This is a genomic window from Collimonas sp. OK607 (assembly GCF_900111995.1).
Lineage (GTDB): Bacteria > Pseudomonadota > Gammaproteobacteria > Burkholderiales > Burkholderiaceae_D > Collimonas.
The window spans coordinates 1-45,444 of record NZ_FOKF01000037.1 but is presented as its reverse complement, the minus strand read 5'-3'; the positions used below and the strand labels follow the sequence as shown (position 1 = coordinate 45,444).

Below are 45,444 nucleotides of genomic sequence, written 5' to 3'. Positions count from 1 at the left end.
CCACCGCAGGCTTCCATGCCAATCAGGCAAGGTGCCAGATTGGCAAAATGGGACAGAAAACCAGCCCGTTTGAGCTGCTTGCTCCTGATCTCGCCGGTCTCTGTTTCCACCCAATGCAACTGAAAAACAGTCTTTGCAATGTCAACACCAATTACGGTATTCTTCATTTCGGGTTCTCCTGTCTTAAGTGGTTTTTGCGAACCTCTACTTTGGCACAATGATGCCGTTGACAGCGAGAACCCGCCTTCCGAATTCCATCCCGTCTTGTCAGCTTCGCCCCTGAGGGGGAGGCGTCCATTCCATTTCTTTTGCTTCGCCTGCGCGGCCCGGCCAAAAGAAAGTAAGCAAAGAAAAGGCGACCGCAAAGCCACTGCCTTCCCTTCGGTCAGGTTCCCAAATGTGTCACGTGCCAATCGGGTGGAAAGACCAACTCGCTGCGCTCAAACATGTTCCCCCACAATTCCCGAGGCCACATTTGGCAGCGTCCCCATGCGGAAGGCACGTCAAAAGCCACTGCAACGGCAACTTCAAAAGCCAATTCAACGGCAACTTCAAAAGCCAATTCAACGGCAACATCAACGTCAACAGCAAAAAAAAAAGCCGCCGCCGTGTTCGCACATTTAATTGCGAACACGACAGCGGCTTTTTTGAGTTGCCTGACTCTTAAGGTTTCACCGCCACGGCAGTATTTGCCTTTGCTTCATCACGCACAATCACCACGCTCAGTTTGGCGGGATCAATGTGTTTGCGGAACACTTCGTTGACTTGCTCTACCGTCAGGGCGCTGATCTTGTCTTCGATCTGTTTGCTCCAGGCGAAGGTGCGGTTGAGGTCGAGCAACCTGGCCCAGCCGGCGCTGAGGGCGCTGTCTTGGGCGCGGGCGCGTTGGTTTTCTTGCAGGATGCCGGACTTGGCGCGGGCTAGTTCGTCGGCGCTGAAACCGTCCTTGAGTGCGCGTGACAGCTCTTCCTTGACTGCAGCATCAACCCTGCCCAGGTTTTGCGGTGCGGCTATGGCTTGTACCGAGAACCTGGCGGCGCGGCTGATGGCGTTGATGTCTACCGATGAACCGATGCCGTAGGAGAGGCCTTCTTTTTGACGCACTCTGTCCATCAACCGGGATTTCAAACTGCCGCCGCCGAACAGGTAATTGGCTACCATCATTGCCGGATAATCGGCATCGTCGTCACGCATGTCGAGGTTCTCACGCGCTACGTAAAAGCCATTTTCCTTGTCTGGGGAATTGATGGTTTTCTGCAGTGGCGCCACATCGAAATTCTGCCGGATCACGCGCTGGTATGGCGCCGCGCTTTTCCATGTGCCGAACTCGTCCTGGACTACCTTGGTGACTGCCGCGACGTCGAAATCGCCGACGATGGCCAATTCGCCTTGCGAGGCGCCATAGAAATCGTGATGGAAGGCGCTGACATCAGCCAGGGTGGTGGCCTGGATTGCGGCGATTTGCTGATCTACGCTTTGCGCTGCCAGCCAGTGGCCTTGCGGATATTTGTTGAAGTGCTGGGCGATGGCTTCGGCTGCCAGCGTGTTCGGCTCGTTGCGCGATGCTTCCAGGCTGACCAGGGATTCCTTGCGCAGGCGATCGAATTCGGCTGGATCGAAGCGCGGTTGCTTGAGTACGCTGGCGACCAGTTTCAAGGCGGCGGGCAGGTTGCTGCGCGTGGTCTGGAATTGCGTCAGGCTGCCGCTGATCTTGAGTTTGGAAAACTCGTCGGCCAGCTGCTCGCGCGTTAGTGTGCTGCTGCCGCGCATCAGCATGGCATCCGCCAATTCGGATGCAGTCTTTTTGCCAAACAGGGTTTTTTCATCGCCCCATTGCAAGTTCAGCTTGACCGAGACGGTTTCGCCGCGGGTCTTTTTCGGCAACAAGGCGAGTTTCAAACCGCCTACCTGCGAGCGCTGGGTACGAGCATCGATATTGGCTTGTGATGGATCGAACGCTTCGCCGTCAGCGATCGCTTGCTGTGGCTTGTAGTCTTTGAGCAGTTCAGCCACGCTTGGCGCTGCCGGCACATCGGCGCGTTGCAGCTGATCTTCCGGCAAGAACATGCCGACGGTGCGGTTATCGCGAGTGAAGTAGTGTGCTGCGGCTGTCGCCACTTGTGCCGAGGTAACCTTGTTGGAACGGTCGCGGCCGAGGAACAGCAAACGCCAGTCGCCTAGTGCAATCGTGCTGGACATGGCGACGCCGACGCGTTGATGGTCGTTCAACAGTTTTTCAAAGCTGTTGGCATTCGCCAGGCGGACACGTTCCATTTCTTCTGGCGTTGGCGGGGTTTTTGCAAATTGCTCGACACCGTCGATCAAGGCTTGCCGTACCGGTTCGATCGGCTCGCCTTTCTTGACTACTGCGGCAATGATTTCCAGGCCGGGCGCATAACCTGTCATCTCGTAATTAAACACGGCTGTAGCTTTGCCGGTTTCCACCAGCGATTTATGCAGGCGGCCGTTGGGAGTGTCTGCCAGAATCGTTCCAGCGTAGGACAGGGCATCGCTGTCAGGATGCAGTTCGCTTGGAATCTTGTAGGCTACAGCAACGATCTGCACGTCGCCCTGGCGCCGTATGGTCACGCTGCGTTCGCCGTCCTGGGTCGGTTCCACGGTCCAGAAATCGCGCATCTTGCGGGTCGGCTTCGGCAGTTTGCCGAAGGCCTGGTTGACCCAGGCCAGGGTCTTGGCCGGGTCGAATTTGCCGGCGATCAGCAGCACCGCGTTGTCCGGCTGATAGTAGGTTTTATAAAAGGCTTGCAGATTTTCTATCTTGACGTTTTCGATATCGCTGCGGTTGCCGATGGTCGGCTTGCCGTAGTTGTGCCAATCGTATGCCACTCCCTGCAGGCGCTTGATCAGAACGCCGAACGGCGAGTTCTCGCCCTGTTCGTATTCGTTGCGCACCACGGTCATTTCGCTATCGAGGTCTTTCCTGGCGATAAACGAATGCAGCATGCGATCGGCTTCCATGTTGATCGCCCATTTCAGGTTGTCGTCGCCGGCCTGGAATATTTCATAGTAATTGGTGCGGTCGACATTGGTGGTGCCGTTGAACGACATGCCGCGCTGGCTGAAATCCTTGGGAATCGAAGGATGGGTCGGAGTGCCCTTGAACATCAAGTGTTCCAGCAAATGCGCCATGCCGGTTTCGCCGTAATTCTCGAAACGCGATCCGACCAGGTAAGTCATGTTGACGGTTACCGTAGGCTTGGAGGAGTCGGGAAACAGCAAGACTTTGAAGCCGTTGGCAAACTGGTATTCGGTGATGCCTTCAGCGGACGGACCCTGGGTCACGCCGGCCGGAAGGGCGGTTGCCGCTTCTGTGATGCCGGTGAAGCCGATGCCGCAGGCGGTAGCCAGCAAGCAAGACAAAAGGCGATTGGACCAAGGGCGTTTACGGAATAGATGCATGAAATTTCCGATCTGTGGGGAAGGTGAATCGATAAATATACGCGTATATCCGGTTAAGGATAATTACTTGAATCCAGGCTGGGTTGCGGCGCATTGGCCCGCAATGGGATGCTACCCCAGGCAAAATAAATCTTGCTTATTTTGCCACAGAGGTAGGCGGGAGGAGAGATATTCTGGAGCGGTTGCTTATTCGGTCGGAGGCACGTAGCCGGTAGCTGCATCGGCGCCGTCGCCGAAGAAGTGCTTTTCCATCTGCGTCGCCAGATATTTGCGGGCCCGCACATCGGCCAGGTTCAGGCGGTTTTCATTGACCAGCATGGTCTGGTGCTTGAGCCAGCCGGCCCAGGCTTCTTTCGACACGCTTTCATAGATGCGCTTGCCCAGCTCGCCCGGATACGGCGGGAAGTCCAGGCCTTCAGCCTCTTTGTCCAGTTTGATGCAATGAATGGTACGTGCCATGGTTTTTCCTTGTAGATGTTGCGAGCTGCTGTGTTAGCTGCTCGCTTGTAAGATCAATTGAATAGGGGATAGTTCGACCGGGGCCGGGTTTTGACTTAAGGTTTTGATTTTATAGCGTCTTGATCAATACCAGCGATTTCCGTTGCCAGTTATACATGTGCTGGCGATCCTTCGGCAGGTCGTCGACGGTGGCGTGGACGAAGCCGCGCCGCAGGAACCAGTGCGAGGTACGGGTAGTCAGCACGAACAGCTTGGTGAAGCCTGCCGCACGCGCCCGGCTTTCCATATGTTTCAGGATACGCTCGCCGTCGCCCTGCGCCTGGACTTCCGGATTGACCGTGAGGCAAGCCATTTCCGCCATTTTTTCGGTCGGGAAAGGATATAGGGCAGCGCAGCCGAAGATCACGCCGTCATGTTCGATGACCGAGAAGTAATGAATCTCGCGTTCGATCAGTTCACGGCCGCGTTTGACCAGGGTGCCATCGTTTTCCAGCGGTTCGATCAGTTTCAGGATACCGCCGACGTCTTCAATCGTGGCTTCGCGCAGGCTTTCCAGGTTTTCGTAGGAAATCATGGTGCCCACGCCATCGTGGGTAAACAATTCCAGCAAGACCGAACCGTCGGTGGCGAACGGCACCACGTGGGCGCGCGGCACGCCGGCGTTACAGGCCTTGATCGCGTGCTGCAGATAGAAGGCGGAATCGGCCGGCAGGCAACCGCTGTCCAATACAGCTTGTGCCTGGTGCGAGGACAACTCGCGGATTTCAGTCTCGCCGGCGTCTTTCATCAACGGTGTTTCGCTGATGAAAATCAGCTTTTCGGCGCGCAGCGAGATTGCCGCCGCGACCGCCACGTCTTCCATGGTCAGGTTGAAAGCTTCGCCAGTCGGCGAAAAGCCCAGCGGCGACAGCAATACCAGGCCGCCGGCGTTGAGGATTGGATGGATAGTGTCGTAGTCGATCTTACGTACCACGCCGGTCAACTGCAGGTCGGCGCCGTCGATCACGCCCAGCGGACGGGCAGTGACAAAGTTGCCAGAAATGATACGAATCGCGGCATGCGCCATCGGCGTGTTGGGCAAGCCCTGGCTGAAGGCAGCTTCGATATCCAGGCGCAGTTCGCCTGCAGCTTCCTTGGCGCATTCCAGCGCAGCCGTATCGGTAATCCGCAAACCGTTGTGAAAACGCGCTTCTACGTTACGCAGCGCCAGCTGCTCTTCGACCTGCGGTCGGGAGCCGTGCACAATAACCACCTTGATGCCAAGCGCATGCAGCAGCGACAAGTCTTGCGCCAGCACCGGCAAGGCGCCGGCGGTGACCAGTTCGCCCGGAAAGGCGACAACAAAGGTCTTGCCGCGAAAGGCATGGATATAGGGTGCGACCGAGCGCAGCCATTGTACGAATTCATTGGGATTTTCCATGCCGCACATTATAAGGGGAAATGGCTGGGGGCAGCGGGTAGGGTGGCGGTGTATCGCGAAGTGACCGCAGCGTCGTCCGCAATGCGATAATCCGGGCATGACAAATATGCTTACACCAACAATTACGGTCGAGTTCGAACCCGGCGACGTGCAAGGACTGTTGCAACACGCAGAAGCGGCGGCCGGACATCTGCCCTGCATGGGCGATCAATTTGTCGCCAGGTATTATCCCGGCGGTAAAGTGATTACCAAGAACGACTGGCCAGATATCAGCCAGATCGACATCGCCAGGATCCCGCCGGCCTTGTTTCTGGTCAACGACTCATTCCTGATGAGTAACGGTATCGACCCGGCACAAGCCATCGTCTGCGTTTATAAAAACGGCCACGTCGCCTCGGAGCAGCAAAACGAGAGCGATGCTTTTGCGCTGGGTTCGGAAGAATTGCCCAATGTGACGCGGATACTGGTCCGCGATTTTGCAGGGATAGAGAACGCGCAGAAAATCCGGATCACGTTTCAGCATGATCCGCGCAAGGGGCCGGTGGTGTCGCTCGAAGTGGTACCGCAAAACGGCGAGCCGGCGGAGATCAGGATAGTCAATCGCCGTCAGTAACGACGGCAATCTCCTCGGCAGTTTCGCCGCTTATCGATTAGCCAATTCCAGGCTGACTATAGTCAACGCACCGTCAACCTTATCGACGGCAAACTCGATCTTGTCGCCAGCCTTGAACTGTTCCAGCATGACCGGATCGCCAGCTTTGTACAGCATGGTCATGGCCGGCATGCCGAAGTTGGGGATTTCTGCATGCTTGATGGTGATCTTGCCGGTGCCGCTATCTACCTTGCGTATTTCTCCGGCCACCATCGGCAGCGCGGTCTGGTCTGCCGGCGTGGTTTGCATCTCGGTGTTGTCGCTGTTGGCTGCCATGCTGCTCAGGGGCAGGCCAATGATTAATGTGGTGAGGATGACGATTATCTGCAGGTATTGCATGGTCAGAGTCCTTTCAAACTGGGTGATTCAATATCGCATTACTTGGATGGCATAAGGCTTTCCAGGATGACTTGATGCATATGGGGGCGATGGGGGTGCATATCAAGCGTCGCAGTGCCGACGCCTCGCCGGGAGATGTTGATACTCCATTATTGCGGGCAAAAAGTACCGGTTTTTTACAGCTCGTTACGAAATGCCAAAGTGACACTTTTTTGAAATATTTCACTCGTCATCTCTCTGGCGCGCCTCATTACGAAACGCGCCATCGCCGACATGACTCCGTGACGACTCCGTGAATTTCAGGATCCCGTCATGCAGTATCGCCGATCAGGCGAGCGATAGCTTGCCCCATCTCGGTGGTAGAGGCATTTCCACCCAGGTCGGGTGTATGCGGCCCACTTGCCAGCACTGACTTGATCGCGGCGACGATGGCGTCATGTGCTTCCCGGCCCGCACCGCTGCTGTTGGTAAGGAAATCTAGCATCATGGCGCCGGACCAGATCATCGCCACCGGATTGGCGATATTCTTGCCGTAGATGTCGGGTGCGGAACCATGTACCGGCTCAAACAGCGACGGGAAATTGCGCTCCGGATTCAGGTTGGCCGATGGCGCCAGGCCGATAGTGCCGGTACATGCCGGTCCCAGGTCGGACAGGATGTCGCCGAACAGATTGGAGGCGACCACCACGTCGAAGCGTTGCGGCTGCAGTACGAAACGGGCGCACAGGATATCGATGTGCTGCTTGTCCCAGGTGATATCCGGGTAGGTGCCGGCGACTTCCGCTGCCCTGGCATCCCACCAGGGCATGGAAATCGAAATGCCGTTGCTTTTGGTGGCCACGGTGACGTGTTTGCGGGCGCGGGTCCTGGCAAGGTCGAATGCATACTTGAGTACGCGCTCGGTGCCGCGGCGCGAAAACACGGCCTGCTGCATGACGATCTCGTGCGGCGTGCCTTCGTACATGATGCCGCCGACCGATGAGTATTCTCCTTCCGTGTTTTCACGCACGATCATCATGTCGATGTCGCCCGCGCCACGTCCCGCCAGCGGACTGCGCACGCCTTCGAAAGTCTGTGCCGGGCGCAGGTTGATGTATTGGTCGAATTCGCGACGGAATTTCAGCAACGATCCCCATAAGGATATGTGATCGGGGACGATGACGGGCCAGCCGACCGCGCCGAAATAAATAGCATCCATCCCGGCCAGTTGCGCCTTCCAGTCCTCCGGCATCATGCTGCCGGTTTGTGCGTAGTAATCGCAACTGGCCCAGTCGAATTCCGTCATTTCGAGCGTGATGCCAAAGCGTTTTGCGGCGGCTTTGATCACGCGCAGGCCTTCTGGCATGACCTCCTTGCCGATGCCGTCGCCGGCAAGTATGGCGATCTTGTATGTGGCGTTCATGATGTCCTGTTCTGTGGCGTTGTCGGCGCGGGGATGTACAGCCTTACTTGCAGCGTGATGCAGAACATTATATTCACTCTGATGTCCATCGTCTCATGTGCTGATAAATCTCAATCGCCAGCCTGCATCTGAGTGACGGTCAAGGTGCCGTTAGTCTTTTCCACGACAAAATTTATCTTGTCGCCGGGCTTTACCTGATCCAGCATCGCCGGGTCTTTAACACGAAACACCATCGTCATCGGCGGCATATCCAGGTTCACCAATGGACCATGCTTGATCGTAATCTTGCCTGCCTCTTTATCGATTTTTCTCACTTCTCCGGCCGACATGGCCGCTGTGTCAGCGGGCTTGATTTCCTCGGCAGCTACCGCCGAAAGCGGCAAGTTAAACGAAGCGGTTAACGTCAAGGCGAGTGCCGCAAATAGAACGGAACTTGTTTTCATGAGAATTCCTTTGTTGTATATCCGGTTGAAAAATATTATTTAACGATGATGTTTCCGCGCATGCCAGCTTCAAAATGTCCCGGCTCCAGGCAGGCGAATTCAAATGTGCCGGCTTTGCCAAATTGCCAGATCAGCTCGCCGGTTTTACCGGGTTCAACCGATACCTGATTTGGATCGGAATGTTCCATTTCCGGGAATTTCGCCATCATGGCCGCGTGCTCCTTCAATTCATCGACAGAACCAAGAACCATTTCGTGCTTTAGCTTGCCGGAATTCTTGACGATGAATTTGACGGTTTCACCACGCTTGACCGAGATGGTCGCAGGCGTGAAACGCATCGTGTCGTTCATGTCGACGTTCATGGTTTTCGTTACGTTTCCGGCAACCCCGGGTTTACCTAATGCAGCCGCATGTCCGTCCTGTTTTTCGGTGGCGACACTGTGTTCTGGTTCGTCGTGGGCGAAGGCATTGAGGGATAACAGCGATAAAGCCAGAACTGATGCAATTAATATGGATTTCATGGAAATATCCTTTTCGTTAAAAAATAAAATATCGGTGTGCTTCGGCGCGGAAGCCGGGTTCAATTAAATTCGATCAGGCGCCCGGGTGGCGGCTGGCATCGCGGCATCACCGCCTTTCCACTCATAGGCGACAGTGCCGGCCGGATGCTTGTACCAGCCGGGATCTTTGTAATCGTTGCTGGCGAGGCCTTTGCGTACCTTCATCGTAGTAAACATGCCGCCCATTTCAATCCCCCCGAACGGGCCGGCGCCGCTCATCATCGGCAGGGTGTTGTCTGGCAGTGGCATTTCCATATCGCCCATCGAGCCGCCTTTGTCACCCATCACCATGTAGTCGGGAATCAGCCGGTTGATTTTTTTCAATACCGATTTCTGGTCGACGCCGATCATGGTCGGCACCTCGTGGCCCATGGCATTCATGGTGTGATGCGATTTATGGCAATGCAACGCCCAGTCGCCTGGCTCGCTGGCGTCGAATTCAATCGCGCGCATCTGGCCGACGGCGATATCGGTGCTGACTTCCGGCCAGCGGCTGGCCGGTGGAGTCCAGCCGCCATCGGTGCCGGTCACCACGAATTCGTGGCCGTGCAGGTGGATAGGGTGGTTGGTCATGGTCAGGTTGCCGACCCGGATCCGGACCCGGTCATGCTGTCGCACCACCAGCGGATCGATGCCGGGAAAGGCGCGGCTGTTCCAGGTCCACAGGTTGAAGTCGGTCATTTGATTGACCCTGGGTGTAGCGGCGCCAGGTTCGATGTCATAGGCGTTCAGCAAGAACACGAAATCGCGGTCGACCCGCATCAGCGACGGGTCTTTCGGATGGGTAATCCAGAAGCCCATCATGCCCATCGCCATCTGCACCATTTCATCGGCATGCGGGTGGTACATGAACGTGCCGGCACGGCGCGCCACGAATTCATAGACGAAAGTCTTGCCGGGCGAGATACCCGGCTGGGTCAGGCCGGTGACGCCATCCATGCCATTCGGCAAACGCTGGCCGTGCCAGTGCACGGAGGTATGTTCCGGCAATTTGTTGGTCACGAAAATCCGCACCCGGTCGCCTTCCACTACCTCGATCGTCGGCCCCGGGCTCTGGCCGTTGTAACCCCACAGATTGGCTTTCATGCCGGGCGCGATTTCGCGCACTACCGGCTCTGCCACCAGATGGAATTCCTTGACGCCATTATTCATGCGCCACGGCAGCGTCCAGCCGTTCAAGGTGACAACCGGTTGATAAGGGCGGCCGTTGGCGGGACTAAGCGGAGGCTGGGTGCTGGCTTGGGTTTGCAATACGGCTTCCGGCAGGCTGGCGGCGCCGATCCGGCTGACGGCGGTAGCGCTGACCGCCAGCGCCGAGCCTTGCAAAAAGGCGCGTCGTGATAAGTGCTTCATGGTTGTTTTCCTTGTGGTTTTGCGGGCGCAGGCGAAGATGACGGTGCAGGTGTAGAGATTGGCAGAGAACCGCCGAGCGCCAGTTGCATCTCGCTGTCTGCCAGCCAGAAATTGCGGTTGGCGTCGATGGCGGCATTGACCGCATTGGCTTGTTCACGGGCATCGGCCAATAGTTCGAATACGCTGGACAGCATGCCGTTGTAGCGCAGCAGATATTCATCCGACACCCGCTTGCGCAAGGGCACCACCTGATCGTTGTAGTGCCGCGCCAGATCGTAGGCACTCTGGTAGCCCTGATAGGCAACGCGTACCTGCGACTGGGCATCCACGGCGGTGGCCGCGAGACGATGCGCAGCTTGCATATAGATCGCTTCCGATTTGGCAATGCGTGCGCCACCCCAGTCGAACAAGGGGATTTCAAGACTGATTTGATAGCCGGTTTCATGTGGGATGCCTGGTTCGGAGTTATGCAGGTACGCCAGGTCCAGCACATTGATGAAGCGGGTAGCCTGATTCAATCCCAGCGTTGCCTGCAAGCCTTCGACTTCCAGTTTGGCGGCAGCGATGTCCAGCCGCTGCGCCATGGCGAGATTCTCAGCATCTTGCAAAGAGGGACGCTGGGCTGGCAGTTCCGGCAAACGCGGCGGCAGTTGCAATGTAATTTGCGCAGAACCGAGGCCCAGCAGCCGGATCAACTGTTCACGTGCGACCACTGCCTGCTGGCGCGAGCGCGTCAATTGCGTCACAGCGTCGGCATGAAACGCTTGTTCGCGCGCCAGTTCCAATTGATTGAAATTACCAGCCTTAGCCATCTTGCCGGCCAGTTCGCTGCCAGCTGCTGCGGCGCTTTCGACTTGCTCCTGATAGGTAATGCTCTGGTTAGCCGCAACACTTTGGTAATAAGCGCTGCGGGTCTCGGCGGCTACCTGCAGGATACGATTGACAGTCGTCAATTTGCTGACCTCGAACTGGCGTTGTTCGATTTTCGAACTCGTCGGCAGCACCAGCAGGCCCATGAGCGCCATCGAAAAGCTGCGGTCTATCTTGAGATTGTCGCCGCTGCGGGTGCGGCCGAAGCTGAAGCCGGGATTCGGCAAACGGCTGGCTTGCACCAAATTTGCTTCGGCAATCCCGAGTTCCTGATAATCGGCTTGCAGGTTGCGGTTGTTGAGCAAGGCGATTTGTACCGCAGCATCGGCTGTGAGCGGCTGTTGCAGCAGTTTCTGAACGGTATCCCGCGCTTCGCTGTGTTCCTGTTCGGAGCGCGGCTGAGCCGGGGCTTGTCCCAGCCGTTGTTTGGTAACCTCGCTGACTTCGCCAAAACCGTGATCGGCGCTCAAGCTGGCGCAACCGGTCAGGGCGACCAGCAACGCGGCAGGCAGCATGCGCCTGCGTAAAAAAATGAACATGATGTCCTCGTTAGCCGAACAATGGAGCAATGCCTGGCTGCCGTGAGGCCACGGTCAAAGACACGCGGCAGACGTAGCCAGAGCATGGCCCATCAATCAAACTTGCCGATCCCGGTCGGGCGGCAAGACGTTTGAGTTGGGAGTGTTACGCGAGGACTGAGGGCGGTCGTTCGGGGTTTTCCGGGGTGTAGCCGACAAAACCTGAAAGTGGAAACTGCGTGAAATGCATGGGGGGGAACGGTTGCGCTGCCGATAATGCCGACTGCATGGGAATCACACCTACGCAGCAAGCCGCGCAGGAGCTGCAGGAGCTTGAATTTTTGTCGTGCGATGAGTGTTCAAGATTGCCGTGTTGAGCCTTGGACGGCACGTCTGCATTTTGCGCATGCATATGATGCGCCATTGCGGCATCATCGCTGACGGCGGTGGCCTTTTCCGAGGCGCAAAAAACCATCGCCGCCGCTGCATATCCCTGTATCGGGAGCGTCAGCGCCAGCAATAAAATCAGCAGGTTTCTGAGTTGGTTCATGGCAAACATGAATGGGATTCTAGCATTGATTCATGTTACTTAATGCAGCTGTTTGGCTACTGCCTGGCCAGGCCTTCAAGAATCGGGCAATCGGGCCGCGCATCGCCGTGACAATGGCAGGCCAATTGTTCCAGCGTGGCTTTCATGGCTTGCAACTCCTTGATCTTTTCGTCTAATTCAGTGATATGGTCCAGCGCCAGTTGCTTCACTTTGCTGCTGGGGCGCGACTGATCCAGCCAGAGGCCGATCAGCTCGGCAATCTGTTTCATCGAAAATCCCAGCAAGCGGCCCTGGCGGATAAAACGCAGCAGATGGATATCGCGTTCGGCATAAGTACGGTAGCCGCCGTCGCTGCGGCTGGCTTTCGGGATCAGGCCGGTTTCTTCATAGTGCCGTATCATTTTGGCCGAAACGCCTGAAGCCTGTGCGGCGTCGCCGATATTCATTGCATTAGTCGACATGTGGAGTTCCCTTGAAAGATGAAGGCCGCCAGCGGCGCAGCAGCAGGGCGTTGCTGACCACGCTGACGCTGCTGAACGCCATCGCCGCACCGGCCAGCACTGGATTCAGGTAGCCCAGTGCCGCCAGCGGAATGCCGATCAGGTTGTAGATGAAAGCCCAGAACAGGTTCTGACGGATCTTGTTGTAAGTGCGGCGCGAGATATCGATAGCATCCGCGACCAGACCCGGATCGCCGCGCATCAGCGTGATGCCGGCGGCCTGCATGGCGACATCGGTGCCGGTCGACATGGCGATGCCGACATCGGCGGCAGCCAGCGCCGGCGCATCGTTGATGCCGTCGCCGACCATGGCGACCACGGCGGCGCCGGATTTGAGATCGGTGATCACCCTGGCTTTTTCACCCGGCAGGATTTCTGCATGGACCTCGGTGATTCCCAGCTGCCGGCCGACGGCGTTGGCGCTGCCGTGGTTATCGCCGCTCAGCATGGCAACCCGGATCGAACGTTGTTGCAATTGCTGGATCGCCACCCTGGCGGTCGGCTTGATTTCGTCGCCGAAAGCCAGCAAGCCATTGAGCAGTAATTTGCCATTATCTTCGGTGGCGAGCCAGGAAACGGTACGGCCTTCAGCTTCCAGCGTCCTGGCTTCGTTTACCAATGTCCCGAGGTCGACGCCCAGTTCCTGCATCCAGCGCGAGCTACCCAGATAACATTGCCGATCGCCGACAGTAGCTTGCACGCCGCGTCCGGCGACGCTTTGCACCTTGCTCGCGTTGAGTGACGCTGGTAATTCTTTTTTATCTGCGGCGGCGATGACTGCGCGCGCCAGCGGATGTTCGCTGCCGCGTTGCACAGCAGCGGCAAGTGTCAGCAAGTCGTCGCTGGCGGTTGCGTCTTGTGCGCGGGGCAGCAAGGCCAGCAAAGTCGGATGCCCGACCGTCAAGGTACCGGTTTTGTCGAAGGCCACGACATTGATGCGATGGGCGATTTCGAGCGCTTCCGCATCCTTGATCAAGATGCCGAAACGGGCGGCGATCCCGGTGCCGGCCATGATCGCTGTCGGCGTCGCCAGTCCCAGTGCGCATGGGCAAGCGATCACCAGCACTGCCACTGCGTTGAGCAAGGCTTGCTGCCAGTCGCCGCTGCTCAAGCCCCAACCCAGCAGGGTTACGGCGGCGATTAGCAGGACCACCGGCACGAAGACCGCGCTGACCTGGTCTACCAGGCGCTGGATCGGCGCTTTGGCGGCTTGCGCATGCTCCACCATGCGGATGATGCGGGCCAATGTGGTTTCGGCGCCGATTGCGGTGGTGGTCACCAGCAGCAAACCTGCGCCGTTGATGGCGCCGGCGGTTACCCGGTCGTGCAGTTGTTTTTCTACCGGCAGGCTCTCGCCGGTCAACAAGGATTCGTCGACCTGGCTATGACCCTCCACCACCAGGCCGTCAACCGCGATGCGTTCGCCGGCACGCACCACCACCAGATCGTTGATCTGCAGGTCGGCGATGGCGATCTCGCGGTCAACGCCGTCGCGCCGTACGGTGGCACGTTCCGGACGCAGCGCATTCAAGGCGCGGATGGCGTCGGCGGTCTGGCGTTTGGCGCGGGTTTCCAGCCATTTTCCGAGCAGCACCAGCGTGATCACCGCCGCCGATGCTTCGAAGTACAGATGCGCCATCGCGCCATGTGCGGCCGTCAGCAGCAAATACAGCGATAACCCATAAGCAGCGCTGGTGCCTAGCGCCACCAGCAAATCCATATTGCCGGTGCCGGCCTTCAGGGCGCGCCAGCCGGCGCGATAGAAACGCGCACCGAGCCAGAACTGTACCGGCGTCGCCAGCGCCAGTTGCCACCAGCCAGGCAGGGCCCAGCTGCCGCCGAAGGGCATCAGTAGCATCGGCAGGACGAGAGGCAGGGTAAACAGCGCAGCAACGGCGACCGGCCACCAGCTCGGCAATGGACGCATGCTTGCCGATGCTTCTAGTGCGGGCTTTGGTAACGAGGCTTCATAGCCGGCAGCCTTGATTGCGGCTATCAATTTGGCGACAGGCACCACGCCGGCAGTAGTCAGCGTGGCTTTCTCGCTGGCCAGATTGACGGCGACGGTTTGTACGCCGGCCACTTTGTGCAGTGCCTTTTCCACCCGGCTGACGCAGGAAGCGCAACTCATACCCTCGATATCCAGCGTTAATTCCTGCTGCCTGACCTGGTAGCCGGCTTTTTCCACCGCGGCGACCAGCGGCCCGATGGTGTTTGCGTCATCGGCTTGCACGGTCGCCAGTTCGGTCGCCAGGTTAACGCTGACCCCACGTACGCCGGCAACTTTGCGCAATGCTTTTTCGACATGGGAGACGCACGATGCGCAGGTCATGCCGTCGATCGCTAATTGGAATTCTGTCGTCTGGGTTGCTTGAGTTGCTTGTATGGTGCCGGCGCTGCTCATGATGGGCTCAACTTGACGAGTGGGGATAATGCATGATCAGCCTTCCCATGATGGGAAGGTCAAGCACAATTTTAACAGTTCGCCTTTTGTGCTGCCAAAACCTCTACTGCTTATATGTAATGGGCTATACGGCAAGGGGAACAAGTGCGTTATAATTAATGTACACGAATTTTGTATACTAAAATCATCAACGCTCATCAACTAGCCGGGAATCCCTCATGACCAAACCAGCCAATTTCGAAAATTATCATATCCGCAAGTGGTACACCCAGATCGACGACACCCTGGCCAATGAAAACGGCGTGCTGGCCGATGGAAGCTTGTTGCGCAAGATCGTGATCGCCGCAGCCATCCACAATCCCTATGCCGGGCGTTTCAGCGAAAACCTGGAACTGATCCTGGCTAATTCACCTGCGCTCGGCCATGAGTTCGGCCGTCGCATTGTCGCCGCGCTGGGCCAAGACCAGGTGGAAAGCTACGGCAAGGCTTGCATCGTCGGTATCGGCGGCGAATACGAGCACGGCAATGCCTTCCTGACGCCAGCCATGGTAATGCCTATCCGCGAAGCCATCGGCGGCGGCAAGGCCTGGATTCCATCGTCGGGCAAGCGCGGCGTACCGGGTACTGAACTCGATATTCCGCTGGCCCACAAGAATGCCTTGTATGTGCCATCGCACTACGACACTGTGACTACTCAATTCTTCGATGCACCTAACGCGGACGAAATCGTGGTGGCGTTTGCAGTGGCGACACGTGGCCGCCTGCATGCGCGCCTGGGTGGTTTGAAAGCCAATGAAATCGAAGGCAAGAACGGCTTGAACTAAGTCGCTCGCGATGCCCTGCAGCGGGTTTGGATCGTTTGCTTTTCGTATTGCGTCAATTAGGGCTTGACCTTGCCATGATGGGAAGGTCTATAGTTGATACCGGTACCTAACCAATCTATTCAAGACGGAGCAGGAAAATGATCGAATTCAATGTGCAGGACATGACTTGCGGCCATTGCGCCGGCCGCATTACCAAAGCCATCGCTGGTGTTGATGCAAACGCCAAGGTGGATATCAAGATAGAAGGGCGGACCGTGTCAGTTGAGAGCAGCGCAACTGCGGACGAGCTTGCTGAAGCGATCACGGATGCCGGTTATACGCCGCAGGTGAAATAAATTTTGCCGAGAAAAAAGCCCGCATGCAATGCGGGCTTTTTTATGGGTTGGTGCTGCAGCGTGTTTTATGCCGAATTATGCCAACACACGGCGCAACCAGTTACCGATATCTTCAACCTCTTCCGCGCACACCGAATGCGGCATCATGTATTCATGCCATTCAACCTGATAGCCGAGTTGCTTGAGCAAGTCGCGCGATTTTTCTGCGCGGTCGATCAGCACGACCGGATCGCCACGGCCATGCGCCTGGAAAATCGGCGTGTCCTGGTTGGCGGCATTGCGTTCTTCGGCCGTCTTGTCGCTCAGCGGCAGGTAACCGGACAGGCACATCAGGCCAGCCAATTTTTGCGGATAACGCAAACCGGTTTGCAGCGCCATCGCGCAACCTTGTGAAAAACCGGCGATGACGATTTTGTCGGCTGCAATCCCGAGTGCGATCTGTTGCGCGATCAAGGCTTCGATTTCAGTTTGCGATTTGCGCAAGCCGGCTTCGTCTTCGCGGCGGATCAGATCGGTAGTCAGGATGTCGTACCAGGCCGGCATCACATAGCCATTGTTGATGGTCACCGGTATCGCCGGCGCACTCGGGAAAACGAAGCGGATGCCGGGACAGCCGGTCAGATCCAGTTCTTTCACGATCGGTACAAAATCGGAGCCGTCGGCGCCGAGGCCGTGCATCCAGATGACGGCGGCGGTCGGTGTTTCGGAGGTGGCGATTTCCAGGGTTTCGAGAGTGCTTGACATTAGGTGTTCCGGATAGAGAGTGGATGATTAATCGGTGCTGGCTGCCGGTCTATTTAGACGCTTGCGACGCTTGTGAAGCTTGTGACGCGCCCGTGAGGCAGAGTTCGACGATATCGGTGGCATTGGCCTTTTGCTGCCAGGCCGAAACCTGGCTTCTTGCAGCGCTGCGCAGACTGTCTTGTATCTCTTGCGCAGGCGCCAGATTCAGCGTCATTTTATGCTCGCGCATGCGTGCGTAATTGCTGGCAATGCGATCCTTGACGTTGCTCCAGGAACCGGCTGCGGTACGTTTGGCGGCTTCAGTCAGTATCGCCTGCTGTTCCGGTTTCAACCGCTGCCAGACCTCCTGGTTGATGACGGTGTAACTCAGCGGAATCGAATAGCTGACGGCGCTGAAATTGCCCAGCTGTTCCCACAAGCGGTTACCGGCGCCGCCGTCGCCTGATGACAGTACGGCGTTCAACTCACCGGCAGCCAGTTTGGGTGGAACCGCCGAAAACGGTAAATTCACGCTGTGCGCACCGACCTGCTCAAATACAGCGCGGCTATTTTCGTCGTAGGTGCGAATCCGCAGCGCCTTCAAAGCCGCCAGATCAGTCAATGGCGCCGCCGACCAGATACCGGACGGCGGCCACGGCGTGACGTACAGCAGGTGCGCGTTGAGTTTGCTCAGATGCTGCTCAACAGCAGGCTGCGAGCAACCGGCGAGCGCCTTGGCATCGTCAAAATTATTTACCGTGAACGGCAGTGAAGACAGCAAGAAGAAAGGATCGCTGGCGCCCACGATGCCGGCAAATAGCGTGGCCATTTCGACCTTGCCTTCGCTCACTGCGCTGACCTGGGCGCTGCCCTTGAACGGGTTCAGTGCTTCCTGCTCAGTGCTGATGGCGAGTGCGTCGCCCGCCAGTAATTTGACGTTGGCGGTAAACTGCAAATCGGCAGCGGCAGTGATCGAGGTCGCCGGATACTCATTGGTCAGGCGCAAAGTTTGGGTTTGCGCCAGCAAGGGTAGGGGCGAGCTCAGCGCCAGCATCAATAGCGGCAGGAGCAATGCTCGGGCAATGCAGGGTTTGGAGGCGACCGCTGGCAACATGGGTGCTGTTCGCAAAAAAGTTGGGTAAGGAAAGGAGGGTTTGCCCGCGCCGGCTACGCTGGTTTGATCGCCGATTTCGGCCGGAATGCCTTGCAGACCGCTTCGTCGGTTTCGATATACGGACCACCGATCAAATCGATGCAGTAAGGCACCGCAGCAAAAATGCCGGATACTTTCTGCTTGCCGTCGGCATCTTTCAAGCCTTCCAGGGTTTCCTTGATGGCTTTCGGCTGGCCTGGCAGGTTCAGGATCAGGGCCGCATGGTCGGCACTCTCGCGTATCACCGCGACCTGCCGCGACAGGATCGCCGTAGGCACGAATTGCAGGCTGATCTGCCGCATCTGTTCGCCAAAACCTGGCATTTCCTTGGTGGCGACCGCCAGCGTTGCTTCCGGCGTCACATCGCGCCGGGCAGGGCCGGTGCCGCCGGTGGTCAGCACCAGGTCGCAATGATGTTTATCAGCTAACTCAATCAAGGTTTGCTCGATCAGCGCGCGTTCGTCGGCAATCAGGCGGGTCTCGACTTCCCACGGACTGGTGAGCGCCGTCGCCAGCCAGTCTTGCAGGGCAGGGATACCTTGATCCTGATAAACACCGGTGCTGGCGCGGTCCGAAACCGACACCAGGCCGATCTTCAAGCTTTGCTTCGGTTCAGGATTAGTTGCGCCCATCGTATTAATTGTGCTGGTCTTCGTCGCCATCGTCCTCGTGCTCGCTGTCGTCCTCGCCATCCCGGTCGGCCGAAGGTTTTTGCAATTGCTTCAGCAACTGGAAAATTTCGCGATAAGCCTTAGGCGGCTTGTTCTCGGCTTGTTCCTTGCGGCCATTGCGGATCAGAGTGCGGATGTGCTGCACGTCCAGTTCCGGATGCTGCGCCAGCAATTCGGTCAGCGCGTTATCGTCCTTCAGCAGGCGGTCGCGGTGGCGTTCCAGCGCGTGCATGGCGGCGGTATCGGCTTTCGACAAACCTCTCCAGCTATCCAGGGTTTTCTGGATTTCGGCGATTTCGTGCGGCTCCAGCGTACGCATCTTCTTGCCTACGTACTGAGTCTGGCGGCGGCGTCCTTCGTGATCCTTGATTTGCTGGCACTCGAGGATGGCGTCGCGCACATCTTCCGGCATCGGCACCCGCTTTACGCGGTCGCGCGATTCGGCAATCAGCTCTTCGCCGAGCTTCTGCAATGCAGTCATCTCGCGCTTGAGCTGGGACTTTGAGGGGCGATCGTATTCTTGTTCGAACTCACTGGACTGAAAGCCGCAGGAGCCACGATTGGGATTTGGCATGATGTTAAGGGTACTTCCATACTGTAAACGACTGCTATGATAACCGTTTTATACCTTTTTCGAAGAAAACCGACCCATGAGCGATTCCGTATTCATACATAGCCAAGAGCAATTGCAACAACTTGCGCAGGACGTTTTGCGCTATGCACGGGAAAAAGGCGCTTCCGGCGCCGCCGTTGAAATCAGCGAAGGCAGCGGTTTGTCGGTGGGCGTGCGCAAGGGCAGCGTCGAAACCATCGAGCAAAACAAGGACAAAGGGATGGGCGTCACCGTCTACCTGGGCGAGGAAGGCCATACCCGGCGCGGCAATGCCAGCACCTCCGATTTTTCGGCAAAAGCCCTGCAAGACACGGTCGAAGCGGCGTACAACATCGCCCGCTTTACCGCGGAGGATGATTGTGCCGGCTTGCCGGATGTTGATACTATGGAAATGAATCCACTGGATTTGAAACTGTGCTCACCGTGGCTGATTTCTGCCGAAGAGGCGGTTGAGCTGGCAAAACGTTGCGAAGCGGCAGCATTTGCCGTTGATAAACGTATCACTAATAGCGAGGGCGCCGGCGTCTACGCCCAGCAATCGCACTTTGTCAGCGCCAATTCGCGTGGTTTCATGGGTGGCTATCCATTTTCGCGGCACACCATTTCGGTCGCGCCTATCGCTGGCAAGGGCAGTAAGATGCAGCGCGACGACTGGTATTCGTCGATGCGCGATGCGAAGCAGCTGGCCAAGCCGGAAGCAATCGGCCGTTACGCCGCAGAGCGTGCGTTGGCGCGGCTAAACGCGCGTCAGCTGGATACCCGCAAGTGTCCGGTACTGTTCGAAGCGCCATTGGCGGCAGGCTTGCTGGGGGCTTTCGTGCAAGCGGTGTCGGGCGGTGCGTTGTATCGCAAGTCGACCTTCTTGCTGGATTCGCTGGGCAAGTCGGTATTTGCGCCGCATATCCAGATTGTGGAAGATCCGCACGTTATCGGCGCAGTGGGTTCGGCGCCGTTCGATGAAGAGGGCGTCAAGACGCAGCGCCGCGATGTGGTCAAGGATGGTGTAGTGCAGGGGTATTTCCTGTCGACCTATTCGGCACGCAAGCTGGGCATGAAAACTACCGGCAATTCCGGTGGCTCGCATAACCTGAGCATCACTTCTTCGCTCACCAAGTCTTCGGATGATTTCAAGGCGATGCTGAAGAAGCTCGATACCGGCTTGCTGGTGACGGAATTGATGGGGCAAGGCGTCAACTATGTCACCGGCGATTATTCGCGCGGTGCCTCCGGTTACTGGGTTGAAAAGGGTGTGATCCAATATCCGGTCGAGGAAATCACGATTGCCGGCAACATGAAAGACATGCTGGCGCAAATCGTTGCGATCGGCGCCGATACGCTGATTCGCGGCACCAAGCAAACCGGCTCGGTGCTGATTGAAAGCATGACCGTGGCAGGGAACTGATCGAGGGTATTCCGACACTCTGCGCCAAGCGGTTTTAGCGGTTACCCGGAGCTGTATCCGACACCTCCTTCGCGGAGGTGTTTTTTTTCCTCCATCATTTATGTTGTGTAAATATCAAAAAAAGCAAGCGCTTGCGCAAGCGCTTGCTTTCATCTAATATTGATCGCAAATCAGGTCGTTATAACTAGCTCGGCAGTTGTCCGGCAGTTGCGCTACCCAGGTAAAAACAAATACGCAAGGAGACAAATGAATATCCCGCATCCCATAGAGGCGCTACGGCCTCGTTCCACACCTCTCTCAAAAACCGAGATTGAACGATCGCTCGCAATACAGAAATTGCCGACGGAAATATTTTGTTAATTGGTTTGCAATATTTTCATCCGGCCATACGAACTGTTTTATCCATGTGATCGTTTTTATAAAAAATGATCGATCAGTCAAATTTAGGGGCTACTCATGAAACCTGAATCAGGCGCAACACCGATTCTCGAGATGCGCGGCATCTCCAAGACCTTCAGCGGCTTGAAGGTGCTGAAGGAGGTCGACCTGACCGTATTTGCCGGCGAAGTCCATGCCTTGATGGGCGAGAACGGCGCCGGCAAGTCGACGCTGATGAAAGTCCTGTCGGGCGCCCATCAGGCCGATGCCGGCGGCGAGATCCGCATCGACGGCCAGCGGGTGGCCAGTTACGGCCCGCGTGCCGCCAAGGAGCACGGTGTCGCCGTCATCTATCAGGAACTGAGCTTGTGCCCGAACCTGAGCGTGGCGGAGAACATCTATCTCGGCCGTGAACTGCGCGGGCGCAGCTGGACTGTCGACCGCAAGGCGATGGAGGCAGGTTGTGTGGATGTATTGAACCGCCTGGGCGCCGATTTCAAACCGCAGACCAAGGTCAGCACCTTGTCGATCGCGGAGCGTCAACTGGTGGAAATTGCGCGGGCGATCCATGCCCACGCCAGGATCCTGGTGATGGATGAGCCGACTACGCCGCTGTCTTCGCGTGAGACTGATCGTCTATTTGCTTTGATCAGGCAATTGCGCCAGGAGGGTTTGGCGATTGTCTATATCAGCCATCGGATGGCTGAAATATATGAGCTTTCGGACCGGGTCTCGGTACTGCGCGATGGCAAGCACGTCGGCATGCTGGCGCGCGAGGATTTGTCGGCCGAAGCGCTGGTAAAAATGATGGTTGGACGCGATCTGTCCGGTTTCTACAAGAAAGAACATGCGCCTTACGATCCCGGCAATGTCGTCATGCGGGTGCGCGATATGGCCGATGGCCGCCGGGTTCGAGGTTGCAGTTTCGATCTGCATGCGGGCGAAGTGCTGGGCGTCGCCGGCCTGGTCGGCGCCGGCCGTACCGAACTGGCACGTCTGATTTTTGGCGCCGATCCGCGGATTTCCGGCACGCTTGAAGTGGCCGGCAAGGCGGTGGCATCGCTGCGTGGCCCGGTCGATGCGATCCGCGCCGGCGTGGTGTATCTGACCGAGGATCGTAAATCACAGGGCTTGTTCCTGGATATGAGCGTGCGCGACAACATCAATGTCTGCGCTTGTGTGCCCGATGCCAGTTATGGCGGCGTGCTGAATCGCCGTCGCGGCGCGCAACGTGCCAGCGAGGCCATCAAGTCGCTGGCGATCCGGGTTGCCTCTCCGAATATCAACGTCGGTGCGCTGTCGGGCGGTAATCAACAAAAAGTATTGCTGGCGCGTCTGCTGGAAATCAAGCCGCATGTGCTGATCCTGGATGAGCCGACGCGCGGTGTCGACATCGGCGCCAAATCTGAGATCTACCGGATCATCAACGAGCTGGCGCAAGCCGGTATCGGGGTGGTGGTGATTTCCAGCGAGCTGCCGGAAATCGTCGGTACTTCGGATCGCGTACTGGTGATGCGTGAAGGTGAGCTGGTGGCGGAGCTGGGTGGTCATTCAGGGCGTGAAATCAGCCAGGAAAACATCATCGAACTGGCCACCGGCGCCCAGCAGGTCGAACCACAAGCAGCCTGAACATCTGTCCAGTATTGAAATCATGAATCAGAATAGCAAGGAGACAAAAATCATGGAACAAGCAAGCCTCAGTAGCATTAGCGGCGCCGCCGTTGCAGTCGGCAAGCGCGAACAAATGCGCAATCTGTTACGCACCGTCGGCATGCTGCCGGTGCTGTTGTTGCTGGTCCTGGGTTTTGCCCTGATGAGCGAAAATTTCTTCACGGTGCAGAACCTGTCGATCATCACCCAGCAAGCCTCGGTAAATATCGTCCTCGCTGCGGGCATGACCTTCGTGATCCTGACTGCCGGCATCGATTTGTCGGTCGGCGCAATTTTGGCGGCGTCGGCAGTGGTAGCCATGCTGGCTTCGCTTTCGCCGCAATTCGGCATGCTGGGGATTGCAGCAGGGATTGGCTTCGGCCTGTTGCTGGGATTGACCAACGGCGTGTTGATTGCCTTCATGCGGCTGCCGCCGTTCATCGTCACGCTCGGCGCCTTGACCGCGATGCGCGGCCTGGCGCGTTTGCTGGCAGATGACAAGACCGTTTTCAATCCGGAATTGCCGTTCGCATTCATCGGTAACGACTCGGTACTGGGCGTGCCGTGGCTGGTCATCATCGCCTTGCTGGTGGTGGCGGTTTCCTGGTTCATCCTGCGCCGGACCGTGATCGGTGTGCAGATCTATGCGGTTGGCGGCAATCACGAGGCAGCGCGCTTGTCAGGCATCAAGGTGTGGAAGGTGTTGCTGTTCGTGTATTCGGTGTCCGGCTTGCTGGCCGGCCTGGGCGCGGTGATGACGGCCTCGCGCCTGTCTGCCGCCAACGGCCTGCAACTGGGGCAATCCTATGAGCTGGATGCGATCGCGGCGGTGATCTTGGGTGGCACCAGCTTTACCGGCGGTGTCGGCTCCATCGGCGGCACCCTGATCGGTGCGCTAATCATCGCGGTGCTGACCAACGGCCTGGTGCTGCTTGGCGTTTCCGATATCTGGCAATACATCATCAAGGGCATCGTGATTATCGGTGCGGTGGCGCTTGACCGCTATCGGCAATCGGGTGCGCGTACTTGATGTTGATAAATCGATTTACAGACCAACCGGGCGCGACAAGCTGGTCGTTGCGCAGGGATTTTTATATGACCAGTAACAGGAGATAAGTGCATCATGAAAAAAATCGCTCACGCGGCATTGGTATCAATTCCGCTCACTTTAGCGCTGACCCTGTCGGCTCCGGCCCAGGCGCGTGAACTGAAATCGGTCGGCATCACCGTCGGTTCGCTAGGCAATCCTTATTTTGTGACGCTGGCCAACGGCGCCAAGGCAAAAGCCCTGCAAATCAATCCGAACGCCAAGGTTACCGCGGTGTCGGCCGACTATGATCTGAGCAAACAGTTTACACAGATCGATAATTTCATTTCAGCGGGGGTCGACCTGATTTTGCTGAATGCCACCGATCCGGTCGCCATCGAACCGGCCATCAAGAAAGCGCAGAAGGCGGGGATTGTGGTGGTGGCGGTGGATGTTGGCGCCAAGGGCGTTGACGCTACGGTACAGACCGATAACGAAATGGCTGGCCGGCTGGCCTGTAAATACCTGGTCGATAAACTAGGCGGCAAGGGCAACGTGATTATCCAGAACGGGCCGCAAGTCACTGCCGTGATCGACAGGGTCAAGGGCTGCAAGACGGTATTCGCCGCAGCGCCAGGCATCAAGGTATTGTCGGACGATCAGGATGGCAAGGGTTCGCGCGAAGGTGGCTTGAACGCCATGCAAGGCTATCTGACTCGCTTCCCGAAAATCGACGGTTTATTCACCATCAACGATCCGCAAGCGATCGGCAGCGATCTCGCCGCCAAGCAGCTGAAGCGCAAGGGCATCGTCATTACTTCGGTCGACGGTGCACCGGATATCGAAGCGGCGCTGAAGTCGGAAACCTCGATCCAGGCTTCCTCCAGCCAGGACCCTTGGGCCCAGGCGCAGGACGCGGTTGCCATCGGCTATGACATACTGAACGGCAAGCGGCCGGCCAAGCCTGTCGTGCTGCTGACACCGATGCTGATTACCCATGATAATGTCGCTACTTATAAAGGTTGGTCCAGTCAGCGGTAATGTTGGCAAGGCGGCTGTCGAAGCGACGTTATTCGCGGCCGCCGGTTTAAAGCATAAAAAGGGGACAAAAATTGGCTACGATGGATGATGTCGCAAGAATCGCGAAGGTATCGACTTCGACGGTCTCGCATGTCTTGAACGGTACGCGCAAGGTGCGGCCGGCTACGGTGCGTGCGGTGGAGGCGGCAATCCAGGAGCTTGGCTACATACCCAATACTTTGGCGCGCTCGCTGGCGCGCTCGACATCGAACACCATCGGCGTGGCGATTTCCGCGCTCTCCAATCATTATTTCAGCGAAACCGTGCACGCCATCGAAACCGAATGCGCCAAGCACGGCATCATGATGCTGTATGTCGATACCCGCGACGATCCAGAGCAAGAGCTGCGCGCGGTCAAGGCGCTGCATCATCGGCGGGTTGACGGCATCCTGCTGGCGCCGTCCGCCGATCCGCAGCACCTGGCGCTGGAATATCTGCGCACCAACGAGATCCCGGCGGTGCTGGTCGACCGGCTGGTGACGCAGGGATTCGACCAGGTCGGCGTGGAAAACAAGAAGTCGTCGCAGGAACTGGTCAGCCATTTGATCCAGCATGGCCACAAGCGCATCGCACTGATTTCCGGCAGCGTCGGCCTGCCTACTACCGATGAACGGATTGAAGGTTATCGCGCCGCGCTGGATGCTGTCGGCCTGCCGTTCGACCCGGCGCTGCAGGTTAGCGGTGAATCCAGCAGCGAGCCGGCACGGCAGGCAACCCGCCAGCTGCTGGCGCTGACAGAGCCGCCGACCGCCATCATGACTGCCAATAACCTGATGACCATCGGCGCCATGCATGCCCTGCGCGATGCAAAGATTGATGTGCCGGAGCAGATCGCCCTAGTTGGCTTCGACGATTTCGACTGGGCCGATTTCTTTATTCCGCGCCTGACAGTGATGGCGCAGCCGGTCAAGGAATTGGGAACGCGGGCAGTCAAGCTGTTGATGAAGCGGATTGAAACGCCTGAAGGGAAAAAACAGACGGTGCGGCTGGCGCCGACGCTGCGCGTCCGTAACTCCTGCGGCTGTCTTTGATACCTTCTTGATTTGAACCGGCGTTAGAAATTGAGAAATTTAGAAATGGATATTTATGGGTAATCCCATCTCACTCGGGATAGATCTCGGTACGTCGGAACTGAAAGCGATATTGCTGGACGAAAGCGGTGCGGTGTTGACGCATGCAGGAGTCCGATTGAACATTTCGCGGCCGCAAGCCGGCTGGTCCGAGCAAAACCCGGACGACTGGTGGCAGGCCTGCCTGGCGGCTTTGCATCAGCTAAGGCAGCAGCAACCGGATGCGTATGCCAGAGTCCGTTGCATCGGCTTGTCAGGGCAGATGCATGGCGCCGTATTGTTGGACCAAAGCGATCAGGTGTTGCGACCTGCGATCCTATGGGATGATTCGCGCGCCATGGCGCAGGCGCAATTGCTGGGCCATGAACATCCCGAGTTTGCCGATGTCACTGGCAGTCTGCCGATGGCCGGCCTGACCGCTCCCAAGCTGCTATGGCTGCGTGAGCATGAGCCGCAAGTATTCAGCCAAATTTCCTGTGTATTGTCGCCCAAGGATTATTTACGTTTGCGTTTAACAGGCGAGCGCATCAGCGATGTCTCCGACGCCGCCGGTACGCTCTGGCTGGATGTGCGCAAGCGCGACTGGTTTGAACCTATGCTGCAGGCTACCGGGCTTGAGTTGACGCAGATGCCGCGGTTGGTGGAGGGCTCGGCGTCGTCGGCTAATTTGAGTGCTTCTGCGGCATCATTATTGGCATTGCAACAGCCGGTGCCGGTGGCTGGTGGTGGCGGTGACAATCCGGTATCGGCAGTCGGCATCGGTGCGATTGACACTGGCCAGGCGTTTGTCACGCTTGGCACCAGCGCCGCGATTGTCGCCATTACCGATCGGGTGGCCGGCAATCCGGCCAGCGCAGTGCACAGCTTCTGCCATGCGCTGCCGCAGCGCTGGTACACCATGGGTGCGATGCTGGCCGGCGCCAGTTGCCTGCGGTGGGTTACCCAGCTGCTGGGGCAGGTCAATGAGCAAACTTTGCTGCAGCTGGTAGAAGAACGCTTGCCGCTCACGCAGTCGGCTCCCGTAGCGACACCCTTGTTCTTGCCCTATCTTGCCGGCGAACGCACGCCGCACAACGATCCGTTGCTGCGCGGTGGATTCATGAATCTGGCGCATGACACGACACCGGCGATGCTCGGCTACGCAGTGCTGGAGGGCGTTGGTTTCGGCCTGCTCGATGCTATGCATGCGGTGCAATCGGCAGGAGCGGTGGTAGGCCAGTGTTCATTGGTCGGCGGTGGCGCTCGCAGCAACTATTGGGCGCAATTGTTATCGAACATTCTCGACAGGGAGATTTGCACCTTGTCGGGCAGTGAACTCAGCGCCTGCATCGGCGCTGCCAAGCTGGGTTTCCTGGCATATGGCCGTGGTCGTGACTTGCCGGGCCAAGGCATGCCGGTAAAGGAACGCTTCGTTCCTGCCGCTGCACAGCAAGAGATGCTGCAAGCGCGTTACCAGAAATTCCGCGGATTGTTCGCGGCGGCGCAAGCCCTGCATAATTGAAATGACTGAATTCTTGTAAATTATTTAATCTGTTTCCTAAAAGGACATGAACCATGAATCAGCTGGACCAGCTCAAGCAATACACTACAGTAGTGGCCGACACCGGAAATTTCAAACAACTGGCGCAATTCAAGCCACGCGACGCTACCACTAATCCATCGTTGATCCTGAAAGCAGTCCAGCAAGCCGATTACGCGCCGTTGCTGGCGGAAACTGTCGCAGCCCATGCCGACAGCGCGCTGGACCAGATCGTCGACCAGGTGCTGGTGCGGTTTGGCCTGGAGATTCTGCAAGTGGTGCCGGGCCGGGTGTCTACCGAAGTCGATGCGCGACTCAGTTTCGATACGGCGGCCACGGTTGCCCGGGCGCGCCGCATCATGGCTTTATATGAAGCTGCCGGTATCGGCCGCGAGAGGGTATTGATCAAGATCGCCTCGACCTGGGAAGGGATTCAGGCCGCGGCTATCCTGGAGCGCGAAGGCATCCGTTGCAACCTGACGTTGCTGTTTGCATTCTGCCAGGCGGTTGCCTGCGGCGCCGCCAAGGTACGCCTGATCTCGCCCTTCGTCGGCCGCATCTACGACTGGTACAAAAAATCCGCCGGCAGCGCCTGGGACGAATCCGCCAACACGCTCTCGAACGATCCTGGCGTCAAGTCGGTGGCGCAGATCTACAGTTATTACAAACACTTTGGAATTGAAACGGAAGTAATGGGCGCCAGCTTCCGCAACGTCGGCCAGATCGCTGCGCTTGCAGGTTGCGATCTGCTCACTATCAGTCCGGACTTGCTGGCGCAGTTGCAAACCAGCGACACCGCCTTGCCGCTTGCATTGGATAAGAACGCTGCCGCTGACGCCGACCTGCAAGCTGTCAGTTACGACGAAGCGAGTTTCCGCTATGCGCTCAATGAAGACGCAATGGCGACCGAAAAACTGGCCGAAGGGATACGCGGTTTTGCTGCCGATGCGGTCAAGCTCGATAAGATCATCGAGGGTTTGCTGGCATCGGCGCGCGTTTCAGCTTAAACCGCCTGCGTAGGGTGGGCACGCTTTTGTGCCCACGCGGACCGCGATATCCGGAGTACAGACCCTCGTGGCATGGAAATAGGCATGCACGTGAAGTGAGTTCACGCGTGGGTACAAAGGCGTGCCCACCCTACGAGGTCCCGTTCTTAGCTTAAGAAGTTTGCGGCAGCAAGTCGTCCTTCAAGGCTTGCTGCCGCCAACGCCAGCCTAACAGCGCCAAAGCCAGCAAGGCGTGCAGCGCTGCTATGCCAAGCATCACCCAGCCATTGCCGATATGCAGGGGCATGAAGAATATGGACAGGGATTTCAATCCCATCATCTTGCTCAGGAACGGCAACAAACCATTGATGAGCGCCAGATACAAGATGGTGGTGGCGCCGACTCGATTGCTCTTGCCGGAAAAGGCGAAGAACAGGTAGACGCAGCAGTCGCGTAACAGCATCAGAGCGAGCGTCAAGGCCAGGAACGACAGGCTGGCGATGGTTGCCGGCAGCTTGAATGGCAGGTCTTCGCCATTACTGAACTGCAGCAGCAACGCAAAACAGAAACTCAAGACCAGCGTAGTTGGCCAGATTGGCAAATTGCGGAACAGACCATGCCAATTGCCAGCCTTTGCCCTGGCAATGACACGTTGCCAGAGTGCGATGTCGTTTTCTTCCGAGAATAGCGCCGCGTAGGTCATGGACATTGAGAACAGCAGGGCAATCCACAGCAGCCCCGCGCCGTCGGTAAAGCCGGCGACATAGACTGCCAGCAGGCAGCAAGCCAGTGGCCAGGCCCAGGGAACGGTCGTGATCTGCAGCGCGCTGCTCATACTGCGCCATGCCGCAAATACAGCGAAGGCGGCAAAGAATATCGTGCTGGCCAGCAGAAACGCGCTATACGCAAACGGCTGTCCCCACCAGAGAACGGAAGCGTCCACTCCAGAGCGCAAGCGTGGTGCGAACAGAAAAACCATCAGTACCACTGCCCAGGCAATGCCGCCACGCTGCACGGCGCGGATGTCGCTGCGCATCAAGTGCAGGTTCAGGGAAATCGTCGCTGCATGCATCAGTATGCCCAGGGCTATCAGCGTCAAGATGCTGGTAAATGTCATGGCATCCTCTCGCGTCAGTGCGGCGACCACGAATACCAGAAAGCAAAGAACGCCGCCATACCAGTTGAAAGCAGTAGCGCCGAACAGCTTGCCCCAGGTCATGGTCCAGGGATTGAGCGCGCTCATGCGTTGCTGGTCCCAGGTTTTGTCGCGGATTTCATCGATCACGGCGCTGCTGGCGCTGCGGGTTCCCCACAGGCAGACGATCCCGCCAAACAAGATCAGCGCTATGCTGTCCAGTGGCAGGCCGCCAGGGAAATTATTGCTGGCGATGCTGAATGCGAAAAAAATCAATCCCAGGATGGCCGGCATGGCAATCAGGCGATGAAAGGAAAACTGCAACCACAGGTTACGTTTGAATTCAGGATTGATCATGTTGCGCTCCTGGCGGTTTGTCCGTTATTTTCATAGCTGGCGACTGAGCGCAGATACGATTGCTGCAGATTTTCCTTTTGATCGGCAAAGCTGGCGACCGTCAGCCCACCGGCAATCAGGCGCGCCAGCAATGCCGCCTGGGCGTGCTCGTCACCGCTGAAGACGAAATCGGCGCTACGCTCGTCACAGGCGATTATCTGCACGGACGGCTCGGTAGCCAGTTGCGCGGGCAAGCTGGGATTGGCTTGGGCCAGGGTGATCCGCAGCGATTTGTGTCGAGCGTGTTCGGTGTTGTCGTGCTCCAGAGCGCGATATTCCAGTACTTTGCCATCGCGTAAAGCTAGCATATGGGTCGAATATTCATCCAGTTCCGCCAGGATATGCGACGACACCAGCAGCGTCATGCCCCGCGCTTGCAACTGTCGAAACAGTCCAGCCAGGCTGGCGCGCGCTTCCGGGTCGAGGCCGGATGCCGGTTCATCCAGCAGCAGGATTTTCGGATTGTGAATGATGGCCTGGCCGATGGCGACACGCTGCCGCAAGCCGCGCGACAGCTTGTCGCAGGTCTGTTGCAGGCGTTCTGTCAGTCCCAGTTGCTGCGCGGTAGTCTGGATCGCCTGCGGGACCGCAGATGCCGGCAAACCTTGGGCGGCGGCCGCATATTCAAAACACTGCGCCACGGTAAGCGCTTGATACAAACCATAGAAATCGGACAGGTAACCCATGATCCGATGTACTTCACGCGGCTGTTCCAGCACATCCATGCCGGCCACGCTGATCGAACCGGAAAGCGGAGTTTCCAGGCCCGCAATGCAGCGCATCAGCGTGGTTTTGCCGGCGCCGTTAGAGCCGACCAGCGCAGTCACGCTACCAGCTTCGACCTGCAGGCAGACCTGATGCAAAGCGCGGTGACCGGGGTAATCGAAGGTAAGGCCGGAGATTTTTATCATGTGATTGAATCGATCCATTAATCAGTCAATAAGGTGACGTAGGGAGCATGACAGCAATGCAAGCTGCTAATAATAAAGCAATGTGCGAAAAGAATACGCGACAAATTGCGCCCCGCAACATCGTGTATCAAACCGTGGCTAGCTGTTACCAAATGATTCACCTGCCTCGCTGGCGCGGCAACTCCGGTTAAATAGCTGATTTATCTACTGGAGATTGTTATGCACGCCAAGCAGTTGTTATCCGTTTTGAAGCTGGGTTCGCTCGCAGCTTTGTTCAGCTTGGGGCTGGCATCCTCAGCGCTGGCAGCGCCGGTGATGGATTTTCATGCGGAGGACGTATTGTCGGCGGCCGGCGGGGTGAAGGACGAGTTGCATCTGAACGCGAATCAACAGACTTTATGGCGCCAGCTGGAAACCAAGGCGCGCACTATCCTCAGCGACAGGGAAAAGCGACAACACGATCTGCAAGCCAATATGAGCAACGGTCTCAAGGATCCGGCAATCGATTTGCGGCAGTTGTCGGCAGCGATTGATACTGAATCCGGATTAGCTGCGCAGGAAGGGCGCCAGTTGCGCGAGCTGTGGCTGACCATGAACGACGCGCTGGACGATCAGCAGCGGCAGGCGGTTCGCTTGTTCCTGGCGGATCGCCTGGTGCGCGTAGATAACGTATCTTGTGCGCCGAGCTCAGTGGTTGGCAAGGACAAACCATCTGGCAAGGGGCATGGTAAGGGCATGGGCGGCATGGGTGGGGCAAATGGCGGTGGTGGCACCATGTAGTAGCATGCGTGATTGGCTGGTTTTGGGCAGCCTGCAGTAACTGCCCATGTTTACCAGCGGCCGGTCAGCATTAGAAATCCCGGGATCCAGCATGAAAAAATGCCGATAATTGCGGTGATGGGGCCCAGCGACCGAATGCTTTTTTGAAGCGCCATAGCCAGGAAAAACAAGAACCACAGTGCACCCCAGGCCAGCCACATCACGGTAGAGCGGATATCCTGGTTCACTGCCAGCCACGCCATCGGCAAGGTATTGATGGCGACAAACAGGCAATACCAGCCCAATCCTTTGCCGTTCATGCCTTTCCATTGCACCACTGCCAGATATAGGTAAGTGAAGGCAAACAGCAGGCCCGCCGCGGTGCTGAGGTAACCTGCATTGTCAACGCTACGGACCAGGCCCAGCAAACTGATGAATAGCGCCAGGATGCCGACCAGGAAGTTGAAGACGGCATTTTCACGCGCCTCGATGCGGCCGGTCAAGCCGACGCCATTGACGACCAGCACTGCGCCGATGAACAGTAGAGCAATGCCCAACATGGTTTATTTCCTTCTGTAAGACTATCGATAGTTTTGTCGGATTTTCCGAATTTGCAGGGAAGATACCCGGTTCACATATATTCAGGTATGCCGGAAATGAATAAGGCCAATATGAATATTGGCCTTGAATTCGGGTGCTGGATAGGTTTAATGCCCGGGGGCTCAACCGCCCAGATACGCTTCCAGCACCTTGGGATTGTTCAGCAAGTTGCTGCCGCTGTCAGCCAGCACGATCTTGCCGGTTTCCAGCACGTAGCCGCGCTGGGCGATGCGTAGCGCTTGCCGGACGTTTTGTTCGACAAGCAGAATCGTCAAACCGGTGCGGTTGATTTCCTGGACGATGCGGAAAATCTCTTGCACCAGCAACGGCGCCAGTCCCATCGACGGTTCATCCAGCAACAGTACACGCGGCTTGGCCATCAATGCACGGCCGATGGCCAGCATCTGCTGTTCGCCGCCGGACAGGTTGCCGGCCAGGCCATCCTTGCGTCGTTGCAGTACCGGGAACAGGGAATACACCCACTCGAGATCCTGGGCGATCTGCGCCTTGTCCTTGCGGGTGTACGCGCCCAGCGCCAGGTTTTCGGCGATGCTCAGGGTGGTGAGCGTGGCGCGGCCTTCTGCTACCTGTACCACGCCGCTCTGGACGATCTTGTGCGGCGATAGTCTGGTCAGATCTCGCTGGCCGAACAGCACTTGTCCGCGGATCGGTTTCAGCAGGCCGGAGATGGCGAGCAGGGCAGTGCTTTTGCCGGCGCCGTTGGCGCCTACCAGTGCCGTGATTTCGCCTTCGTTGAGCGTCAGGTCGATGCCTTTGACCGCTTCGATATGGCCGTATGAAACCGCCAGGTCCTGCACTTGCAGAATCGGTGTCTTGTTCATGTTCGCTTCGGCCTTCATTCTGCGTCTTCCTTGCCCAGGTAGGCTTCAATCACTTCCTGGTTATTCCTGATCTGGTCGGGGCTGCCTTCGGCGATGATGCGGCCGAAATTGAGCACCGCGATGCGGTCGCACAGGCCCATCACGAAACGCATATCGTGTTCGATCATGAAGATGCTGAAGCCGCGTTGCTTGATGTTCAGGATCTCCGTCATCAGCTCGGTTTTTTCGGCGGGATTCATACCCGCGACTGGTTCGTCGAGCAGCAACAGTTTCGGCTTGGTCGCCAGCGCCCGGGCGAATTCCAGCTTGCGCTGTTCGCCATAGGAGAGGCTGTCGGCGAGCATCTGCGCCTTATGGTCCAAACGCACCCAGGATAATAATTCCAACGCCCGCTCGCGCGCCTGGGCTTCAATCTTTCTGAAGCCGCCAAGGTTGAGCAGCAGGCTGCCGAAGCCATAGTGCATATGATCGTGCATGCCGACCACCACGTTTTCCAGCAAGGTCATTTCCTTGAAAACACGGATGTTCTGGAACGTGCGGGCGATGCCGCGTTCGGTGATCTTATGCGGTGCTACCTTGCCGATGTCTTGGCCGTCGAATTCGATCGCGCCGCCGGAAGCACGCAGCAAACCGGTGATCAGGTTGAATACGGTGGTCTTGCCGGCGCCGTTAGGACCGATCAAACCGAAGATACCGCCCTGCGGAACATTGAAATTGACGTCTTGCAGAACCTGCAGGCCGCCAAAGTTCTTGCTGATGTTTTTGAGTTGCAGCATTATTTACTTCCTCCAGCTTGCGCTTTACGCTGGAAAAATGCGCGGATCCGACGCGGGTCCCAGATGCCTTTCGGCAGATACAGGATCACCAGCACCAGGATCAAGCCGTTGACGACTGAGCGGTAACTGTTGAAATCGCGTAGCGCTTCCGGCAACAGCGTCAGCACCATACCGCCGATGGTCGGGCCGATCAGGGTACTGGTGCCGCCGAACACGGCCATGGTCAGGATCTCGACGGCGTTTTCGAAAGCGTAGTTGCCGGGGCCGATGGTGAAGGTGTAGTGAGCGTTGAGGCCACCGGCCACGCCGGCAATGGCGGCGCCGATGACAAACGCCAGCAGCTTGTAGCCGGCGACATTGACGCCCATCAGGCGCGCCGCAACTTCATCTTCCTTGATGGCTTCGAAAGCCCGGCCGATTTTCGAGCGGCGGATGCGAGCCAGGATGTACAGGGTGAGCGCCAGCAGCAACACGATGTGCCACCATTCGGTTTTCAACGGGATGCCGTTCAAGCCGAGCGGGCCGCCGGTGATATCCATGTTGAGCACCACGACGCGGACCACCTCGCCGAAACCGAGGGTCGCCATCGCCAGATAGACGCCGGACAAGCGCAAGGTCGGAATCCCGATGATCAGCGCCACCAGCGCCGGCAATGCGCCGCCGATTGCCAGCGCTACCGGAAACGGTAGGCCAGTCTGCATGCTGATCAGCGAGGCGGCATAAGCACCGATACCCATGAACGCTGCATTGGCCAAGGACAGCAGGCCGCACGACAGCGTAACGTAAATCGAAAGCGCCAGCATGGCGTTGACACCGAGACTGAAAATGACGGTGTTGTAGGTCGACCAGAAGCCATCCCACCAGTCCAGAAAGCCGGCCGCGCCGACAGTTGTAAGCAGTTCGGTCATGTCAGGCCTTCCTTTCCAGTACTTTGCCAAACATGCCGGAAGGCTTGACCAGTAAAATCAGAAACAGCAATCCGAAACCTACGGCGTCGCGGAAATCGCTGGAAATATAGGCTACCGTCAGCACCTCGGCGAAACCGAGGAACAGGCCGGCAATCATGGCGCCGCGAATGTCGCCCATGCCGCCCAAGATGATGACGGCGATGCCTTTGTGCAGCATCGGCTGGCCCATGAATGGCGTAATCGCGTTGAACGACAGGCCGACCAGTACGCCGGCGGCGCCACCCAGCGCGGCAGCGGCGAATGAAGTCAGGTAGAACAGGCCTTCGACATTGATGCCGAGCAGGTATGCTGCCTTCGGCGATTCGGCAATCGCGCGCAAGGCGCGGCCGAGCTGGGTGCGGCGCATCACCGCCAGCAGCACCAGCATCAGGATGAAGGAAATCAGGACGATGCCGATTTGCACCGCGGTGACATGCAGATGGCCCCAGTTATAGCTCTCTTCCGGAATGGTGCCGACCGGGAAGCGTTTGTTTTCAGCGCCGAACATGCCTTGCGCCAGGCTGGTGAGGATGGTGGCGACGCCGATGGTGGCGATCATTGGCGCCAGATGGGGGGCGTTGCGAGCACGCAGCGGCTTCAGCACCAGATAGTCGACCAGCAAGCCGATCAGGCCGGACACCAGCATTGCCGCCAGCATCGCCAGCCAAAGTGGCAGCGCCAGATGTTCCACCAGCAGCAACGCCGCGTAACTGCCAAGCATGAAAATGGCGCCGTGCGATAAATTGATCACGCCCAGCACGCCGAAGACCAGCGTGAAACCCAAGGCAAACAGCGCATAGACGCTGCCCAGCGAAAGGGCGTTGATGAGTTGTTGTTCAAGCATGGAGGTTTTTTTCTAAAAATCAGCCGCAAATGTAGTTATTTGGGGTCAGAGTTTTTTTACGACAGCAGTATCGTCGTAAATTACTCTGACCCCAATTAACGGGCCACGGAGTACACGTCTTTGCGGTCTGTGTAGTGCAATAACGGCATTCTTTCTTCGGACGCCGTCAATTGGGGACAGAGTAATTCGTCGCGCTGCGGCGACTCTTAAACTCTGTCCCCAATTGACTAGAGACTCTGTTACTTCAGCAATATGAACTTGCCGCCCTTGGCAATATTCACAATCGCTTCCTGTTGCGCGTCGTAGCCGACTTCCTTGCCGGCCACTGCCGGCGCCTTGCGGAATGCAAATTTGCCTGTCGCGCCGTCAATCGTCACTGCCGGCAAAGCCTGCTGCAAAGCAATCCGATCCTTATCAATCGCACCACTCAGCTTGACGTTCTTCAAGGCAGCGGCAACAACATGCAAAGCATCATAAGCTTGCGCCGCGAACTGGTCCGGATCACTGCCGAATTTAGCTTTGTAGGCGGCCATGAAAGCCTTGTTGGCCGGCGTCAGGTTTTCGGACGACCAAGGGCTGCCCATGATGGTGTCGTCGCCAGCGCCTTTAGCGATATCAAACAGCTTCGGCGAGTTCAGGCCGTTGCCGCCGATGAACGGCTGCTTCATGCCCAGCGCGCGGGTTTGCAGGATGATGTTGGCCGCTTCTTCAGTCAGGCAAGAGCAAACGATGGCATCTGGATTCGATGCTTTGATCTTGGTCAGCTGCGCCTTGAAATCGACGTCGCCTTTGGCATACGCTTCAGTGGTGGTGACTGGAATCTTCTGATCCGCCAGTGTTCCCTTGAAAACGTCGTAGCCGCTCTTGGTGAAAGCGTCGTCGTTACCGTAAATGATGGCGACCTTCTTGATGCCGAAATGCTTGACCGCAGCACGTGTGGTGACTGGCAGAACGTCGGCTTCCATGACGGAGTTGCGGAAGGTGAACGGGCCCATGGCAGTGATGCCGTCAGCAGTATTGCTGGTGCCGAACGCTACTACTTTGGCAGCATTGGCGATCGGGTCGGCTGCGAATGCCGAGTTGGACAGGGTCGGGCCGAATACCAGCAAAACCTTGTCCTTGAAAATCAGTTTCTTGAAGACGTTGATTGCTTCTTCTTTTTTGCCTTGTTCATCTTCGATGATCAATTGCAGCTTGTTACCGCTAACGCCGCCGGCAGCATTGACTTCATCGGCGGCAAGTGAAAAGCCGTTCTTGATGGCGACGCCGTATTTGGCGGCTGGTCCGGTCAGCGCCGCGGCCAGGCCGAGCTTGACGTCGGCCGCATGTGCGGAACTGCCCAGGCCGGCGGCAAGCATCAGCAAAGGGAGTGTTTTCAGGAATGTTTTGACTCGCATTTATAAATCCTCCAGGTACCGTTTTTTTGAGCGATGACTTACCGCATGTCTCCAGGCAGCAGCGGACAGGGTCAGCTACGGCCGAAAAGCATTATGAAGTAAGAGATCAGCTAGCAGCTAGCGTTTTTATTTCGGCGCGTGCTGGGTGGATGCACCAAAATTGAACAAAGTATAAGGGATTTTCGGTCAGAAATTCCTGGCACACATATTACTCACGAGCCAGGTAAAGCGGATGTTTTACGCGGAGGGGTGACGACTTTTGGTCGATTATGGAGAGATATTGCGTGTTTTTGGGCAATTATACTCGGCGACGGGAATTTCTGCCGGGTACCTTATGCCAAATTTGCATGATGGGAAGCATGGCGCTTCCCATCGTCTTGAAGATTAAATCAGAGACCGAATCCGAGTTTGAATCAGCCCAGTTGCTGACGCAGATGCTGGATTGCCAGGCGCACCTGGCGCGGGGCGGTGCCGCCGATATGATCGCGTGCCGCCACCGAACCTTCCAGTGTCAACACCTCGAAAATATCGTCCTCGATCAACGGCGAGAATGCGCGCAATTGATCCAGCGACAAATCGCTCAGGTCGCAAGCCTGGTCGACGCAGCTGCGCACGGCGCGTGCCACGGCTTCGTGGGCATCGCGGAAAGGCAGGCCTTTCTTGACCAGATAGTCGGCCAGGTCGGTGGCTGTGGCGTAGCCTTGCAGGGCGGCGGCGCGCATCGCTTCCGGCTTGACGCTGATACCGCGCGCCATATCGGCAAAGATGCGCAGCGTGTCGGTCAGGGTATCGACGGTGTCGAACAACGGTTCCTTGTCTTCCTGGTTGTCCTTGTTGTAGGCCAGCGGCTGGCCTTTCATCAGGGTCAGCAAGGCAATCAGATGGCCGTTGACGCGGCCGGTCTTGCCGCGCGCCAGTTCCGGCACGTCGGGATTTTTCTTTTGCGGCATGATCGAGGAGCCGGTGCAGAAGCGGTCGGCGATGTCGATGAAGCCGATGCGCGGGCTCATCCAGATCACCAGTTCTTCCGACATGCGCGAGATGTGGGTCATCACCAGCGCGGCGGCGGCGCAGAATTCAATCGCAAAATCGCGATCCGAGACTGCATCCAGCGAATTGCGGCAAACGTCGTCGAAGCCGAGGGTGGTCGCCACGCGTTGGCGATCGATAGGGAAAGTGGTGCCGGCCAGTGCGGCGGCGCCCAGCGGCAGACGGTTGACGCGCTTGCGGCAATCCTGCATGCGCTCGGCATCGCGCCCGAACATTTCCACATACGCCAACACGTGATGGCCGAAGGTGATCGGCTGTGCTACCTGCATGTGAGTGAAGCCGGGCAGGATGGTGTCGGCGTGCTGTTCCGCCAGATCCAGCAGGGCCAGGCGCAGTTCGCGCAGCAAGCCGCTGATGTCGTCGATGGCGCCGCGAAGGTAGAGGCGGATGTCTGTTGCAACCTGGTCATTGCGCGAACGGCCGGTATGCAGGCGTTTGCCGGCATCGCCAACCAGTTCGGTCAGGCGCTTTTCGATGTTCAGGTGAACGTCTTCCAGATCCAGCAGCCATTCAAATTTGCCGGCGTCGATTTCGCCCTGGATCTGGCTCATGCCTTTCTGGATGGCCGCATAGTCGTCGGCGCTGATGATTTTTTGATATGCCAGCATCTCGGCATGGGCAAGCGAACCCTGGATATCGACTGCGGCCAGGCGCTTGTCGAAAAATACCGAGGCAGTGTAGCGTTTGACCAGATCAGAGACCGGTTCTGAGAAACGAGCCGACCAGGCTTCGCCTTTTTTTGAGAGTTGTGCTGTCATAATTATGTATTGAACCAAGTATTGAATCGGGTATTGAATCGTGCGTTGGGATAGCAATGAATTATGCGATTATAAATCACCGCTCCTGAAAACCTGCTTTTATGGTTGAATCTCGGCGCGCAGATGCATGTCGCTGGCATCTGCCGGTCTCAGGAAAATACCTTAAAACAACCGTTAATTGCTGTTCAGATAACTAATTTCCCTTCATGCCCAACGACCAGATCGCAGACACCGCGCAAGCGCAGCAGCCGAATACCGTTGTGATTCCCGATGGCTGCAACCTGGGCGTGGTGTTTCGCGCGCTGATCGCGGTTAATCTGGCCGTCATGGCGGCGCTGCTGCTGCACAGCGATAGCGTGATGGTTGCGCTCAACAGCTTTGTCGAGTCGGCCATGCTGATCGAACCTGCCTGTTTCCTGTCGCTGTCGATATTGTGCGGTTTGCATCGGCTTGCCGACCGTTTTCCTTTGCGTTTTTCTTTGTTTGCGCAGCGCTTGTCATGCTGGCTGGTGCCGGCGCTGGTGACGATTGCGGTAATCCGGCTGTTGTCTGGTTTCGACTGGTTTCTCAGCGGCTTTTCTCATCTGAGCGCAACCGGCGGCACGCCGCTTGCCGCATTTGTGGCGGCGTTGTTCGGCGGCGCGCTGCAACACTATTTCGAGCTGCGCGCCAAAGCTTTTTCTCCTGTGCTGGTGGAAGCCCGGTTGCAAGCCTTGCAGGCACGGATTCGGCCGCACTTTTTGTTTAACAGCCTGAATGCCGTGTTGTCGCTGATCCGGACCGAGCCACGCCGGGCCGAGGCGGCGCTGGAAGATCTGGCGGATCTGATCCGCGTCCTGATGCGCGATGGCCGCGCCATGACCACGTTGGAAAAGGAAATCCGCCTGTGCAGGCAATACCTGTCGATAGAAAAAATACGTCTTGGCGAGCGCCTGAAGGTGCAATGGGAGCGCGCAGGCATCAGCGATGAAGTGATTTTCCGGGCGCAGATTCCGACCTTGCTGTTGCAGCCTTTGATAGAAAACGCCGTCCATTATGGGGTGGAGCCGAGCACTGAGCCGGCCCTGATCCGGATCCAGCTAAGTCATTCGCTGGAACGGATTGAAATCATCATCACCAATCCTTACAATCCATACAGCGGTAAAGGCGTCGCTGCGCTGCCTGAAGGGAATCAGATGGCGCTGGAGAATATCCGCGAGCGGCTGTCGTTGCTGTACGATGTCGAAGCGCAATTGACTACCACCACCAAGCTCGGCCAGTTTGAAGTGCGCGCCAGTTTTCCGTATGTCAAAGCGGCCCTGGCCAAGCAGTAAAGCAGTGAATAAAAATCAACTAAAAACAACAGTGCGGATACTCTCTCTAATTCCATGATCCCTCGCATATTTATCGTCGATGATGAAGCGCCGGCGCGCGCCAGATTAAGCACGCTGCTATCCGACATCGTGGCCGACTGCCCGCATTACCTGGTGGGCGAAGCCGGCCATGCGGAGACCGCGCTGGAAGGCATACGGGCGACTGCGCCGGACCTGGTTTTACTGGATGTGCAAATGCCCGGCATGAGTGGTCTGCAACTGGCCGAACAACTGATCCGCAACGCCGGCGGTACCGAGCCGCCGCTGATTATTTTCGTGACCGCCTATGACGATTACGCCTTGAGCGCATTCGATGTGCAGGCTTTCGATTATCTGCTCAAGCCGGTGCGCGCAACACGGTTGGCGCAAGCCATCACGCGCGCCAGCCGCGTGCGGCAGCATACGCAAGCGGCGTCAGTGGCTGCGCCGCCGGCCGTCACAGGCTTGCCGCGCCAGCATTTTGCAGTGCAGGAGCGGGGTCGCATGTCGCTGGTGCCGATGGCGGAAGTGCTGTATCTGAAAGCCGAATTGAAATACGTCACGCTACGTACCAAGAGCAAGGAATACCTGATCGAGGATTCACTGGTGTCGATCGAAGAAGAGCTGGCGGTGTACTTTGTGCGCGTGCATCGCAATGCGCTGGTGGCGCGTAACGCTATCAGCGGCGTCGAGCGCGTCATGCACATCACGGACAGCGACAGCGATGGCGAGAAGCCGCAGGAAGTGTGGCAAGTCATCTTGCGCGACATCGACCATCGCCTGCCGATCTCACGACGGCAGTTGGCGGAGATCAAGGCGCTGGTGCGCTGATTTCCTACTGTTTACACCAGAAAATTCAACGCGTGGGCATTGCCTGCGCCATATTGCGGAAACAGTTTTTGCATGGCCGGATCGCCGATCCGCATGTGTTTTTCCGCCAGCGTGGCCAGCACTGCGCGGAAGTCGGTGGTGACAGCCAGATCGCGGCCTTCGTTGAGCGACTTGTCGTCGATGCCTGGCCATTGACCGTAAATGCTGCGGCCGCGGACATTGCCGCCTAACAGCCACATGGCGTTGCCGTGACCGTGATCGGTGCCGCCGTTGCCGTTTTCGCGGAAGGTGCGGCCGAATTCCGACATGACCACAATCACTGTATCGTTAAAGGCCGGCCCGAGTTCGCGCGCCAGCGTAGTAAGGCCGTCGGCCAGCGGTCGCAGGCGATTGGCCAGCTGGCCGTTGCCGTTGCCCTGGTTGGCATGGGTATCCCAGCCGCCGACGGCGATAAAGCCGAGCCGGATGTCGGGATTGCTGCGCATCAGGCGGCCCAGGCGGGAAGTGTCGATCGATAAACCATTTGGCAGCGGCGCGCCGTTATTGGCCGCCTTTTGCTCGGTGCTGCTGGCGTCGGCCATCAATTCCTTGCGTGCCGAAATGCCGTCGCGATAGGTTTTGCCAAGAACTGCATCTTGCGCATAGAGCGCGGCATAAGCCTGGTTGACCTCAGGACGGTCGATCAGGGTTGGCCGGGTGGCATCGCGGCCGGTTGGCATGTTGGCGACTACCGCCTTACCAGTCAGGATGCGCGGTACCGATTCGCCCAGGGTCAAAGCTTGCATCGGCGATGCCAATGCCGGCATCACGCCAAGCATCCGATTCATCCAGCCATCGCGGGTGTTGTGTTCTCCCGGCGTCCCGGTTTCCATGTAATCCTGCGCTTCAAAATGAGAGCGCGACATGTCGGGCGATCCCGAGGCGTGAATGAAGGCCAGCTGGCCGCCGTCCCAATATGGCTGGAGTGCTTGCAATGCCGGATGGAGGCCGAAATAACCGGTCAGGTCGATCGCGCCGTTTTGCGTTCCGGGGCGCGATACGGCAATCCCCGGCCGTGCCTTGTAATAGTTGTGATCACCATGCGGCACCACCACGTTCAAGCCATCCACCGCGCCACGCAGGAACACCACGATCATGCGCGGCGTGCCGTCGCCCGCGGCATGAGCGCGTTGCAACGGGCTGCCATACGATAGCGGGCTGTCGCTGACGACGGCCGTGGCGATCGGGGGCGCCTTGGCTTTAGCTTGCGGTTTGGTGGCAGGCGCCACCACGCAACCGGACAAGCCGACTGGAATCAGGATCGCGCCACTGGTGCTCAAGCCGAGATGGCGGATGAAATCACGACGGTTCATAACAGGGCTCCGATGGGCTATCTTTTCATGAAATCAGGACTGCCAAGTATCAGGCCGACCTGCAAGTTGGCTGGTGCGGTACTGATGGTGCTGAGGCTGTAGGGCGCCAGCGTCGGGGTCAGGGTTTGTATCAGTTGCTGTGGGTCGATGGGGGTGCCGTAGACGGGCCCGCCAGCCGGAGCCGGTGTTTCGCTGCGGGCTATCGGCGATTTGCCGTTGCTCAGGCTGTTGACGAAATTGATGCGGCGTAGCAGGGCATCCGGATTGAGCCACGCTTCTTCGGAAAATTTATAGCCTTCCGGGGTCAGCCAGCCGTATAGCGGCTGGCCGAGCTGATTCAACGCACCGTCAATCGGTTTAACGTTGAGCACCGGCGTTGCGGTTGCTCGTAGCGACGACACCACGTATTGATACGGGGTCTTGAATTGGGTCTGGTAATTGCTGCGGGCCCAGAATTCGGGGCTGTCGAACAAGGTATGGAGTACTGCCTTGATGTCGCCGTTGCTGCTCAGGAAGCGGCGCGCCAGTTTCTCGGTCAGCACCGGTTCGGGCTGGTCCGAAACAAAATACCGGACCAGTTTGGCGGCAACGAAGTGCGCGGTGGCGGGGTGACGGGCCAGGATATCGAGCGCCTGCTCGCCTTCCTGATAGCCACTTCCTTTGATGGTCTGGCCGAGGAATACTTTATCGCCGAAATCATGGCGGCGCGGGTTGAAGACGAATCCCGGCTGGCCGTCTTTCATGCCTTTTTGATCGATGGTCCAGCCGGTCAGGATACGCGCCAGGGAAATCACGTCGGCCTGGGTGTAGCCGCTGTCGACCCCCATGGTATGCAGCTCCAGCAATTCACGGCCGTAATTTTCGTTGAGTCCTTTAAAGCGGCCTTTGGCTTCAGGTGTGTCGACGCCGCTGCTCAGCCAGTTATCGAGGTAATACAACATTGCCGGATGGTGGGCAACCGCGCCCAGCAGCTGGCGGAAATTGCCGAGTGCGTTGGGCCGCAATACGTCTTTTTCATATTCGCCGTCCCAGTAGCGTACCCATTCCTTGCCTTCGAAGACGTTGAAATGATTGAACCAGAATTCGGTCATTACTTCCTGTAACTGACGCGGGCTTTCGGTGGCTTGCCATAGGCGGGCAAAATGCACCTGAGGTGTGATTTCCTTGTTGGCGCGCTGGCGCGCCATGTTCTTTTCTTCAGGAGTGGCGGTATTGGGAGGGAAGGATGGCGGGCCGTACTGCTGGTAAAGCTGGGACGATGTCAGTTGATAAGTCGATAAGGTTGATAGTTTATCGGTCAGGTCGGCTGGCATTGGCACGCTGTCGGGATTCAACTGCTGCTCGATATAGCGCTTGATGCCTATGTGCCTGACTGCATCGACGTCGCCGGGACGGGGGCCGTAGGCCAGCCGGTTCAGGACATGTAGCGCTTTTTCCGAGTTGTTCAGCGGTGGCTGGGCATTTTGCGCATTGGCGTTAAGCGTTGCCAGGCTGCCCAGCAGCACGGCGATCGATAGCACACCAGGGTTTCTTATTGTCGACATGTTCCACCTTATGCAATTTTCGGCTTACACCGCTAATTAACGCTTGGTTAGCGGTCCGCGCATACAAGGGCGGTGTAACAGATTGTAATTCGGCAATATCGACAGGTTGGGAAGTTGTTTGGTGAATCAGATTACCTTGCCTGGATTCATCAGGTTCAATGGGTCGAGCGCCTGTTTGATGGTTTTCATCAGCGCAATTTCCACCGGAGATTTGTAGCGCAGGATTTCGTCGCGCTTGAGGGCGCCGAGTCCGTGTTCGGCCGAGATCGAGCCGTTCATGCGGTCGACGCTGTCGTGCACCAGGCGGTTGATGTCGGCTTGCCGTTCTATGAATTGGTCGGGGGAAATAGCGACGGGCGGCGAGACGTTGTAATGCAGGTTGCCGTCTCCCAGATGGCCGAAAGTGACGTTGCGGCAACCGGGGAAATGTTCTTGCAACAGGGCGTCGGTGACGCTGATGAATTCGGCGATGCGGGAAATCGGTAGCGAGATGTCGTGCTTGATATTCTTGCCTTCCTTGGCTTGCGCCTCGGATATGCTTTCGCGCAGTTGCCACAGGGCGCGTGACTGGGCGGTAGAAGTGGCAAGTACGGCATCCTGGCAAATCTTTTGTTCTAGCGCATCGCCGATAACTGCTTCTAGTAGCGTACTGGCATGGGGTGCGGGTTCGCTGTCAGATAGTTCCAGGAGTACATAGTGCGGGTGGTGCTCTGCGAAGGGAAATGGCAATTGCGGGAAATGCCTGGCTACCAGTTGCAGGCACAGGTCGGACATTAATTCGAATCCGGTCAGGGTGGCGCCGCAGCGGTCTTGCGCCAGGCTTAGCAGGCGTAGGGCGTCGGCCGGGGTCTGGACTGCCGCTAGCGCGGTCAGTTGGACTTTTGGCTGTGGAAATATCTTTAGCACAGCTGCGGTGATGATGCCTAGCGTGCCTTCGGCGCCGATGAACAGGTCGCGCAGGCCGTAGCCAGTGTTGTCTTTGCGTAGTCCGCGCAGGCCGTGCAGGATTTCGCCTTGGGCGGTGACTACTTCCAGTCCGAGGCAGAGTTCGCGGGTGTTGCCGTAGCGGAGTACTGCGGTGCCGCCGGCGTTGGTGGAGAGGTTGCCGCCTATGGTGCAGCTGCCTTCTGCTGCGAGCGATAGGGGGAGCAGGCGTTGTTCTGCGGCGGCGGCTTCCTGGATGTGTTGGAGGATGCAGCCGGCTTCGGCGGTGATGGTGTGGTTGAGTGGGTCCACGGCGCGGATCTTGTTGAGGCGCTTGAGCGATAGGACGATCGCTTGGCCGCTTTGGTCTGGGACGCTGCCTAGCACCAGGCCGGTGTTGCCGCCTTGGGGGACAATGGGGGTCTGGAATTTGGCGCAGAGTTTTACTATTGCTGCGACTTCGGCTGTGTCGGCTGGTTTAACCACGGCCAGCGCCGTGCCGGTGTAACGCTGACGCTGATCGGTTAGATAAGCAGCCTTGTCGGCTTCATCCGTAAGAACGTGTGCGGCACCAATAGCGCTCCGGCAAGCATCCAGAAATTCGGTCTTTTTCATATCCAATTTCGACGAAAATAGTTAAATGGGGTCAGAGTCTGACCCTTCCCCTCAAATAATCGATAAAAATCAAAGGGCTAATGATTTTGAATTGTCAGTTGCATGCATGAG

Annotated in this window: 42 protein-coding genes and 1 pseudogene; 13 read left to right on the top strand and 30 right to left on the bottom strand. The window is 57.6% G+C overall.

The window, feature by feature from the left end; all coding sequences use genetic code 11:
- From BM029_RS26370 to argA, 5 genes and pseudogenes are all read right to left on the bottom strand, one after another.
- Positions 1–167: pseudogene (locus tag BM029_RS26370) on the bottom strand (IS110 family transposase); the annotation flags it as partial.
- 218 nt (positions 168–385) lie between these two features.
- The gene (locus BM029_RS25735) at positions 386–634 is read right to left on the bottom strand and encodes a hypothetical protein (protein ID WP_139217308.1); all 249 of its coding nucleotides are present in this window, start codon (positions 632–634) and stop codon (positions 386–388) included.
- 29 nt (positions 635–663) lie between these two features.
- Complete coding sequence (locus BM029_RS20455) at positions 664–3,420, bottom strand: M16 family metallopeptidase (RefSeq protein WP_092439205.1); 2,757 nt, start codon at positions 3,418–3,420, stop codon at positions 664–666.
- A gap of 186 nt (positions 3,421–3,606) precedes the next feature.
- Entirely contained in the window at positions 3,607–3,879 is a 273-nt protein-coding gene (locus BM029_RS20450) for an oxidative damage protection protein (RefSeq protein ID WP_092416255.1), read from the bottom strand.
- Positions 3,880–3,988: 109 nt separating this feature from the next.
- Positions 3,989–5,299 (bottom strand): amino-acid N-acetyltransferase, encoded by a 1,311-nt coding sequence (argA, locus tag BM029_RS20445; protein WP_092393506.1) that lies wholly within the window; start codon positions 5,297–5,299, stop codon positions 3,989–3,991.
- Between the two features lie 106 nt (positions 5,300–5,405).
- On the opposite strand from argA, the gene BM029_RS20440 reads away from it, so the two are divergent.
- Complete coding sequence (locus tag BM029_RS20440; protein WP_139217307.1) at positions 5,406–5,912, top strand: hypothetical protein; 507 nt, start codon at positions 5,406–5,408, stop codon at positions 5,910–5,912.
- Between the two features lie 30 nt (positions 5,913–5,942).
- Here BM029_RS20440 and BM029_RS20435 read toward each other — a convergent pair whose 3' ends face one another.
- The 9 genes from BM029_RS20435 to BM029_RS20395 form a co-directional block, all read right to left on the bottom strand.
- On the bottom strand, positions 5,943–6,290 hold the full coding sequence (locus tag BM029_RS20435; protein WP_170851158.1) for a copper-binding protein: 348 nt from the start codon (positions 6,288–6,290) through the stop codon (positions 5,943–5,945).
- A gap of 310 nt (positions 6,291–6,600) precedes the next feature.
- A complete protein-coding gene (locus tag BM029_RS20430; RefSeq protein WP_092439201.1) occupies positions 6,601–7,692 on the bottom strand; it encodes a tartrate dehydrogenase in 1,092 nt (363 codons plus the stop codon).
- Between the two features lie 110 nt (positions 7,693–7,802).
- Entirely contained in the window at positions 7,803–8,135 is a 333-nt protein-coding gene (locus tag BM029_RS20425) for a copper-binding protein (RefSeq protein WP_092439199.1), read from the bottom strand.
- Positions 8,136–8,170: 35 nt separating this feature from the next.
- Complete coding sequence (locus BM029_RS20420; RefSeq protein WP_092439215.1) at positions 8,171–8,656, bottom strand: cupredoxin domain-containing protein; 486 nt, start codon at positions 8,654–8,656, stop codon at positions 8,171–8,173.
- 63 nt (positions 8,657–8,719) lie between these two features.
- The gene (locus BM029_RS20415; RefSeq protein WP_092439197.1) at positions 8,720–10,048 is read right to left on the bottom strand and encodes a multicopper oxidase family protein; all 1,329 of its coding nucleotides are present in this window, start codon (positions 10,046–10,048) and stop codon (positions 8,720–8,722) included.
- The gene (locus BM029_RS20410) at positions 10,045–11,457 is read right to left on the bottom strand and encodes a TolC family protein (protein ID WP_092439195.1); all 1,413 of its coding nucleotides are present in this window, start codon (positions 11,455–11,457) and stop codon (positions 10,045–10,047) included. Before BM029_RS20410 ends, BM029_RS20415 begins: the two co-directional genes overlap by 4 nt.
- 145 nt (positions 11,458–11,602) lie before the next feature.
- Positions 11,603–11,995 carry a hypothetical protein gene (locus tag BM029_RS20405; RefSeq protein WP_092439193.1) on the bottom strand — a complete coding sequence of 131 codons (393 nt, stop codon included), beginning with the start codon at positions 11,993–11,995 and terminating at the stop codon, positions 11,603–11,605.
- A gap of 47 nt (positions 11,996–12,042) precedes the next feature.
- Complete coding sequence (gene cueR, locus BM029_RS20400; RefSeq protein ID WP_092439213.1) at positions 12,043–12,432, bottom strand: Cu(I)-responsive transcriptional regulator; 390 nt, start codon at positions 12,430–12,432, stop codon at positions 12,043–12,045.
- Positions 12,433–12,436: 4 nt separating this feature from the next.
- A complete protein-coding gene (locus BM029_RS20395; protein ID WP_092439192.1) occupies positions 12,437–14,890 on the bottom strand; it encodes a heavy metal translocating P-type ATPase in 2,454 nt (817 codons plus the stop codon).
- A gap of 218 nt (positions 14,891–15,108) precedes the next feature.
- Here BM029_RS20395 and BM029_RS20390 point away from each other — a divergent pair, with 218 nt between their 5' ends.
- On the top strand, positions 15,109–15,714 hold the full coding sequence (locus tag BM029_RS20390; protein WP_092439190.1) for an amino acid synthesis family protein: 606 nt from the start codon (positions 15,109–15,111) through the stop codon (positions 15,712–15,714).
- A 137-nt stretch (positions 15,715–15,851) separates the two neighbouring features.
- Positions 15,852–16,049, top strand: a complete 198-nt coding sequence (locus tag BM029_RS20385; protein WP_092439188.1) for a heavy-metal-associated domain-containing protein — start codon at positions 15,852–15,854, stop codon at positions 16,047–16,049.
- A 75-nt stretch (positions 16,050–16,124) separates the two neighbouring features.
- Here the strand turns inward: BM029_RS20385 and BM029_RS20380 are convergent, their stop codons facing one another.
- The 4 genes from BM029_RS20380 to yjgA are packed head-to-tail and all read right to left on the bottom strand — an operon-like array spanning position 16,125 to position 19,170.
- A complete protein-coding gene (locus BM029_RS20380) occupies positions 16,125–16,793 on the bottom strand; it encodes an alpha/beta hydrolase (protein ID WP_092439186.1) in 669 nt (222 codons plus the stop codon).
- Positions 16,794–16,842: 49 nt separating this feature from the next.
- Positions 16,843–17,886: a TRAP transporter substrate-binding protein gene (locus BM029_RS20375; protein ID WP_244545146.1), complete on the bottom strand. Its 1,044-nt coding sequence runs from the start codon at positions 17,884–17,886 to the stop codon at positions 16,843–16,845.
- Positions 17,887–17,939: 53 nt separating this feature from the next.
- Positions 17,940–18,557: a molybdopterin adenylyltransferase gene (gene mog / locus BM029_RS20370; RefSeq protein WP_092439184.1), complete on the bottom strand. Its 618-nt coding sequence runs from the start codon at positions 18,555–18,557 to the stop codon at positions 17,940–17,942.
- A gap of 4 nt (positions 18,558–18,561) precedes the next feature.
- Entirely contained in the window at positions 18,562–19,170 is a 609-nt protein-coding gene (yjgA, locus tag BM029_RS20365; protein ID WP_092439182.1) for a ribosome biogenesis factor YjgA, read from the bottom strand.
- A gap of 76 nt (positions 19,171–19,246) precedes the next feature.
- Here yjgA and pmbA point away from each other — a divergent pair, with 76 nt between their 5' ends.
- The 7 genes from pmbA (at position 19,247) to tal (ending at position 28,342) form a co-directional block, all read left to right on the top strand.
- Positions 19,247–20,611 carry a metalloprotease PmbA gene (gene pmbA / locus BM029_RS20360; protein ID WP_092439180.1) on the top strand — a complete coding sequence of 455 codons (1,365 nt, stop codon included), beginning with the start codon at positions 19,247–19,249 and terminating at the stop codon, positions 20,609–20,611.
- A 456-nt stretch (positions 20,612–21,067) separates the two neighbouring features.
- Complete coding sequence (locus BM029_RS20355; protein ID WP_092439178.1) at positions 21,068–22,618, top strand: sugar ABC transporter ATP-binding protein; 1,551 nt, start codon at positions 21,068–21,070, stop codon at positions 22,616–22,618.
- A 22-nt stretch (positions 22,619–22,640) separates the two neighbouring features.
- Positions 22,641–23,669 (top strand): ABC transporter permease subunit, encoded by a 1,029-nt coding sequence (locus BM029_RS20350; RefSeq protein ID WP_371329147.1) that lies wholly within the window; start codon positions 22,641–22,643, stop codon positions 23,667–23,669.
- A 93-nt stretch (positions 23,670–23,762) separates the two neighbouring features.
- Positions 23,763–24,707: an ABC transporter substrate-binding protein gene (locus BM029_RS20345; RefSeq protein WP_092439176.1), complete on the top strand. Its 945-nt coding sequence runs from the start codon at positions 23,763–23,765 to the stop codon at positions 24,705–24,707.
- Positions 24,708–24,787: 80 nt separating this feature from the next.
- Positions 24,788–25,777 carry a LacI family DNA-binding transcriptional regulator gene (locus BM029_RS20340; protein ID WP_244545147.1) on the top strand — a complete coding sequence of 330 codons (990 nt, stop codon included), beginning with the start codon at positions 24,788–24,790 and terminating at the stop codon, positions 25,775–25,777.
- A gap of 67 nt (positions 25,778–25,844) precedes the next feature.
- Positions 25,845–27,317 carry a xylulokinase gene (gene xylB, locus BM029_RS20335; RefSeq protein WP_371329148.1) on the top strand — a complete coding sequence of 491 codons (1,473 nt, stop codon included), beginning with the start codon at positions 25,845–25,847 and terminating at the stop codon, positions 27,315–27,317.
- A 53-nt stretch (positions 27,318–27,370) separates the two neighbouring features.
- Positions 27,371–28,342, top strand: coding sequence for a transaldolase (tal, locus tag BM029_RS20330; RefSeq protein WP_092439170.1), 972 nt, complete (start codon positions 27,371–27,373; stop codon positions 28,340–28,342).
- 151 nt (positions 28,343–28,493) lie between these two features.
- On the opposite strand, the gene BM029_RS20325 is transcribed toward tal, so the two are convergent.
- The gene (locus BM029_RS20325; protein ID WP_092439168.1) at positions 28,494–29,813 is read right to left on the bottom strand and encodes a hypothetical protein; all 1,320 of its coding nucleotides are present in this window, start codon (positions 29,811–29,813) and stop codon (positions 28,494–28,496) included.
- Positions 29,810–30,763, bottom strand: coding sequence for an ABC transporter ATP-binding protein (locus tag BM029_RS20320; protein WP_092439166.1), 954 nt, complete (start codon positions 30,761–30,763; stop codon positions 29,810–29,812). Before BM029_RS20320 ends, BM029_RS20325 begins: the two co-directional genes overlap by 4 nt.
- Positions 30,764–30,982: 219 nt before the next feature.
- Here BM029_RS20320 and BM029_RS20315 point away from each other — a divergent pair, with 219 nt between their 5' ends.
- Positions 30,983–31,543: a hypothetical protein gene (locus BM029_RS20315; RefSeq protein ID WP_092439164.1), complete on the top strand. Its 561-nt coding sequence runs from the start codon at positions 30,983–30,985 to the stop codon at positions 31,541–31,543.
- Positions 31,544–31,593: 50 nt separating this feature from the next.
- Here BM029_RS20315 and BM029_RS20310 read toward each other — a convergent pair whose 3' ends face one another.
- The 7 genes from BM029_RS20310 to argH all read right to left on the bottom strand — a co-directional run bounded on the left by BM029_RS20310 (position 31,594) and on the right by argH (position 38,736).
- Positions 31,594–32,082 carry an AmiS/UreI family transporter gene (locus tag BM029_RS20310; protein ID WP_092439163.1) on the bottom strand — a complete coding sequence of 163 codons (489 nt, stop codon included), beginning with the start codon at positions 32,080–32,082 and terminating at the stop codon, positions 31,594–31,596.
- Between the two features lie 162 nt (positions 32,083–32,244).
- The gene (locus BM029_RS20305; protein WP_092439161.1) at positions 32,245–32,982 is read right to left on the bottom strand and encodes an ABC transporter ATP-binding protein; all 738 of its coding nucleotides are present in this window, start codon (positions 32,980–32,982) and stop codon (positions 32,245–32,247) included.
- Positions 32,979–33,740: an ABC transporter ATP-binding protein gene (locus tag BM029_RS20300; RefSeq protein ID WP_211482515.1), complete on the bottom strand. Its 762-nt coding sequence runs from the start codon at positions 33,738–33,740 to the stop codon at positions 32,979–32,981. Before BM029_RS20300 ends, BM029_RS20305 begins: the two co-directional genes overlap by 4 nt.
- Entirely contained in the window at positions 33,740–34,648 is a 909-nt protein-coding gene (locus tag BM029_RS20295) for a branched-chain amino acid ABC transporter permease (RefSeq protein ID WP_092439157.1), read from the bottom strand. The genes BM029_RS20300 and BM029_RS20295 overlap by 1 nt, the downstream gene beginning before the upstream one ends.
- 1 nt (position 34,649) lies before the next feature.
- A complete protein-coding gene (locus BM029_RS20290; protein WP_092416283.1) occupies positions 34,650–35,531 on the bottom strand; it encodes a branched-chain amino acid ABC transporter permease in 882 nt (293 codons plus the stop codon).
- A 239-nt stretch (positions 35,532–35,770) separates the two neighbouring features.
- A complete protein-coding gene (locus BM029_RS20285) occupies positions 35,771–36,928 on the bottom strand; it encodes an ABC transporter substrate-binding protein (RefSeq protein WP_092439155.1) in 1,158 nt (385 codons plus the stop codon).
- 413 nt (positions 36,929–37,341) lie between these two features.
- Positions 37,342–38,736, bottom strand: a complete 1,395-nt coding sequence (gene argH, locus BM029_RS20280) for an argininosuccinate lyase (protein ID WP_092439153.1) — start codon at positions 38,734–38,736, stop codon at positions 37,342–37,344.
- Positions 38,737–38,942: 206 nt separating this feature from the next.
- Between argH and BM029_RS20275 the strand changes: the two genes are divergently transcribed.
- On the top strand, positions 38,943–40,049 hold the full coding sequence (locus tag BM029_RS20275) for a sensor histidine kinase (protein ID WP_092439151.1): 1,107 nt from the start codon (positions 38,943–38,945) through the stop codon (positions 40,047–40,049).
- 54 nt (positions 40,050–40,103) lie between these two features.
- Complete coding sequence (locus tag BM029_RS20270) at positions 40,104–40,898, top strand: LytR/AlgR family response regulator transcription factor (RefSeq protein WP_092439149.1); 795 nt, start codon at positions 40,104–40,106, stop codon at positions 40,896–40,898.
- 11 nt (positions 40,899–40,909) lie between these two features.
- Here the strand turns inward: BM029_RS20270 and BM029_RS20265 are convergent, their stop codons facing one another.
- The 3 genes from BM029_RS20265 to BM029_RS20255 form a co-directional block, all read right to left on the bottom strand.
- A complete protein-coding gene (locus BM029_RS20265) occupies positions 40,910–42,250 on the bottom strand; it encodes a DUF1501 domain-containing protein (protein WP_092439147.1) in 1,341 nt (446 codons plus the stop codon).
- A gap of 17 nt (positions 42,251–42,267) precedes the next feature.
- Positions 42,268–43,794 (bottom strand): DUF1800 domain-containing protein, encoded by a 1,527-nt coding sequence (locus BM029_RS20260; protein WP_092439145.1) that lies wholly within the window; start codon positions 43,792–43,794, stop codon positions 42,268–42,270.
- Positions 43,795–43,920: 126 nt separating this feature from the next.
- Positions 43,921–45,333 carry an FAD-binding oxidoreductase gene (locus BM029_RS20255; protein WP_092439143.1) on the bottom strand — a complete coding sequence of 471 codons (1,413 nt, stop codon included), beginning with the start codon at positions 45,331–45,333 and terminating at the stop codon, positions 43,921–43,923.
- Between the last annotated feature and the right edge of the window lie 111 nt (positions 45,334–45,444).

Coding starts and splice junctions, on each gene's coding strand:
- argA (WP_092393506.1), bottom strand. CDS start 5,299: ATGGAAAATCCCAATGAATTCGTACAATGGCTGCGCTCGGTCGCACCC.
- BM029_RS20450 (WP_092416255.1), bottom strand. CDS start 3,879: ATGGCACGTACCATTCATTGCATCAAACTGGACAAAGAGGCTGAAGGC.
- BM029_RS20340 (WP_244545147.1), top strand. CDS start 24,788: ATGGATGATGTCGCAAGAATCGCGAAGGTATCGACTTCGACGGTCTCG.
- BM029_RS20265 (WP_092439147.1), bottom strand. CDS start 42,250: ATGAACCGTCGTGATTTCATCCGCCATCTCGGCTTGAGCACCAGTGGC.
- BM029_RS20285 (WP_092439155.1), bottom strand. CDS start 36,928: ATGCGAGTCAAAACATTCCTGAAAACACTCCCTTTGCTGATGCTTGCC.
- BM029_RS20260 (WP_092439145.1), bottom strand. CDS start 43,794: ATGTCGACAATAAGAAACCCTGGTGTGCTATCGATCGCCGTGCTGCTG.
- BM029_RS20430 (WP_092439201.1), bottom strand. CDS start 7,692: ATGAACGCCACATACAAGATCGCCATACTTGCCGGCGACGGCATCGGC.
- BM029_RS20300 (WP_211482515.1), bottom strand. CDS start 33,740: ATGCTGCAACTCAAAAACATCAGCAAGAACTTTGGCGGCCTGCAGGTT.
- BM029_RS20375 (WP_244545146.1), bottom strand. CDS start 17,886: ATGTTGCCAGCGGTCGCCTCCAAACCCTGCATTGCCCGAGCATTGCTC.
- BM029_RS20415 (WP_092439197.1), bottom strand. CDS start 10,048: ATGAAGCACTTATCACGACGCGCCTTTTTGCAAGGCTCGGCGCTGGCG.
- BM029_RS20395 (WP_092439192.1), bottom strand. CDS start 14,890: ATGAGCAGCGCCGGCACCATACAAGCAACTCAAGCAACCCAGACGACA.
- BM029_RS20390 (WP_092439190.1), top strand. CDS start 15,109: ATGACCAAACCAGCCAATTTCGAAAATTATCATATCCGCAAGTGGTAC.
- BM029_RS20410 (WP_092439195.1), bottom strand. CDS start 11,457: ATGTTCATTTTTTTACGCAGGCGCATGCTGCCTGCCGCGTTGCTGGTC.
- BM029_RS20420 (WP_092439215.1), bottom strand. CDS start 8,656: ATGAAATCCATATTAATTGCATCAGTTCTGGCTTTATCGCTGTTATCC.
- BM029_RS20435 (WP_170851158.1), bottom strand. CDS start 6,290: ATGCAATACCTGCAGATAATCGTCATCCTCACCACATTAATCATTGGC.
- BM029_RS20305 (WP_092439161.1), bottom strand. CDS start 32,982: ATGAAGGCCGAAGCGAACATGAACAAGACACCGATTCTGCAAGTGCAG.
- BM029_RS20270 (WP_092439149.1), top strand. CDS start 40,104: ATGATCCCTCGCATATTTATCGTCGATGATGAAGCGCCGGCGCGCGCC.
- pmbA (WP_092439180.1), top strand. CDS start 19,247: ATGAGCGATTCCGTATTCATACATAGCCAAGAGCAATTGCAACAACTT.
- yjgA (WP_092439182.1), bottom strand. CDS start 19,170: ATGCCAAATCCCAATCGTGGCTCCTGCGGCTTTCAGTCCAGTGAGTTC.
- BM029_RS20425 (WP_092439199.1), bottom strand. CDS start 8,135: ATGAAAACAAGTTCCGTTCTATTTGCGGCACTCGCCTTGACGTTAACC.
- BM029_RS20255 (WP_092439143.1), bottom strand. CDS start 45,333: ATGAAAAAGACCGAATTTCTGGATGCTTGCCGGAGCGCTATTGGTGCC.
- BM029_RS20325 (WP_092439168.1), bottom strand. CDS start 29,813: ATGATCAATCCTGAATTCAAACGTAACCTGTGGTTGCAGTTTTCCTTT.
- BM029_RS20295 (WP_092439157.1), bottom strand. CDS start 34,648: ATGACCGAACTGCTTACAACTGTCGGCGCGGCCGGCTTTCTGGACTGG.
- argH (WP_092439153.1), bottom strand. CDS start 38,736: ATGACAGCACAACTCTCAAAAAAAGGCGAAGCCTGGTCGGCTCGTTTC.
- BM029_RS20315 (WP_092439164.1), top strand. CDS start 30,983: ATGCACGCCAAGCAGTTGTTATCCGTTTTGAAGCTGGGTTCGCTCGCA.
- BM029_RS20320 (WP_092439166.1), bottom strand. CDS start 30,763: ATGATAAAAATCTCCGGCCTTACCTTCGATTACCCCGGTCACCGCGCT.
- BM029_RS20455 (WP_092439205.1), bottom strand. CDS start 3,420: ATGCATCTATTCCGTAAACGCCCTTGGTCCAATCGCCTTTTGTCTTGC.
- BM029_RS20385 (WP_092439188.1), top strand. CDS start 15,852: ATGATCGAATTCAATGTGCAGGACATGACTTGCGGCCATTGCGCCGGC.
- BM029_RS20275 (WP_092439151.1), top strand. CDS start 38,943: ATGCCCAACGACCAGATCGCAGACACCGCGCAAGCGCAGCAGCCGAAT.
- BM029_RS20290 (WP_092416283.1), bottom strand. CDS start 35,531: ATGCTTGAACAACAACTCATCAACGCCCTTTCGCTGGGCAGCGTCTAT.
- BM029_RS20440 (WP_139217307.1), top strand. CDS start 5,406: ATGCTTACACCAACAATTACGGTCGAGTTCGAACCCGGCGACGTGCAA.
- BM029_RS20345 (WP_092439176.1), top strand. CDS start 23,763: ATGAAAAAAATCGCTCACGCGGCATTGGTATCAATTCCGCTCACTTTA.
- mog (WP_092439184.1), bottom strand. CDS start 18,557: ATGGGCGCAACTAATCCTGAACCGAAGCAAAGCTTGAAGATCGGCCTG.
- BM029_RS20380 (WP_092439186.1), bottom strand. CDS start 16,793: ATGTCAAGCACTCTCGAAACCCTGGAAATCGCCACCTCCGAAACACCG.
- cueR (WP_092439213.1), bottom strand. CDS start 12,432: ATGAATATCGGCGACGCCGCACAGGCTTCAGGCGTTTCGGCCAAAATG.
- tal (WP_092439170.1), top strand. CDS start 27,371: ATGAATCAGCTGGACCAGCTCAAGCAATACACTACAGTAGTGGCCGAC.
- BM029_RS20310 (WP_092439163.1), bottom strand. CDS start 32,082: ATGTTGGGCATTGCTCTACTGTTCATCGGCGCAGTGCTGGTCGTCAAT.
- BM029_RS20355 (WP_092439178.1), top strand. CDS start 21,068: ATGAAACCTGAATCAGGCGCAACACCGATTCTCGAGATGCGCGGCATC.
- BM029_RS20350 (WP_371329147.1), top strand. CDS start 22,641: ATGAATCAGAATAGCAAGGAGACAAAAATCATGGAACAAGCAAGCCTC.
- BM029_RS20405 (WP_092439193.1), bottom strand. CDS start 11,995: ATGTTTGCCATGAACCAACTCAGAAACCTGCTGATTTTATTGCTGGCG.